This is a genomic window from Micromonospora radicis, from assembly GCF_003583405.1.
Classification (GTDB): Bacteria; Actinomycetota; Actinomycetes; order Mycobacteriales; family Micromonosporaceae; genus Micromonospora; species Micromonospora radicis.
In genome coordinates this window covers 115,343-173,013 of sequence record NZ_QXEC01000006.1, presented here as the reverse complement: position 1 = coordinate 173,013, position 57,671 = coordinate 115,343, and the positions used below count along the sequence as shown (strand labels likewise).

Annotated in this window: 51 protein-coding genes (2 of these 51 running past the window's edge); 29 read left to right on the top strand and 22 right to left on the bottom strand. The window is 72.5% G+C overall.

Translation table 11 applies throughout. The annotated features are described in order from the left end of the window. From D2L64_RS09070 to D2L64_RS09055, 4 genes are all read left to right on the top strand, one after another. Positions 1-215: the 3' portion of a hypothetical protein gene (locus D2L64_RS09070; RefSeq protein ID WP_233558867.1), read on the top strand. It extends 1,147 nt beyond the left edge of the window; the window shows 215 of its 1,362 coding nt (coding positions 1,148-1,362); the start codon falls outside the window, past its left edge; its stop codon occupies positions 213-215. A 29-nt stretch (positions 216-244) separates the two neighbouring features. Then, on the top strand, positions 245-1,387 hold the full coding sequence (gene mycP / locus D2L64_RS09065) for a type VII secretion-associated serine protease mycosin (RefSeq protein ID WP_233558866.1): 1,143 nt from the start codon (positions 245-247) through the stop codon (positions 1,385-1,387). A 136-nt stretch (positions 1,388-1,523) separates the two neighbouring features. After that, positions 1,524-2,168 (top strand): Maf family protein, encoded by a 645-nt coding sequence (locus D2L64_RS09060; protein WP_407663066.1) that lies wholly within the window; start codon positions 1,524-1,526, stop codon positions 2,166-2,168. A gap of 9 nt (positions 2,169-2,177) precedes the next feature. Next, positions 2,178-2,831, top strand: a complete 654-nt coding sequence (locus D2L64_RS09055) for an O-methyltransferase (protein WP_119574302.1) — start codon at positions 2,178-2,180, stop codon at positions 2,829-2,831. 42 nt (positions 2,832-2,873) lie between these two features. Here D2L64_RS09055 and D2L64_RS09050 read toward each other — a convergent pair whose 3' ends face one another. Both D2L64_RS09050 and D2L64_RS09045 read right to left on the bottom strand, forming a co-directional pair. Then, complete coding sequence (locus D2L64_RS09050; protein ID WP_119574300.1) at positions 2,874-3,629, bottom strand: ABC transporter permease; 756 nt, start codon at positions 3,627-3,629, stop codon at positions 2,874-2,876. A gap of 17 nt (positions 3,630-3,646) precedes the next feature. Beyond that, complete coding sequence (locus D2L64_RS09045) at positions 3,647-4,606, bottom strand: ATP-binding cassette domain-containing protein (protein WP_119574441.1); 960 nt, start codon at positions 4,604-4,606, stop codon at positions 3,647-3,649. A 183-nt stretch (positions 4,607-4,789) separates the two neighbouring features. Between D2L64_RS09045 and D2L64_RS09040 the strand changes: the two genes are divergently transcribed. Next, positions 4,790-6,538, top strand: a complete 1,749-nt coding sequence (locus D2L64_RS09040) for an acetyl/propionyl/methylcrotonyl-CoA carboxylase subunit alpha (protein WP_119574298.1) — start codon at positions 4,790-4,792, stop codon at positions 6,536-6,538. Between the two features lie 30 nt (positions 6,539-6,568). Here the strand turns inward: D2L64_RS09040 and D2L64_RS09035 are convergent, their stop codons facing one another. Beyond that, positions 6,569-7,465, bottom strand: a complete 897-nt coding sequence (locus D2L64_RS09035) for a LysR family transcriptional regulator ArgP (protein ID WP_119574296.1) — start codon at positions 7,463-7,465, stop codon at positions 6,569-6,571. 69 nt (positions 7,466-7,534) lie between these two features. Between D2L64_RS09035 and D2L64_RS09030 the strand changes: the two genes are divergently transcribed. From D2L64_RS09030 to D2L64_RS09000, 7 genes are all read left to right on the top strand, one after another. Then, positions 7,535-8,131, top strand: coding sequence for a LysE/ArgO family amino acid transporter (locus D2L64_RS09030; RefSeq protein WP_119574294.1), 597 nt, complete (start codon positions 7,535-7,537; stop codon positions 8,129-8,131). A gap of 59 nt (positions 8,132-8,190) precedes the next feature. Continuing rightward, positions 8,191-9,630, top strand: a complete 1,440-nt coding sequence (locus tag D2L64_RS09025) for a GuaB1 family IMP dehydrogenase-related protein (protein ID WP_119574292.1) — start codon at positions 8,191-8,193, stop codon at positions 9,628-9,630. Between the two features lie 63 nt (positions 9,631-9,693). Next, positions 9,694-10,155 carry a MarR family winged helix-turn-helix transcriptional regulator gene (locus D2L64_RS09020; RefSeq protein ID WP_119574290.1) on the top strand — a complete coding sequence of 154 codons (462 nt, stop codon included), beginning with the start codon at positions 9,694-9,696 and terminating at the stop codon, positions 10,153-10,155. Next, the gene (locus D2L64_RS09015; RefSeq protein WP_119574288.1) at positions 10,149-11,882 is read left to right on the top strand and encodes an ABC transporter ATP-binding protein; all 1,734 of its coding nucleotides are present in this window, start codon (positions 10,149-10,151) and stop codon (positions 11,880-11,882) included. Before D2L64_RS09020 ends, D2L64_RS09015 begins: the two co-directional genes overlap by 7 nt. Positions 11,883-12,078: 196 nt before the next feature. Then, a complete protein-coding gene (locus tag D2L64_RS09010) occupies positions 12,079-13,998 on the top strand; it encodes an ABC transporter ATP-binding protein (protein WP_233558873.1) in 1,920 nt (639 codons plus the stop codon). 347 nt (positions 13,999-14,345) lie between these two features. After that, a complete protein-coding gene (locus D2L64_RS09005; RefSeq protein ID WP_119574284.1) occupies positions 14,346-14,960 on the top strand; it encodes a DedA family protein in 615 nt (204 codons plus the stop codon). 232 nt (positions 14,961-15,192) lie between these two features. Beyond that, complete coding sequence (locus D2L64_RS09000; protein ID WP_119574282.1) at positions 15,193-15,930, top strand: DUF998 domain-containing protein; 738 nt, start codon at positions 15,193-15,195, stop codon at positions 15,928-15,930. Here the strand turns inward: D2L64_RS09000 and D2L64_RS08995 are convergent. After that, positions 15,887-17,290 (bottom strand): NAD(P)H-quinone dehydrogenase, encoded by a 1,404-nt coding sequence (locus D2L64_RS08995; RefSeq protein WP_119574439.1) that lies wholly within the window; start codon positions 17,288-17,290, stop codon positions 15,887-15,889. The genes D2L64_RS09000 and D2L64_RS08995 overlap by 44 nt on opposite strands. Positions 17,291-17,396: 106 nt before the next feature. Between D2L64_RS08995 and D2L64_RS08990 the strand changes: the two genes are divergently transcribed. Continuing rightward, positions 17,397-17,852 carry a gamma-glutamylcyclotransferase gene (locus tag D2L64_RS08990; RefSeq protein WP_119574280.1) on the top strand — a complete coding sequence of 152 codons (456 nt, stop codon included), beginning with the start codon at positions 17,397-17,399 and terminating at the stop codon, positions 17,850-17,852. A gap of 116 nt (positions 17,853-17,968) precedes the next feature. Here the strand turns inward: D2L64_RS08990 and D2L64_RS08985 are convergent, their stop codons facing one another. From D2L64_RS08985 to D2L64_RS08975, 3 genes are read right to left on the bottom strand one after another with little or no spacing between them, the layout of a single operon-like run. Further along, positions 17,969-18,706, bottom strand: coding sequence for an SCO6745 family protein (locus tag D2L64_RS08985; protein WP_119574277.1), 738 nt, complete (start codon positions 18,704-18,706; stop codon positions 17,969-17,971). 59 nt (positions 18,707-18,765) lie between these two features. Beyond that, positions 18,766-19,701, bottom strand: coding sequence for a hypothetical protein (locus D2L64_RS08980; RefSeq protein ID WP_119574275.1), 936 nt, complete (start codon positions 19,699-19,701; stop codon positions 18,766-18,768). Between the two features lie 4 nt (positions 19,702-19,705). Then, positions 19,706-20,335 carry an MBL fold metallo-hydrolase gene (locus tag D2L64_RS08975; RefSeq protein WP_119574437.1) on the bottom strand — a complete coding sequence of 210 codons (630 nt, stop codon included), beginning with the start codon at positions 20,333-20,335 and terminating at the stop codon, positions 19,706-19,708. 117 nt (positions 20,336-20,452) lie between these two features. Here D2L64_RS08975 and D2L64_RS08970 point away from each other — a divergent pair, with 117 nt between their 5' ends. Beyond that, positions 20,453-21,451, top strand: a complete 999-nt coding sequence (locus tag D2L64_RS08970) for a DUF4349 domain-containing protein (RefSeq protein ID WP_119574273.1) — start codon at positions 20,453-20,455, stop codon at positions 21,449-21,451. Positions 21,452-21,609: 158 nt separating this feature from the next. Next, positions 21,610-22,398 carry a hypothetical protein gene (locus D2L64_RS08965; RefSeq protein ID WP_147376221.1) on the top strand — a complete coding sequence of 263 codons (789 nt, stop codon included), beginning with the start codon at positions 21,610-21,612 and terminating at the stop codon, positions 22,396-22,398. Here D2L64_RS08965 and D2L64_RS08960 read toward each other — a convergent pair. From D2L64_RS08960 to D2L64_RS08935, 6 genes are all read right to left on the bottom strand, one after another. Next, a complete protein-coding gene (locus D2L64_RS08960; RefSeq protein ID WP_119574269.1) occupies positions 22,354-22,950 on the bottom strand; it encodes a maleylpyruvate isomerase N-terminal domain-containing protein in 597 nt (198 codons plus the stop codon). The genes D2L64_RS08965 and D2L64_RS08960 overlap by 45 nt on opposite strands. A gap of 51 nt (positions 22,951-23,001) precedes the next feature. Beyond that, positions 23,002-24,381, bottom strand: coding sequence for a glutamate-cysteine ligase family protein (locus D2L64_RS08955; RefSeq protein WP_119574268.1), 1,380 nt, complete (start codon positions 24,379-24,381; stop codon positions 23,002-23,004). 36 nt (positions 24,382-24,417) lie between these two features. Beyond that, a complete protein-coding gene (locus D2L64_RS08950) occupies positions 24,418-25,455 on the bottom strand; it encodes an N-formylglutamate amidohydrolase (RefSeq protein ID WP_147376220.1) in 1,038 nt (345 codons plus the stop codon). Next, positions 25,440-26,198, bottom strand: coding sequence for a histone deacetylase (locus D2L64_RS08945; RefSeq protein WP_233558865.1), 759 nt, complete (start codon positions 26,196-26,198; stop codon positions 25,440-25,442). Before D2L64_RS08945 ends, D2L64_RS08950 begins: the two co-directional genes overlap by 16 nt. After that, on the bottom strand, positions 26,195-27,484 hold the full coding sequence (locus tag D2L64_RS08940; protein WP_119574264.1) for an amidohydrolase: 1,290 nt from the start codon (positions 27,482-27,484) through the stop codon (positions 26,195-26,197). The genes D2L64_RS08945 and D2L64_RS08940 overlap by 4 nt, the downstream gene beginning before the upstream one ends. Before the next feature lie 536 nt (positions 27,485-28,020). Then, the gene (locus D2L64_RS08935) at positions 28,021-29,604 is read right to left on the bottom strand and encodes an acyl-CoA mutase large subunit family protein (protein WP_119574262.1); all 1,584 of its coding nucleotides are present in this window, start codon (positions 29,602-29,604) and stop codon (positions 28,021-28,023) included. Positions 29,605-29,809: 205 nt separating this feature from the next. On the opposite strand from D2L64_RS08935, the gene D2L64_RS08930 reads away from it, so the two are divergent. Further along, positions 29,810-31,912: a serine/threonine-protein kinase gene (locus D2L64_RS08930; protein WP_119574260.1), complete on the top strand. Its 2,103-nt coding sequence runs from the start codon at positions 29,810-29,812 to the stop codon at positions 31,910-31,912. Between the two features lie 48 nt (positions 31,913-31,960). Then, a complete protein-coding gene (locus D2L64_RS08925; protein ID WP_119574258.1) occupies positions 31,961-33,625 on the top strand; it encodes a phospho-sugar mutase in 1,665 nt (554 codons plus the stop codon). A gap of 140 nt (positions 33,626-33,765) precedes the next feature. On the opposite strand, the gene D2L64_RS08920 is transcribed toward D2L64_RS08925, so the two are convergent. Both D2L64_RS08920 and upp read right to left on the bottom strand, forming a co-directional pair. Then, complete coding sequence (locus tag D2L64_RS08920; protein ID WP_119574256.1) at positions 33,766-34,440, bottom strand: GOLPH3/VPS74 family protein; 675 nt, start codon at positions 34,438-34,440, stop codon at positions 33,766-33,768. A 58-nt stretch (positions 34,441-34,498) separates the two neighbouring features. Continuing rightward, entirely contained in the window at positions 34,499-35,131 is a 633-nt protein-coding gene (gene upp, locus D2L64_RS08915) for a uracil phosphoribosyltransferase (protein WP_119574254.1), read from the bottom strand. A gap of 132 nt (positions 35,132-35,263) precedes the next feature. Between upp and deoC the strand changes: the two genes are divergently transcribed. The 10 genes from deoC to D2L64_RS08860 all read left to right on the top strand — a co-directional run bounded on the left by deoC (position 35,264) and on the right by D2L64_RS08860 (position 48,744). Further along, positions 35,264-36,223, top strand: a complete 960-nt coding sequence (deoC, locus tag D2L64_RS08910; protein ID WP_119574252.1) for a deoxyribose-phosphate aldolase — start codon at positions 35,264-35,266, stop codon at positions 36,221-36,223. A gap of 5 nt (positions 36,224-36,228) precedes the next feature. Continuing rightward, positions 36,229-37,659, top strand: coding sequence for an aldehyde dehydrogenase family protein (locus tag D2L64_RS08905; protein ID WP_119574251.1), 1,431 nt, complete (start codon positions 36,229-36,231; stop codon positions 37,657-37,659). Further along, positions 37,652-38,476, top strand: a complete 825-nt coding sequence (locus D2L64_RS08900) for an aldehyde dehydrogenase family protein (protein WP_119574249.1) — start codon at positions 37,652-37,654, stop codon at positions 38,474-38,476. Before D2L64_RS08905 ends, D2L64_RS08900 begins: the two co-directional genes overlap by 8 nt. 193 nt (positions 38,477-38,669) lie before the next feature. Next, a complete protein-coding gene (locus tag D2L64_RS08895; protein WP_119574247.1) occupies positions 38,670-39,173 on the top strand; it encodes a BlaI/MecI/CopY family transcriptional regulator in 504 nt (167 codons plus the stop codon). A 10-nt stretch (positions 39,174-39,183) separates the two neighbouring features. Continuing rightward, positions 39,184-40,089 (top strand): M56 family metallopeptidase, encoded by a 906-nt coding sequence (locus tag D2L64_RS08890; RefSeq protein WP_119574245.1) that lies wholly within the window; start codon positions 39,184-39,186, stop codon positions 40,087-40,089. Between the two features lie 143 nt (positions 40,090-40,232). After that, positions 40,233-41,903 carry a thiol reductant ABC exporter subunit CydD gene (gene cydD, locus D2L64_RS08880; RefSeq protein ID WP_119574243.1) on the top strand — a complete coding sequence of 557 codons (1,671 nt, stop codon included), beginning with the start codon at positions 40,233-40,235 and terminating at the stop codon, positions 41,901-41,903. After that, positions 41,900-43,723 carry a thiol reductant ABC exporter subunit CydC gene (cydC, locus tag D2L64_RS08875; RefSeq protein WP_119574241.1) on the top strand — a complete coding sequence of 608 codons (1,824 nt, stop codon included), beginning with the start codon at positions 41,900-41,902 and terminating at the stop codon, positions 43,721-43,723. Before cydD ends, cydC begins: the two co-directional genes overlap by 4 nt. 310 nt (positions 43,724-44,033) lie before the next feature. Next, positions 44,034-45,017 carry a DNA primase gene (locus D2L64_RS08870; protein ID WP_119574239.1) on the top strand — a complete coding sequence of 328 codons (984 nt, stop codon included), beginning with the start codon at positions 44,034-44,036 and terminating at the stop codon, positions 45,015-45,017. A gap of 40 nt (positions 45,018-45,057) precedes the next feature. Continuing rightward, on the top strand, positions 45,058-47,403 hold the full coding sequence (locus tag D2L64_RS08865; RefSeq protein WP_119574237.1) for a transposase: 2,346 nt from the start codon (positions 45,058-45,060) through the stop codon (positions 47,401-47,403). Positions 47,404-47,526: 123 nt separating this feature from the next. Next, complete coding sequence (locus D2L64_RS08860; RefSeq protein WP_119574235.1) at positions 47,527-48,744, top strand: ABC transporter substrate-binding protein; 1,218 nt, start codon at positions 47,527-47,529, stop codon at positions 48,742-48,744. Positions 48,745-48,969: 225 nt separating this feature from the next. Here the strand turns inward: D2L64_RS08860 and D2L64_RS08855 are convergent, their stop codons facing one another. The 4 genes from D2L64_RS08855 to D2L64_RS08840 form a co-directional block, all read right to left on the bottom strand. Further along, positions 48,970-49,563: a GTP-binding protein gene (locus D2L64_RS08855; protein WP_088969745.1), complete on the bottom strand. Its 594-nt coding sequence runs from the start codon at positions 49,561-49,563 to the stop codon at positions 48,970-48,972. A gap of 1 nt (position 49,564) precedes the next feature. Continuing rightward, positions 49,565-49,942, bottom strand: coding sequence for a DUF742 domain-containing protein (locus D2L64_RS08850; RefSeq protein ID WP_091416218.1), 378 nt, complete (start codon positions 49,940-49,942; stop codon positions 49,565-49,567). 100 nt (positions 49,943-50,042) lie between these two features. After that, positions 50,043-50,447 (bottom strand): roadblock/LC7 domain-containing protein, encoded by a 405-nt coding sequence (locus tag D2L64_RS08845; RefSeq protein WP_013283992.1) that lies wholly within the window; start codon positions 50,445-50,447, stop codon positions 50,043-50,045. Next, positions 50,444-53,866: a sensor histidine kinase gene (locus tag D2L64_RS08840; RefSeq protein WP_119574233.1), complete on the bottom strand. Its 3,423-nt coding sequence runs from the start codon at positions 53,864-53,866 to the stop codon at positions 50,444-50,446. Before D2L64_RS08840 ends, D2L64_RS08845 begins: the two co-directional genes overlap by 4 nt. Positions 53,867-54,325: 459 nt before the next feature. Here D2L64_RS08840 and D2L64_RS27850 point away from each other — a divergent pair, with 459 nt between their 5' ends. Beyond that, positions 54,326-54,667, top strand: a complete 342-nt coding sequence (locus tag D2L64_RS27850) for a hypothetical protein (protein WP_233558864.1) — start codon at positions 54,326-54,328, stop codon at positions 54,665-54,667. Positions 54,668-54,686: 19 nt separating this feature from the next. Here the strand turns inward: D2L64_RS27850 and D2L64_RS08830 are convergent, their stop codons facing one another. Beyond that, the gene (locus D2L64_RS08830) at positions 54,687-55,766 is read right to left on the bottom strand and encodes an adenosine deaminase (RefSeq protein ID WP_119574229.1); all 1,080 of its coding nucleotides are present in this window, start codon (positions 55,764-55,766) and stop codon (positions 54,687-54,689) included. Between the two features lie 58 nt (positions 55,767-55,824). On the opposite strand from D2L64_RS08830, the gene D2L64_RS08825 reads away from it, so the two are divergent. After that, positions 55,825-56,688, top strand: coding sequence for a putative RNA methyltransferase (locus D2L64_RS08825; RefSeq protein WP_119574227.1), 864 nt, complete (start codon positions 55,825-55,827; stop codon positions 56,686-56,688). Here D2L64_RS08825 and D2L64_RS08820 read toward each other — a convergent pair. Both D2L64_RS08820 and D2L64_RS08815 read right to left on the bottom strand, forming a co-directional pair. Next, positions 56,685-57,365, bottom strand: a complete 681-nt coding sequence (locus D2L64_RS08820; RefSeq protein ID WP_119574225.1) for a DUF4272 domain-containing protein — start codon at positions 57,363-57,365, stop codon at positions 56,685-56,687. The two genes, D2L64_RS08825 and D2L64_RS08820, sit on opposite strands and share 4 nt — an antisense overlap. 107 nt (positions 57,366-57,472) lie before the next feature. Further along, positions 57,473-57,671, bottom strand: partial view of a thymidine phosphorylase gene (locus D2L64_RS08815; protein ID WP_119574433.1) — the 3' end only. It continues 1,082 nt past the right edge of the window; the window shows 199 of its 1,281 coding nt (coding positions 1,083-1,281); its start codon lies beyond the right edge, outside the window; the stop codon is at positions 57,473-57,475.

Sequence of the window (57,671 nt, the reverse complement as noted above, 5' to 3'; positions counted from 1 at the left end):
CGCCCAGCGGCGGCTCACCAATCATGAACACGTCGAGCCCAAGCGGAATCACGATGCCGAGCCGAACCAATCATCATCGCCAGAATGAAGAGAAGGCGCAGCATTGGGATCCCGAACACCCTTGGGAGACAGACCAGGGGATCAGCCCGGTGATACGACCACCGAACAACGAAGGGCCAATCGACCCCGGACCAGCAATCGGCCTCAAGCTCTAATGACGCCCACGCGGCACATTCCGGTTTCGATGCTGCTAGCGTCGCTGCTCATACTACTCGCGCCCCCTACACCTCACATCACGGCGGCGACAACCTCGCCGGCAGTCGACATCGATCAAATCCGGAGCAAGCAATGGCACGCGGCGCATCTAGGGCTTAGAGAAGCGCATAGGATCACCAAGGGCGAGGGGATAACCGTCGCAGTTCTAGACACCGGAGTTCAACCACATCCAGATCTCAAGCAAAATCTCCTGCCAGGCGCGGACCTGTCCGATGAAGGCGGCGACGGGCGACAGGACCGGGACGGACATGGGACAGGAATGGCAGGACTCATCGCCGCCCATGGCCAGTCGCAGGCCCGAGGCGCATTGGGCATTGCACCGAAAGCAAGGATACTTCCCGTCCGCTTCAAGAAAGACAGCCGAGGTGGCACCGCAGATGGACTTCGAGAGGCAATCGATTTTGCCATTCGGAACGGCGCTCAAGTTGTGAACATTTCGTCTGCTGGCGCTCCCGACGTTCAGATGCAGCAAGCAACTCAAAGAGCTGCCCAGGCGAACGTGGTAATCGTGGCAGCAGTTGGCAACATGCCTTCCGATCGGCACGTGGGATTCCCTGCCGCCTATCAATATGTGGTTGCAGTTGGAGGAATCGACCGGAGCGGAACGCATGCCGAGGTCTCAGTCATCGGCCCGGAGGTCGATGTCGTCGCGCCAGCGGTCGAGATCTACAGCACCAGCATCGGGGGTAGGTATCGGGTAGGCACCGGCACGTCCGGGGCTACTGCGATTGTTGCGGGGGCGGCGGCGTTGGTTCGGGCCAAGTATCCGTATCTGCCGGCGGATGAGGTGGTCCATCGGTTGACCGCGACTGCGATCGACAAGGGGCCGCCGGGACGTGACGACCAGTACGGCTATGGGGTGGTCGATCTGGTGGCGGCGTTGACGGCAGACGTACCGCCTCGGGGTTTCGGTTCGGCGCCCGCGAGCACGCCGGACGGGGCTGGCTCGACCACGGCGGCGGCGGACAGGCCGCGGGCTGACGGGGAGCGAACGGCGACGGTACGCGGGCTGGTCACGCTGGGGGTGTTGCTGGCGGCGGGCGGCGCCTGGGCGTTGTTCGCTCGCCACCGGCGCCGGTCTGATGATCCGCCGCCGCGGATCAGTCGCTGACGAGTCGATCGAGATGGCGGCCGTCGGTGGGACATCACGAGCTGACGCGAGTACGGCAAGGCCCCGGTGGTGGGCGGGGGCGTGGCGCGTGGTGGCGGTGAGGGCAACCGGTAACGTCGGCGGGGTGCCTGATGTCATGCCGCTTCGTCTGGTGCTCGCCTCGGCCAGTCCTGCCCGCCGCAAGTCCTTGCAGGCCGCCGGCATCGAGCCGGATGTGCTGGTCAGTGGGGTCGACGAGTCGTTGGTGGTGACCGAGCGGGCCGAGGATCTCTGTCTTGAGTTGGCCCGGTTGAAGGCACAGGCGGTACTCACCCGACTGCGGCCCGCCGACGACCAGCGCACGCTCGTGCTGGGCTGCGACTCGGTGCTCGCGTTCGACGGGGAGATCCTCGGCAAGCCGGCTGACGCGGCCGACGCCACCCGGCGGTGGGAGCGGATGCGTGGGCGCAGCGGGGTGCTGCACAGCGGCCACTGTCTCATCGACGTGGAGGGCGGGAGTCGGGCCGAGGCGGTCGCCTCAACGGTGGTTCACTTCGCCGACATCAGCGACCACGAGGTCGCCACGTATGTCGGTACCGGCGAGCCGCTGGCGGTGGCCGGGGCGTTCACGATCGACGGGCTGGGCGGGCCGTTCGTGGAACGGATCGAGGGTGATCCGGGGACGGTGGTCGGGCTTTCCCTACCACTGCTACGCCGCCTGCTCGCCGAACTGGACCTGCGGATCACCGATCTGTGGACGAAGGTCGCGCCCGGCAACCAGACGGTGGAGCCGCTCGGCTAACGTCCGGACATGACGCTGAAGTCGATCCCGCTCACCGACGAACTGCACGGTTACCTCGTCGCGCACGGCTCCCCGCCGGACGAGGTGGTCCGCGACCTGGCCGCGGAGACGCTGACGCTGCTGCCCGCACAGGCGTCGATGCAGGTCGCGCCGGAACAGGCCGCGTTCCTGACCTTCCTGACCCGGCTGCTCGGCGCGCGGCAGGCGGTGGAGGTGGGCACCTTCACCGGCCTCTCCGCGCTGGCGATCGCCCGAGGGCTCGCCGACGGCGGGCGGCTGACCTGCTTCGACATCTCCGAGGAGTACACCGGTGTCGCCCGCCGCTACTGGGCTCGCGCCGGTGTCGACGACCGGATCGACCTGCGCATCGGCCCGGCCGCCGATCGGCTGCGGGAGTTGCCCAACGAGCGGCACCTCGACTTCGCCTTCATCGACGCCGACAAGACCGGTTATCCGGTGTACTGGGCGGAGTTGGTGCCCCGGATGCGGCCGGGCGGGGTGATCGCCGTCGACAACGTACTGCGGCACGGCCGGGTGATCGCGCCGCAGAGCGCCGACGACCGGGCCATCGCCGCCTTCAACGACGACGTCCTGGCCGACGTACGGGTCGACGCCGTGATGCTGCCGATCGCGGACGGTCTGACTCTCGCCCGGGTGCACTGACCGGGATCAGCGCCGACCGCCGGAACAGGCAACCGAATCGGGTCAGCGGACGCTGCGGGCAAACTGACGGGCCGCCCAGTAGACGCCGGCGGCGGCGAGTACCGCGATGATGGTCAGCCCCTGCCAGACCCGGTCGTTGCTGATGTCGCCCGCGAACAGGGCGCGGGTGCCGTCGACCGCCCAGGAGAAGGGGTTCCACCTTGCGATGCCCTGCAACCAGCCGGGCGCGAAGGCCAGTGGCAGCAGGATGCCGGAGAGCAGCAGCACCGGCTGGGCCACCGTGTTCATCAGCGGGGCCAGCGCGTCCTCGCTCTTCACCTTCAGCGCGACGCCGTAGGAGACCGCCGAGGTCATCAACGCGATCAGGGCGAGCATCAGGTACGCCAGCAGCAGGTCGCCGATGAACACCCGCAGGTCGAACAGGAGCGCGAGCAGGGTGATGATGACCGCCTGGACCAGCAGCGACACCACGTCGCGCAGGGAGCGGCCGAGCAGCAGGGCGAGCCGGCTCACCGGGGTGACCCGGGACCGCTCGATCACTCCGGCGCGCAGCTCGGCGATCAGGCCGAAGCCCTGGAACAGGCCACCGAAGATGGCCAGCAGCACCAGCAGGCCGGGCACGAAGATCTTGTACGCCTCGGCCTGGGTGGGCGCGTTCAGCGCCGGCTTGAGCAGCGGGGCGAACAGCAGCAGGTACATCACCGGCTGGAACACGCCGACGAAGACCCACACCGGGTTGCGCAGCAGCAGGTGCAGTTGACGCTGGAAGATCAGCCAGGTGTCGCGGGCGAGTTTCATCAGGTCTCCTGATCGGTTCAGGACTCGCGCAGCGAGCGGCCGGTCTTGGTGAGGAAGACGTCGTCGAGGCTCGGGCGGTGCAGCTCGATCGACCTCAGTTCGAGGCCCGCGCCGTCCACCCGGCGCAGGATGCGCGGGATGGCCGTGGCGCCCTCGTCGACGAAGAGTCGCAACCCGCCCTCCTCGAGGGTTTCCAGCCGGCTCACGTACTCCTCGGCGGCGAGCAGCTTCTCCGCCTCGCCGGTGGTGGCCACGTCCAGGCCGACCTGCACCACGTCGCCGGAGATCTCCCGCTTGAGGTCGGTCGGGGTGCCCTCGGCGACCACCTCGCCGTGATCCATGATCGCGATCCGGTCGCAGAGCGCGTCGGCCTCGTCAAGGTAGTGGGTGGTGATGAAGACGGTCATGCCGTCGGCACGCAGCCGCCGGATCTCGTCCCACATGTGCGCGCGGCTCTGCGGGTCGAGGCCGGTGGTGGGCTCGTCCAGGAAGACGATCTTCGGTTCGTGGATGATGCCGAGGGCGATCTCGACCCGCCGCCGCTGGCCGCCGGAGTAGGTCTTGCACTTGCGGTCGGCGAACTCGGTGAGCTGGAACGCCGCCAGCGCGCGGGTGGCCCGGCGCTGCGCCTCGGTCTTCGAGATGCCGTACAGCCGGGCCTGGAGCACCAGTTCCTCCCGGGCGGTGGACTCGTCCCAGGTGCTGCCGCCCTGGGCCACGTAGCCGATCCGGCGCCGCACCTCCCCCGGGTCCTTGCGCAGATCCGCACCGGCGATGGTGGCCTGGCCGCCGTCCGGCTCGATCAGCGTGGCCAGCATCCGCAGCGTGGTGGTCTTGCCGGCGCCGTTGGGGCCGAGGAAACCGAAGATCTCACCCGCCGCCACGTCCAGGTCGACACCGCGTACCGCGTCGACGGTCTTCGTCTCCCGACCGGCCCGGCTGCGGAACGACTTGCGCAACCCCCTGGTCTCGATCATCACTTCTCCCCGCTCGTGGCCGCCGTCGGCCATCATCGTCACCGCCACCCGATCACATCGGTACGACACCACGCCGACCGCGAGCCGGGCCGCAGCGTGCCGCATCCCACACTGAGCGATCGTTAGGGCCGCCCGGCTGGCCGATAAACTCCCGGTCAGTAACCTCCGGGAGGAGCCAGCAAGGTGCGCAAGGTACTCATCGCCAACCGGGGCGAGATCGCTGTCCGGGTGATCCGCGCCTGCCGGGACGCCGGCCTGGACAGCGTCGCGGTGTACGCGGACTCCGACCGGGACGCCCTGCACGCCACGCTCGCGGACGAAGCGTACGCCCTGGGTGGCGACACGGCGGCGGACAGTTACCTGCGTGTCGACAAACTCGTCGAGGTGGCCCGGCGCTCCGGCGCCGACGCGGTGCACCCGGGTTACGGCTTCCTCTCCGAGAACGCCGACTTCGCCCAGGCGGTCATCGACGCCGGGCTGACCTGGATCGGTCCGACCCCGCAGGCGATCCGCGACCTCGGTGACAAGGTGACCGCCCGGCACATCGCCCAGCGGGCCGGCGCTCCCCTGGTGCCGGGCACCCCGGACCCGGTCGGCAGCCCGGACGAGGTGATGGCCTTCGCCGTCGACCACGGCCTGCCGGTGGCGATCAAGGCCGCCTTCGGGGGCGGCGGACGGGGCCTGAAGGTGGCCCGGACGATGGAGGAGATCCCGCAGCTGTTCGAGTCGGCCACCCGGGAGGCGGTGGCGGCGTTCGGCCGGGGGGAGTGTTTCGTCGAGCGCTACCTCGACCAGCCGCGCCACGTCGAGGCGCAGATCCTGGCCGACCAGCACGGCAACGTGATCGTGGTCGGCACCCGGGACTGCTCGTTGCAGCGCCGGCACCAGAAGCTGGTCGAGGAGGCGCCCGCGCCGTTCCTCACCGACGAGCAGCGGGCCCAGATCCACGACAGCGCCAAGGCGATCTGCCGGGAGGCGGGTTACCACGGCGCCGGCACCGTCGAGTACCTGGTCGGCAACGACGGCACCATCTCCTTCCTGGAGGTCAACACCCGGTTGCAGGTGGAGCACCCGGTCACCGAGGAGACCGCCGGCATCGACCTGGTACGCGAGCAGTTCCGCATCGCCGACGGCGAGAAGCTGCGGTTCACCGCGGATCCGACGCCGCGCGGGCACTCCATCGAGTTCCGGATCAACGGCGAGGATCCGGGGCGCAACTTCCTGCCCGCCCCGGGGACGGTCACCGCGCTGCGGCTGCCCAGCGGGCCGGGCGTCCGGGTGGACACCGGCATCTCGGCGGGCGACGTGATCGGCGGGAACTTCGACTCGCTGCTGGCCAAGCTGATCGTCACCGGCGAGACCCGTACCGAGGCGTTGCAGCGGGCCCGCCGGGCGCTGGATGAGATGGTGGTCGAGGGGATGGCCACCGCGTTGCCGTTCCACCGCCTGGTGGTCCGGGATCCGGCCTTCACCGCCGAGCCGTTCACCGTGCACACCCGCTGGATCGAGACCGAGTTCGACAACCCGGTGCCGCCGTTCGCCGCCGCCGGACCGATCGCGGTTGCGCCCGAACGCGAGACCGTGGTGGTCGAGGTGGGCGGCAAGCGGCTGGAGGTGACGCTGCCGGCCGGTCTCGGCGGCGGCCCGGCCGGCGCTTCGCCGGCCGCGCGCAAGCCCGCCCGTCGTGGTGCCGGCGCCGCGGTCGGCCCGGTGGCCGGCGGGGACGCGCTCACCTCGCCGATGCAGGGCACCATCGTGAAGATCGCGGTGGCCGACGGGGACACCGTCGCCGAGGGCGACCTGGTGGTGGTGCTGGAGGCGATGAAGATGGAGCAGCCGCTGTACGCCCACAAGGCGGGCACGGTGAGTGGGCTGTCGGCCGAGGTGGGTGCGGTGATCACCGCGGGCGCCGCCATCTGCACCATCGGCTGAGGGCGGGCGTCTGCGCGGTGACTCGCTGTTTCAGCGGAGCGAGTCGGCGGCGACGGCGCAGACGGCGGCGGTGAGCGCGTTCAGCACCTGCGAGTCGAGCCGCCAGTGCTGCCAGTAGAGCGGGACGTCCAGCACCCGGCCGGGGGCGATGTCCACGCAGTTGCCGGCGGCCAGGTCGGCGTCGGCGATCCGTTCGGCCACCAGTCCCCAGCCGAGGCCGAGCTGGATCGACTCGTTGAACGCCGGTACCGACGGCACGTAGTGCACGGGCGGGTCGAGGGTGCGTCCGGTCAGCGTACGCAGGAAGCGGTGTTGGATCTGGTCCTTGCGGTCGAAGACCACCACCGGCGCGGCGCCGGCCGCCGCCGGGGTGAGGCCGTCGGCGAACCACCGGTCGGCCAGCGACGGCGCGGCCAGCGCCCGGTAGCGCATCGCTCCGAGCGGCCGCACCCGGCAGCCCTGCACCGCCTCGCGTTGCGCGGTCACGGCGGCCGTCACCACACCGTCGCGCAGCAGCTCGGCGGTGTGGTCCTGGTCGTCCTGGCGGATGTCGAAGGAGAGTTCCGGCCGGGCGGGTAGCCGGGCCAGGGCCGCCGGGAACCAGGTGGCGAGCGAGTCGGCGTTGACCACGACGGCGACCCGGGTACGACCGGGGTCGCCGCCGAGTGGCCCCCGCGCGTCGGCGAGCGCCTCCCGTTCCAGCAGTGCGAGCTGGCCGGCGAGGCGCAGCAGCGGCCGACCGGCCTCGGTGGCGTCACAGGGCCGCTGGCGGCGTACGAGCACCTGCCCGACGGTCTCCTCCAGGGCTTTGATCCGCTGGCTGACCGCCGACGGGGTGACGTGCAGCAGCCGGCCCGCCGCCTCGAAGCTGCCCTCGCTGACCACCGCCGCGAGGGTACGCAGCTGGGTGGAGTCCAGACCGTCCATGAAGCCGAGCTTAACCTCCTGAAGAATCTTTAGCTGGACTGGTCGAAGGCGCCCTCCTACCGTCGACCCGTGCTCACCTCGGCCGTTGCCGGCTTCTCCCTCTCCATCGCCCTGATCGTCGCGATCGGGGCGCAGAACGCCTTCGTGCTCCGCCAGGGCCTGCGCCGGGAACACCTGGCGCCGGTCGTACTGACCTGCGCTCTCTCGGACGCCCTGCTGATCGGCGTCGGCATCGCCGGGGTGGGTTCGGTGGTGACCGCCCGGCCCGACGTGCTCACCGCGATCCGCTGGGGCGGCGCGGCGTTCCTGCTCGGGTACGCGGTCCTCGCCGCCCGCCGGGCGCTGCGCCCCGGTGCCCTCACCCCCGCCGACCGGCCGCCGGCCCGGCTCGGCGCGACCCTCGCCGCCTGCCTCGCCTTCACCTACCTCAACCCGCACGTCTACCTGGACACCGTGCTGCTGCTCGGCGGCATCGCCCAGCAGCACCAGCACCGGTGGTGGTTCGGCCTCGGCGCGGCGGCGGCCAGCGTGTGCTGGTTCACCGCGCTCGGTGCCGGCGCCTACCGACTCGCCCCGCTGCTCGCGCGGACCCGGGTCTGGCAGGTGGTCGACGGTGTGATCGCGGTGGTGATGGTCGTGGTGGCGGCGGTGCTGGTGCTGGGCTGAGCGGGTGTTTTCGCTTACCACCGGGAGCGGGGACGGCCTCCGGCAGGAATGATGGCCGGGTGCGGTTCCTCAATGGCGCCACCCCGGCGTACGACCTGACCTACAACGACGTCTTCATGGCACCGGCCCGCTCGGAGGTGGGCTCACGGCTCGACGTCGACCTGGCCACCGGCGACGGTACGGGCACCACGATCCCCCTGGTGGTGGCGAACATGACGGCGGTCGCCGGCCGGCGGATGGCCGAGACGGTAGCCCGGCGCGGCGGCATCGTGGTGATTCCGCAGGACATCCCGATCGACGTGGTGGCCGACGTCGTCGGCTGGGTCAAGCAGCGCCATCTGGTGCACGAGACGGCGATCGCGCTCGGCCCGACGGACACCGTCGGAGACGCGATCCACCTGCTGCCGAAGCGGGCGTACGGCGCGGTGGTCGTGGTCGACGAGGCCGGCCGGCCGATGGGAGTGGTGACCGAGGCCGACACGGTGGGCGTCGACCGGTTCGCCCAGCTGCGGCACGTGATGTCGAGCGAACTGCACACGGTGCCGGCGGATGCGGATCCGCGTACCGGCTTCGACCGGCTCTCCGCCGGGCGGCGACGGCTGGCGCCGGTGGTCGACGACGAGGGACGGCTGGTCGGGGTGCTGACCCGGCAGGGCGCTCTGCGGGCGACGCTCTACAAGCCGGCCGTGGACGACCGGGGTCGGCTGCGGATCGCCGCGGCGGTGGGGATCAACGGCGACGTGGCGGGTAAGGCGGCGGCGTTGCTGGCGGCCGGGGTGGACACCCTGGTCGTGGACACCGCGCACGGCCACCAGGAACGGATGATCTCCGCGCTGCGGACCGTCCGACGCCTCGACCCGGCCGTCCCGGTGGCGGCCGGCAACGTGGTCACCGCCGACGGCGTACGGGACCTGGTCGAGGCGGGCGCCGACATCGTCAAGGTCGGGGTCGGCCCGGGCGCGATGTGCACCACCCGGATGATGACCGGGGTGGGACGGCCGCAGTTCTCGGCGGTACTGGACTGTGCGACCGCCGCCCGCGAGCTGGGCCGGCACGTCTGGGCCGACGGTGGGGTGCGGCACCCCCGGGACGTGGCGCTGGCGCTGGCCGCCGGGGCGTCGAACGTGATGATCGGCTCCTGGTTCGCCGGCACCTACGAGTCCCCCGGCGACCTCTACACCGACGAGGACGACCGGCGGTACAAGGAGAGCTTCGGGATGGCCTCGGCGCGCGCGGTCAGTGCGCGTACCGGCGAGGACAGCCCGTACGACCGGGCCCGCAAGGCCATCTTCGAGGAGGGCATCTCGTCGGCGCGGATGTACCTGGACCCGGTCCGGCCCGGCGTCGAGGACCTGATCGACGAGATCATCTCCGGGGTGCGCAGCGCCTTCACCTACGCGGGGGCGCGTACCCTGCCGGAGTTCCACGAGCGGGCCCTGGTCGGGGTACAGAGCACCGCCGGCTACACCGAGGGGATGCCCCTGCCGACCAGCTGGTGACGGTGGCGACGCCACTCCGATAATCGTTTGGCCCCTGACTATCAGGTGGCTAAGGTACGGACCATGAGTCTGTACCAGCTCGGGGACCTGCCGCTGGGTCGGCTGCTGGTGGTCGCCGGGCACCTCACCGGTCAGCGGTGGAACCGCTACCTCGCCGACGAGCACGGCCTGACCCAGGCCGGGATGGTCACCCTGATGGCCCTTGCCGAGCACGGCGAGCTGCCGCACCGGGCGGTGGCCGAGTTGTGCTTCGTCCGCCCGGCGACCCTCACCGGCATCGCCGACACCCTGGAACGCGACGGCCTGGTGGAGCGGCGCCGAGACGAGGACGACCGGCGCAGCGTCAAGCTCGCCCTGACGGCGGCTGGCCACGACCGGGTGGCGGCGCTCACCGCCTTGATCCGGTCGAAGCGGCCACTGACCTCGGTCGACACCGACCCGGCGAAGGCGGCGGTGATCCGGCAGTTCCTCCTCGAGGTCATCGGCAACGAGGAGCCACCAGGAACGGGGAGTCCGACATGTTGATCCGGTTGCTGCGCGGCGGACTGCGCCCGTACCACCGGCCGTTGGCGGCGGTGGTGCTGCTCCAGTTCGTCGGCACGATGGCCGCGCTGTACCTGCCGAGCCTCAACGCCGACATCATCGACCTCGGCGTCGCCCGTGGCGACACCGACTACATCCTGCGTACCGGCGGGTGGATGCTCGCGGTCAGCGTGGTGCAGATCGTCTGCGCCACCGCCGCGGTCTACCTCGGCGCCGGGATCGCCATGGGCTACGGGCGGGACCTGCGGGCGGAACTCTTCGGGCACGTCAACACGTTCTCCGCCCGGGAGGTGGCCCGCTTCGGCGCCCCGTCGCTGATCACCCGCAACACCAACGACGTGCAACAGGTGCAGATGCTCGTGATGATGAGCTGCACCATGCTGGTGGCCGCTCCGATCATGAGCATCGGCGGTGTGGTGATGGCGCTGCGGGAGGACGTCGGCCTCTCCTGGCTCATGCTGGTCTGCGTACCGGTGCTGGCGGTCGCGCTGGGCCTGATCATCCGACGGATGGTGCCCGGCTTCCGGCTCATGCAGACCCGGATCGACACGGTCAACCGGGTGCTGCGAGAGCAGATCACCGGGATCCGGGTGGTCCGGGCGTTCGTCCGGGAGCCGTACGAGACGCGGCGCTTCGCCGCCGCGAACACCGACCTGACCGCGACCGCCCTGCGTACCGGCCGACTGATGGCGTTGATCTTCCCCGTGGTCATGCTGGTGCTCAACGTCTCCAGCGTGGCGGTGCTCTGGTTCGGTGCCCAACGGGTCGACGACGGGGCGATCCAGGTCGGCGCGTTGACCGCCTTCCTGCAGTACCTGATGCAGATCCTGATGGCCGTCATGATGGCCACCTTCATGCTGATGATGGTGCCGCGGGCCGCGGTCTGCGCCGAGCGGATCGGCGAGGTGCTGGACACCGACACGTCGGTGTCGCCCGACCCGGAACCGGTCACCGAGGTGACCGCCCGCGCCGAGTTGGAGCTACGCGGCGTACGGTTCCAGTACCCGGGCGCCGCCGAGCCGGTGCTCCGGGACATCTCGTTCCGGGTGACCCCGGGCACCACCACCGCGATCATCGGCAGTACGGGTGCGGGCAAGACCACCCTGCTCTCCCTGATCCCCCGGCTGGTCGACGTGACCGCCGGAGCGGTGCTGGTCGACGGGGTCGACGTCCGGCGGCTGGCCCCCGACGAGTTGTGGCAACGGATCGGGCTGGTGCCGCAGAAGCCGTACCTGTTCACCGGGACGGTGGCGAGCAACCTGCGCTACGGCAACCCGGACGCCACCGACGAACAACTGTGGGCGGCGCTGGAGATCGCCCAGGCCCGGGACTTCGTCGCGGCCATGCCCGAGGGGCTGGCGGCGCCGATCGCCCAGGGCGGCACGAACGTCTCCGGCGGTCAGCGGCAGCGGCTGGCGATCGCCCGGGCGCTGGTCCGCCGGCCGGAGATCTACCTCTTCGACGACTCGTTCTCCGCGCTCGACCTCGGCACCGACGCGCGACTGCGGGCGGCCCTGCGGCCGGTCACCGCCGACGCCGCCGTGGTGATCGTGGCGCAGCGGGTGTCCACGATCGTCGGCGCCGACCAGATCATCGTGCTGGAGGACGGGAGCGTGGTCGGGATGGGCCGACACGAGGAACTGCTCACCAGCTGCCCGACGTACGCCGAGATCGTGGCGTCCCAACGAACGGCCGAGGTGCCGGCATGAGCGAGCCCCAGCGAGCGAATCATCGGGTCAGCGCCGAGGTGCCTCAGGACGGCACGGAGCGAAGCGGAGAGCCGGCATGAGCGAGCCCCAGCGAGCGAATCAGCAGGAAGCCGCCATCCCCGCGCAGCCGGGGGGTGCCGACGCGCGGACGCCGAAGCGGTTGCCCGCCGGCGGGCAGCGCGGGGGTCCGCCGTGGATGGGCGCGGGGATGCCCGCGGAACGCTCGATGAACTTCGGCCCGAGCGCCCGCCGCCTGCTGGCCCGACTGCGCCCGCACCGGCTGCACCTGGCCGCGGTCATCACGTTGGCGGTGGCCAGCGTCGGGTTGAGTGTGATCGGGCCGAAGGTGCTCGGGCACGCCACCGATCTGATCTTCACCGGGGTCATCGGCCGGCAGCTGCCGGCGGGCACCAGCGCCGAGCAGGCCGTCGACGCGGCCCGGGCGGCGGGTAACGACAACTTCGCCGACATGCTCGCCCGGATGGACGTGGTACCCGGTGTGGGGGTCGACTTCACCGCGCTGGGCCGGGTGCTGCTGCTGGCGCTGGGGCTCTACCTGGCGGCCAGCCTGCTGATGTGGTGGCAGGGCTGGCTGCTCACCGGCGTGGTGCAGCGGGCCGTGTTCGGCCTGCGCGCCGACGTCGAGGAGAAGCTCAACCGGTTGCCGCTGCCGTACTTCGACCGGCAGCCCCGCGGTGAGCTGCTCAGCCGGGTCACCAACGACATCGACAACATCGCGCAGAGCCTCCAGCAGACGCTGAGTCAGCTGCTCACGTCGCTGCTCACCGTGGTCGGCGTACTCGGCATGATGTTCTGGATCTCGCCGCTGCTGGCCCTGGTGGCGCTGGTCGCGGTGCCGCTGTCGGTGCTGGTCACCGCCCAGATCGCCAAGCGGTCGCAGCGCAGGTTCATCGCCCAGTGGACGCACACCGGCGAGCTGAACGGGCAGATCGAGGAGGCGTTCACCGGCCACGAGCTGGTCAAGGTCTTCGGTCGGCAGCGCGAGGTGGAGGCGGCCTTCCACGCCAAGAACGAGGAACTGTTCCGGGCCAGCTTCGGCGCCCAGTTCATCTCCGGGATCATCATGCCGGCGATGTTCTTCATCGGGAACCTCAGCTACGTGGCGATCGCCGTGGTCGGCGGGCTGCGGGTCGCCTCCGGCACGATGAGCCTCGGCGACGTGCAGGCGTTCATCCAGTACTCCCGCCAGTTCACCCAGCCGCTCACCCAGGTCGCCTCGATGGCCAACCTGCTGCAGTCGGGAGTGGCCTCGGCCGAGCGGGTCTTCGCCGTACTCGACGCCGAGGAGCAGGAGCCGGACCCCGTCGCGCCGGCCCGGGTGACCGACCCGCACGGCCGGGTCGAGTTCGAGCACGTCTCGTTCCGGTACGCCCCGGACAAGCCGCTGATCGAGGATCTCTCCCTGGTCGCCGAGCCGGGCCACACCGTGGCCATCGTCGGGCCGACCGGCGCCGGCAAGACCACCCTGGTCAATCTGATCATGCGCTTCTACGAGCTGGACGCCGGCCGGATCACGCTCGACGGGGTGGACGTCACCACCCTGAACCGCGACGACCTGCGCGGCCGGATCGGCATGGTGTTGCAGGACACCTGGCTGTTCGGCGGCACGATCCGGGACAACATCGCCTACGGGCGGCCCGACGCGACCGAGGAGGAGATCCTCGCCGCCGCCCGGGCCACCTTCGTGGACCGGTTCGTCCGTAGCCTGCCCGACGGCTACGACACGGTGATCGACGAGGAGGGCAGCAACGTCAGCGCCGGGGAGAAGCAGCTCATCACGATCGCCCGGGCCTTCCTGGCCGACCCCGCACTGCTGATCCTCGACGAGGCGACCAGCTCGGTGGACACCCGTACCGAGGTGCTTCTCCAGCAGGCGATGGCGGCCCTGCGGTCTGAGCGGACCAGCTTCGTCATCGCGCACCGGCTCTCCACCATCCGCGACGCCGATCTGATCCTGATGATGGAGGACGGCCGCATCGTCGAGCAGGGCACCCACGAGCAGTTGCTCGCCGCGCAGGGCGCGTACCACCGGCTCTACCAGGCGCAGTTCCAACAGGCGGTCAGCGGTGACGACCCGGTGGCCGTACCGGCGTGAGCCCACCTGCGGAGCGGGCGGAGGCCCGCCGGGGCGCGCGAGGTGGCCGGGCCGCTGACACGGGACCTGTCAGCGGCCCGGCGGCGGCCCGGGCGTCGGGAACGGGGGACCCGACGCTCGCCGGACCGCGCGTGACAACGGTACGCCGCCGAGCGACCATCCGGCGACCACGACGACCTACTGACCCATCTCGATATTTCCGGTTCAGATCGCACTCCACCGGGCGGTGTCCACGCGCCGGGTCAAGGTGTCGCTGGTCACGACCGGCGAGGGCCGCACCCAGTGATGCCGGACACATCGTCAGGCTCAGTACGTATCCGGTCGGCCCGCCGCGCGAGGTGACATAGGTGTCCGAACTGCTCACCCAGCTGGCATCGCCCGACTGGGCGTACCTGGTCCTGTTCGGTCTGCTGATGGTGGACGCCTTCGTGCCGGTGGTGCCCACCCAACTGTTGATGATCACGGGCGGCGCGGTCACCGTGTACGGCGGGACGAGCCTGCCGGTGACCATCGCGGTCGGCGCACTGGGCGTGTTCACCGGGGATCTGGCCTGCTACCTGCTCGGCCGGAGCACCCCGGGGCGGCGGCCACCGCGCCCGGCGGGGACGGGCCGCGCCCGGCGGGTGGCGGGCCGGTTCACCCAGGGACTGCGCCGTCCCGGACCGACCGGGCTGCTGCTCTGCCGCTTCGTGCCCGGCGGTCGGATGACCGTCTGCTTCGCGTCCGGTCGCAGCCGGTACCCGCTGCGGCTCTTCCTCCCCTACGCCGGCACCGCGGCGGTGGCCTGGGCGTCGTACGGCGCACTGGTCGGGCACCTCGGCGGGGCGGCACTGACCGGCTCGGCGTGGCGGATGACGGTGATCGCGGTGCTGGCCGCCGCCGGCTTCGCCCTGACCGGGTGGGCCCTGGCGCTGGTCGCCGCCCGACTGGCCCCGGCGCCGGCTGAGATCCCGGCCGACTGAGGTTCCGGCCGACTGAGGTTCCGGCCGACTGAGGTTCCGGCCGACTGAGGTTCCGGCCGACTGAGGTTCCGGCCGACTGAGGCCACCCGCTGATCGCCGCCCCGCTCCGGACCACGACCCCGTCCAACGGCCACTCGGGGAGATACCGGAGGACCGGTCGGGGTCGACCCGGGGGCGGATCTCGGTGCTCGTCCCGGATCCGCCCGAGGCCCTCCCGGCGACAGGCTGAGACATGCCTGGAACCCGGAACATCGGCGTACTGGCCCTCGGCGGCATCGCCCTCGCCGCGCTGCTCGCCGTCGTCGGCCACCTCGGTGTGGACGACCTCGACCCGGTGAGCCTGACCGTCAGCGACTACGCCGTCTCCGACTCCGGTGGCGCCATCCACGTCGCCATGGTGACGCTGGCCGTGGCCTCCGCCCTGCTCGTCCCGGCCCTGCCCCGCCTCGGCCCGCCCGGCGGCCGCCGGGGTGGAACCCACCACCACACCGGCGTCGATCCGGCGGGCGGCCGCGACCTGCGCCGACCGCGCGCGGCCGAGTTGCTGCTCGCGGCGTGGGCCGGTGGCCTGCTGCTGGCCGGGCTGGTGCCGACCAACCCGCCGGGCACCGAGATGGGCACCGCCGCCTACCTGCACCGGTACGCCTCGGTGGTGGCCTTCCTGGCGCTGCCGGTCGCCGGCTGGCTCCTCGCCGCCCGGCTACCGGCCGAGAGCGGCGCGCGGCGCTGGCTCCGCGTGCTGACCGTGGCCAGCCTGGTCCTGGCCGCCGCCCAGGTGTGGTCCGCCTACCCCGGCGACCGGGCCTTCTACGGCCTGATCGAACGCGCCCTCATCCTCACCGAGGTCGCCCTGCTCGTCCTGGTGGCCAGCACGCTCCTCCGTCGGCCCGACCCGTCGATGGCGGCGTGGTGGCGCCCGCCGGGGACTACTCCAGTTCGTGCAGCATCAGCTGACGGGCGGCCTCGGTGACCGAGCCGGAGAGACTGGGGTAGATGGTGATGGTCTGGGCCAGTTCGTTGACCGTGAGGTTGTTCTCCACCGCCATCGTGATCGGCAGGATCAACTCGCTGGCCTTCGGTGCGACCACCACACCGCCGATCACCTGGCCGCTGGCCGGCCGGCAGAACAGCTTGACGAAGCCGTCCGCCACCTCGTCCATCTTCGCCCGGGCGTTGCCGGCCAGCGGCAGCATCACCTGCCGGGCCGGCACCTTGCCCGCGTCCACCTCGTCCTGAGAGACACCCACGGTGGCCAGCTCCGGGTCGGTGAAGACGTTCGCCGCGACGGTCCGTAGCCGCAGCGGCCGGACCGCCTCGCCGAGCGCGTGCCACATGGCGATCCGGCCCTGCATGGCGGCGACGCTGGCCAACGGCAGCACGCCGGTGCAGTCGCCGGCCGCGTAGATGCCGGGCACGTTGGTACGCGAGACCCGGTCCACCGTCACGTAACCGCCCCGGGCCAGTGCGACGCCGTACTCGGCCAGGCCCAGCTCGGCGGTGTTCGGAATCGAGCCGACCGCGATCAGGGCGTGCGAGCCGGACACCTTGCGCCCGTCGGAGAGTTCGACCTCGACGCCGTCGGCGGTCCGGCGCACGCCCTCGGCGCGGGAGTTGTTCAGGATGCTCATGCCCCGGGACCGGAAGACCCGCTCGATCGCCTGCGCGGCGTCCGGATCCTCGTGCGGCATCACCCGGTCGCGGCTGGAGACCAGGGTGACCTCGATCCCCATGGCCAGGTACGCGCTGGCGAACTCGGCGCCGGTGACGCCGGAGCCGACCACGATCAGGTGCTCGGGCAGGGCGGGCAGGTCGTACACCTGCCGCCAGGTCAGGATGCGCTCACCGTCGGGGAGGGCGGTGGGCAGCTGGCGCGGCGTCGCACCGGTGGCGATCAGCACCGTCGAGGCGTCGATCCCGTACGCCGCCTCCTCGCCGTCCGGCGTGACGATCACCCGGTGGGTGTGACCGAGGGCGTCCTCACCGAGCCGGGCCCGGCCGGCGACGAAGGTGACCCCGGCCTTGACCAGCTTGGCGTGGATGTCGGCGGACTGGGCCACGGCGAGCCGCTTGACCCGCTCGTGCACCGCCTGGGCGTCCACGGTGACCGCCTCCAGGCCGTCGGAGTGCACCCCGAACACCTCGGTGTCGCGGTACCCGGTCACCACCTCGGAGCTGGCGATGAACGTCTTCGACGGCACGCAGTCGGAGAGTACGCAGGCACCACCGGCGCCATCGGCCTCCACGACGGTGACGTCGGCGTCCAACTGTGCGGCGACCAGCGCCGCCTCGTAGCCGGCCGGCCCCCCGCCGATGATCACGATCCGGCTCACCACGACCGCCCTTCGTCAATGCTCACAGTGACTTTCTTCTCCCCGACACGTCCGACACGCACCGTCGTATTCTCCCCCACCCGTCCGCCGGGCTATCGTCATCGCCGTGCGTCATTACGCCGCCTACGGCTCGAACCTGGACCCCGCCCGAATGCGCGCCTACTGCCCGCATTCGCCGATGGTGGGCATCGGCTGGCTGGAGGGCTGGCGGCTCACCTTCGCCGGTGAAGACGTCATCGGCTGGGAGGGCGCGGTCAGCACCGTGGTCGAGTCGCCCGGCGACCGGGTCTTCGTGGCGCTCTACGACATCCACCCGTACGACGCGGCCCAGTTGGACGAGCTCGAGGGTGTCACCGCCGGCACGTACCGGAAGCTGACCGTCCGCGTGTCGACGCTGGACGGCGACGTGACGGCCTGGGTGTACGTCTTCGACGGCTACGAGGGCGGGTTGCCCACCTCGTGGTACGTGTCCGAGATCGCGAACGCCGCCGAGAAGGCGGGCGCGCCGGACGACTACGTCGCCGAGCTGCGGTCCCGGCCCACCGGCACCGCGTCGGCGTAGCGCGTCTCCCACACCCTCAGTCTGCTACCGGGCGCCGGTGCCGCGGGCGCCGACCCCGCAGCGCCGGGTGATCCGTCACAATCGCCCCTCTTCAGGGCGCCGGCCGGGGCGGACCGTCAGCCCTCGGTGTGGGCTCGCGCCACACCCAGCAACTCCACCAGCTCCCCGCCACCGGCGGGGCCGAGCGCCGCGAACGCCGGTGCGACCAGCCGGTCGGTCACCGCCTCGGCCCACAGCCGCCGCCGCACCAACGGCCCGACCGGCGGGTACGGCGGCGGCCACCCGCAGGCCATCGCGCCGCTCTCCCCCTCCGGCCCGGCGAGCACCGCCTGGAGCGGCGTCATCCCGCTGGCCCGCACGGCCACCAGGTGCGCGCCGGTGAAGTGCTCCCGCAGCAGGCGCAGTCCGACGGCGAGTCGGGCGCCCGGCTCCTCGGCCCGCGACGGCATCGCCCGCCACGCCGCGAACAGCGGCATCGCGCTGGCGTCGGCCGCACCGACGGCCCGTTCCACCAGCCCGACGAGCCGGTCGAGGCGGGGCAGGGTCGACAGCTGCTCCACCCCCCAACGACCGCACTCGGCCAGGCTGGCGGCGGCCACCTCCGAGGGTCGTACGGTGCGGGCCGCAGCGTCCCAGCCGTCGGCCACCGCGTCGGGCGCGATGAAGCCGAGCGCGGCGGCCACCGTCTCGGCCCGTACGTCGCCCAGGGCGCCGGCCCGGCCGGTGACGTAGAAGGCCCAACCCGAGATGCCGAGCAGCCGGGCCCGGCGCAGCGTGGTCGGGCACCGGTTGTACGCCTCGCCGAGCGCGAGCACCGCCGGCTTGCTGGCCGCGGCCAGCTGTTCCGGGGTCATCCCCGACCGCCCGAAGGTCGGTGCCCGAGGAATCCGGCCGAAGGTCCGTCCATGGAGGATCAGTCTGCCGCGCCGTCGCCCACGCCGGCATCCTCCTCCTCGGCGGCCAACGCCTCGACCGCGGCTTCGACCTCCCCGGCGCGGCGTCGGGCGGTACCGGCGGCCCGCTCGGCCGCGCGCCGGGCCAGCCGGGCGCGGCTGAGTTCCTGCTCGGCCACGGCCCGGCGGCGTTCCAGTTCGGCCAGTTCCGTCTCGATCGCGTCCAGGGCGGCAACGCCGTCCCGTTCGGCCTGCGCCGCGCCGGCCAGGTCGGCCTCGGCCCGTTCCTGGTCGGTACGCGCCCGGGACAGTTCCCGGTCCAGTGCCCGGCGTCGGCGGTCCCGCTCGGCGCGGGCCGCCCGCTGGGCCTGTTCGGCCCGGAGCGCACCGCGCTCGGCCTGGCGGGGTCGGGCCGGTTCCGCGGGCGGCGGTTCTTCCCCGCCGGTGACCAGGCGCAACTGCGGCCGGGGCACCTCGCCGAACCCGGCGTAGTGGGCGGGGCGCAGCAGGCGGCCGGAGCGCACCTGCTCGGCCACCGCCACGTCCGACAGGGCGGCGTTCAGGGTCGCCTCGACCTCGGCCAGCGGCAGCTTCCCGGCCGACGGGGCACCCTCGACCCCGGCGGCCAGTCGGCGTACCTCGGCGACGAGCGCGCCGACGACGGCCCGGCGCTGCGCGGACAGCTCCCGCAGGCGCGGGCCGCGCAGCTCGCGTTGGGCGGCCCGCAGCGAATCGGCCAGCTGCACCAGTTCGGCGACCAGTTCGGGCCGGTCGAGGGCGAGCAGGTTGACCAGCCAGGCGGCGACGGTGGGCCGGCGCAGTCGGGCGATCTCCCGGGCGGTACGCGGGTCACCGGCCTGCCGTGCTTGCGCCGCGGCGGCGTCCCGGGCGGCGACGAACCGGTCCGGTGGCGTGCGGTAGAGCTGCTCGACGAGGTCGGGCGGCGCGTCGGGCATCGGTTCAGCCGTCGATCCGGCTGCCCGGCTCCAGCCGCTGGTAGTCGCTGCCGGACAGGGCCGTGTACTGCCGGTCGAGCACGGCGTGACCACGCTCGTTGAGCAGCGCGTCGTGCAGCGCGAAGACCCGGCGCGGGGCCACCGCCCGGATGAAGTCGACCACCTCGGAGAACTTCGACCAGGGCGCGTGGATCGGCGCGAACAGGGTGTCGACCGGTACGTCCGGGACGACGAGGGAGTCTCCCGGGTGGTAGGCGACGTCGGCGAGCAGGTAGCCGAGGTTGTCCACCACCGGGATGTCGGGGTGGATCACCGCGTGCCGCCCGCCGTAGGCGCGGACGGGCACACCGGCGGCGGTGAAGGACTCACCGGGGCTCACCGGGTGCAGCACCTCGGCCGCGTCGCCCAGCGTGCCGGCCAGCGCGGCCGGCCCGTGGATGGCGAACGGCCGGCGCGCCAGCTGCCGGTCGACCGCCTCGACGTCGACGTGGTCGGGGTGCTCGTGGGTGATCAGCACCGCGTCGACCCCGTCCAAGGCCACGGCCGGGTCGCTGAACACCCCGGGATCGACGACCAGCACCCCACCGTCGTGCTCGACGCGCAGGCACGAGTGGGCGTACTTGGTGAGCCGCATCGTGATGCCTCCCATATCGAATCGTGACGTCCTCAGCGCAGTCTGCCGGAACCTGCGGGGTGACGCGGGGCGTCTCAGCTATCGCCCCGAGACGGGGCCGAGGAGAGGGGAACGGGGATGGAGCTGCAACAAGCCCGCCGACGCCCGACGACAACGGTGGCGGCGTTGCTCGCGCTGCTGGTGCTCGCCGGCTGTGGCGGCGGAGGCGACTCGGCGGGCTCCGAGGCGGGCGCGGCCGACGCGCCGGCCCACGCCGGGCGCGACGACGCCGGGGCACCGGCCCGGGCCGAGGGGAGCGACGCCGGGGCACCGGCCGGCGGCGGCGCGGCGGACACCCGGGTCGACCAGCGGGCGATCGTCTACACCGGATCGATCCGGGTCCAGGTGGACGATGTGGATTCGGCGGCCCGGTCCGCCGCCGGTGCGGCCACCCGGGCCGGTGGGTTCGTCGGTGGCGACCAGCGCCGCAGCACCGCCGCGGACGCGGTCGCGGAACTGCAACTGCGGGTACCGGCGGAACGGTTCTACCCGGTGGTGGAGGAACTCGCGGCACTGGGCCGCCAGCAGCGCCGACAGATCGACACCCAGGACGTCACCGAGGAGACCATCGACCTCGACGCGCGGATCGCCAGCCAGCGGGCCCGGGTGGAGAGCGCCCGGCGCCTCCTCGCCCAGGCCAGCTCGATCGGTGACCTGATCAGCCTGGAGAACGAGTTGGCCCGCCGGGAGGCCGACCTCGCCTCGCTGGAGGCGAAGAAGCGGCGGTTGGGCGACCTGACGGCGCTGTCCACGATCACCGTCACCCTGGTCGGGCCGGAAGCCGGCCCGATCGAGGAGGAGCGGCAGATCGGTTTCCTGGCCGGGCTCAGCGGCGGCTGGAAGGTCTTCCTGGTCTCGATGACCGTCCTGCTCACGGTGCTCGGCGCGATCCTGCCGTGGCTGCTGGTGTTCGGCGTACCGCTGGCGGCACTGTGGTGGCTGGCCCGGCGGCGCCGGGTCCGCCGGCTGGCACCCGCCGCCGTCGCCCCGGTCGCCGCCGTGCCACCGCCCGGCGGTGGGACGCCGCCCGACGGTACGGCGGCGCCCCCGGTACCGCAGGCCCGGTCCTCCTCCTGACGGCCCGCCCGGGACGCGGTGGTGGCCGTACGCGTCAGCCGAACAGCCACCACCGCGGCAGGTCCACTGCGGACGGCAACACGTACGGCCGCGCTCTGCCATACTCAACGTGACGGCCCACGCGACGGGTGGCGTCGGTCCCCGGGGAGGTGGCGCCCTTGCCGAACGACCGCATCGAGCAGCCCCGGATGGAGGAGCTGGAATCCCGGCTCATCACTCTCGCCCTCGTCGTGGCCCTGGCGGTCAGCATCGCCGACAACATCTTCAACTTCATCGAGAGCCAGAACTGGGCCACGCCGCTGATCTTCCTGACCATGCTGATCTTCCTGCGCTGGCTGGACGTCACCCGTCGACGGGTCATGTCGATCGCCACCGGCGCACCACTGCGGGTCTACGACTCGTCGTCGGCCTTCTACGGCGAGGCCCTGCACGCGATCCAGCGCAGCTCCAAGTCGGTCTACGCGGTGTTCTCACACGCCAAGGCACCCCCGCAGCAGACCGAGGAGTCCCGCCGCTACTACACGGCCACCATCCGCTGGGCCCGGAAGAATCCGGGCAAGCGGCACCTGCACCGGGTCATCCGGCTGCCCCACCACAGCCCGGACATCCAGGCCTGGGTCGACGAGCAGGTCGAACTCGGTGAGAAGGTGGAGAACTACCACGTCCGGGTGTTGCGCTATCCGCCCGGGATGGAGCTGGAGGGCGAGAACTTCGCGGTGATCGACTCGTCCGTGGTGTTCCTCGGCTACGCCGTCGACGACCGGGGTGAGCTACACGGCTTCAGCATCCGGGACGCAGGGGTCGCGGCCACCTTCGAGCACCACTTCCGCGAGCTGTGGCGGTTGGCCAACTCCAGTCCGTCCGGGCACCCGCCACAGCAGCGACAGCCCCTGGCCGACCCGTCAGACGGGATGGGTGACGCGCAGCGTCCGTCCCGCGGCGCGTAGCAGCCCCGGCCAGTCGTCGGCCGCCGGCGGGTCGAGGTACGCCATCCCGCCGCGAAAGGCGTCCGCCAACAACGCCGGCTCCCGAGGGTGGTACGCCCGGCCGACGGTGGTGGCCAGATCCCAGGCGTGCAGATGCCACTCGACGGCGAGCACCCCGATGCTGCACCGGGCGTCCCAGGTCCGGCCACGGAAGGTGTAGCTGGGCAGGTCCGGGATGGCGGAGGCGACCCGCAGGTAGCGCGTCGCGGCAGCCTTGAAGCTCCGCAGCGCGACGGGTGGCGCCACCACCGGCAGCAGCACCAGGGAGCGGGCGTTGAAGGCGGCGAGTTCCGCCGAGGTCATCAGCTCCTTCGGGCCGGATCGGAGGATCTCCCGGTGACCGGTCACGCTCTCCTGCGCGGTGGCGTGCAGGTGGCGCAGGACGTCCAGCGAGGACCATGGCGCGCACGGGCCGGTGCGGGCCCAGTCCGCCGGCTGGTAGCCGGCGCAGACCTCGGCGACCGCTGCCACACCGTCCAGATATGACCGCCGGTAGCAGGCCACGCATGCCATGGCCAGATCGTAACGATCCGTCGCCCGTCCTTGACCGTCCAGAGCGGACGGTCAGTCCACCGGCACCGCCAGTGCGGCGACGTACCGGTCCGGCCGCCTGCGCCACGGCCCCACCCAGGCGGCCTGGACGGCCTCGGCGGGTGGTCGGCCGGTCGCCGCCCAGTGCCGGGCCGGGTCGAGCAGCGCAAGCACCTCGGGTGCCTCCGTACCCCGGGCCACCCGGGCGGACAGTCCACGCTGCGCGAGCGCGACCAGTTGACCGGCCACCTCGCGTACCGGGGCGGCGATCCCGTCCGGGCCGCTCTCCGCGGCCTTCAGGGTGATCAGGTCGAGCGCCTCGGTACGGAAGTCGGCGAGCAGAGTGGCCGCCTCCCGGCGTACCGACGGCTCCTCCGCCAGCCCCACGAAGAGCGCGGGCACCACCCCGAGGTGCTCCCATGCCGGCCCGTCGGGCAGGCGGGTCTCCAACGTCCGGCGCGGGCGCACTGCCGGCCAGACCTGGGCCAGGTGGGTCTGCCAGTCGTCGAGGGTCGGCATCGTGCCGTCATCGAAGCCCTTCCGGACGGCCTGCCGGAAGGAACCGGCGGAGCCGGGAACGTACCCGGCTCCGGAGCGGCGGTAGATCATCGGTAGGTCGGTGAGCGCCGCCGTCAACTCCGCCAGCGACGTCGCCTCGTACAACCGGGCGGTGAGGTGCTGGCAGCGGGCCGGGTCGATCCGCCGCCAGTACGCCATGCGGTGCGACACCAGGCCGGTGGTGGCCGGGTCGCCGGAGTTCAGCGCCGGGGTGTTGGCGAGGATCGCGGCGAGGAACGGCGAGGCGCCCAACAGCACCCTGAGCTTGTCGAGGTACTCCCGTTCGTCCAGCGCGTCCAGGCTGACCTGAGTGGACAGGGTCAACGCCATCACCTGGTCGCCGAGCCGGCCACCGTCACCGAGCCCGGCGAAGTACCGCCGCATGATCTCGGTACGCGACTTCGGCGTCCACCGGATGTCCGCCGGCCGGTCGAACGGCAACTGCCCGCCGGTGAGCAGCCGCAGGCCGAGCGGGGCGGCGACCCGGGCCACCTCGACCAGGCACTCGCGGGCCCGGCGGAGCGACTCGGTGAGGCTGGCCGCCGGGGCGGAGGAGTACTCGATCGCCCCGGCCATCTCCAGGGTGAGCGTGGCACCGTCGGAGAGCCGGAGCCCGACCAGGGCGTCACCCTCGCGTACCGGTTCCGCCACCAGCTCCGCGAGCAAAGCCTCCAGCAGCGCCGCGGTCCCCGCGGGCTCGTCGTAACCGGCCGACCGGCCCGAGTCCGGCCGCACCAGGCCACACTCGACCTCCAGGCCGATCAGCCGTTCGTACCGGTCGGCGGGAAGGAAGGAACGCACCAGGTCGGCGAACTCCAGGCACGGTCGATCGTGGGGAACCAGGCCCTGGCTCATCGTCGAACCACCACTTCGACCCCTCCCCGTACGAGGTCAGCTCAGGTTGGCAGAGGGGGTGGCCGCCGGCTCCGAGCGTACCTCCGAGTGGCTCGTCTCCCGGAACCGCCACGGCGCCGTGGTCACCCAGGAACGGATCTGCGGTTCCGTGGCGAGCAGATCCTTGCGCAGGTCGTAGACGAGGTGACGCGGCGAGTCCGGATCGCCCTGCCGGGTGCCCCGGAACGGCAGCACCGGCAGCAGCAGCGGGTAGTCGACCTGCCCGGTGCCGTTGCCGACCCCGATCTCCTGCTCCAGGAAGTCGCGGATGCCGTCGCGGACCGCCTCGATGTCGGCCAGCCGGGCCAGCCCCGGGTCGCCCGAGGTCAGGTAGTCCCCGGCCCGGTCCACCGGCGGCCGCCGCCAGATCAGCTGGAAGGCCGGACGCTTGGTGGTGAAGCCCCGGTCCCAGGGACGCGGACTGATCGAGTACACGTCGTAGGTGTGGTGGTGGTAGACGGAGCCCTGCCCGCCCATCTCCCGCAGCACGTCGTCGACGGCCGTCAGCCAGGGCAGCAACTCCTCCTCCCGCAGTCGCAGTCCCTCGCTGAGGTGGTAGTCCCGGTACAGCTCGGCGCTGCCGGCGTACGGGTCCTCCGGTACCTGCTCGTGGACCGCGTCCCGGTTGGCGTCCAGCAGGATGCGGGACAGGTGGAAACCGGCCACCGCCACCCCGGGTGCCCGCCCGGCGACGATGTCGTCCACCAGGTGCCGGTAGATGGCGGCGGTGCCGAGATCCAGGTTGTCGTGCACCAGCTGAACCAGCTTCCCGTAGTCCGCCGGGTCGACGGCGGCCAGCAGGTCCGCCGGCAGTTCGGTGCCGCAGTGCGGAAGGACGTGCAGCTCACGTACGGGTGCGGTGGCGTCGGACACGATGGTGCCGCCACCGACGCGCAGCCGGTGTACGTGCCCACCGGCGGACGAGAGGTCCGCGTCGAGGTACGGGTGACCGCAGTCGAAGCAGTCGTGTTCCCGCTGGTGCTTCAGGAACAGGCTGGCCGTACCCGGGTCGGCCGTTGTCACGCTGGGATGCACGACCGGTCCTCCTCTGCTGCTGGGGATGCCGGGGCGGCATCGGCGTCGACCAGCAGGAGCCGAACCTCGTCCGGCGTCCAGTTGCCCATCGACCCGGGCCGGCTGCTGAGGTAGGCGGCGATCCGGTACGGCGACCAGCGGTGCGCCTCGGCGAGCCCGGTCGCCAGGTGACGCAGGTAGACCGCGGCCGGCTTGCGGTGTTCGACCTCGTGGCTGCGCCAGGGCGAGGTGAAGGTGAAGGCGGGCAGCCCGGCGAGCGCACCGAGATGGAGCAGGGTCTGGTAGCAGCCGGGGCCGAGGGCGAGCCGTCCGTGGCTCATCACGCCGCCGAGGTCGATGTCCTCCCCGGGCTCCAGGCACATCTCCTGGGCGATGATGTCGGAGAACTGCGAGACGGTGAGCCGGTAGGCCCGGGCCGGCGTCCCGCCGGGGTGCTCGTGGTCGTAGAAGGCCATCCCGCCGGTCCAGGCCCGCGCCTCCAGGGCGAAGTAGATCGTGCCGGGCAGCCGCACCGCCCGGCTGTCGGTCGGCAGGCTCTTGTCCCGGCAGCCCGGATAGGTCAACGCGCCCGCCGGAGGACGCCCGCCGACCAGGTAGTACGACAGCCGGTCCAGGCTCATGTTCGAGCCGTAGCAGACGTACCAGAGGTGCGTGGGCGGCTCCGCGGAGGTGCCGGGGGTCAGTGCCTCGACCAGCTCCTCCACCTGACCGAAGAGGTCGTCCGGGTGCGTCGACGTGTTCATCGGCCACCTCCGGTGGCCCCGCTACCCGGCGGCGGGGCGTCGAGAGCGGCGAGGGCGGTGTGCGCGAGGACCCGTACGCCGTACTCGATGGACCGCTCGTCGATGTCGAAGCCGGGTTGGTGGGTGTCGCACTGGGCGGTCGCGCCGGGCGGCGCCACCCCGAGGCGGATCATCGAGCCGGGCACCTGCTCCAGGTAGTAGGAGAAGTCCTCGCCGCCCATGCTGATCTCGGCCTCGAAGACGTTCTCGTGGCCCAGCGCGCGGGCCGCCGCGGCGCTGATCACGTCGGTGGCGTACTTGTCGTTCACCACCGGCGGGAATCCTCGGAGGTACGCCACCTCGACTTCCGCCCCGGTACCGCTGACCAGGTCCGGCACCAGCTTCGCGATGATCTCACCGGCGTCCTGCCAGGCCTCGCGGTGCAGCGAACGGACGGTGCCGCGCAGGTAGCCCTCGGAGGGGATGGCGTTGGACGCCACCCCGGCGTGGATCGCACCCCAGACGACCGAAACCGGCCAGCGCGGGTCCATCCGCCGGGCGAGTTGGGCGGGCAGGTCGACGGCCACCCGGCCGAGCAGGTCGACCAGGTCGGTGGTCAGGTGTGGACGGGCCGTGTGCCCACCCGGGCCGCCGAGGCGGACCTCCAGGGTGGCCGAGGCCGCCGTCAACGGGCCGGTACGCACCCCGACCGAACCCACCGGCAGCTGCGGCGCGCAGTGCACGGCGAAGATCGACGAGACGCCGTCCAGACCGCCGGCCTCGATCACCTCGGGGGCGCCCGAGGGCACCACCTCCTCGGCCGGCTGGAAGATCAACCGCACTCGCCCGGGCAACCCGCCCTGCTCGGCGAGGCGGGCGAGCAGCGGGGCGAGTCCGAGCAGGATGGTGGTGTGCGCGTCGTGGCCGCAGGCGTGGCAGACGCCCGGCACGGTCGACCGGTAGTCGACGTCCTTGTCGTCGGCCAGCGGCAGCGCGTCCAGGTCGGCGCGGAAGGCGACCAGCGGGCCGTCGCCGGCACCGATGTCACAGATCACGCCGTTGCGCTTGGGCAGCAGCCGCGGCCGGAGGCCGAGTTCGGTCAGCCGCCGGTGTACCAGGGCGGTGGTCTCGAACTCCGCACCGGAAAGCTCGGGATGGGCATGGATGTGCCGGCGGGTCGCGACGAGGGCCGGCACCTGCCGGGTCAGCAGCTCGTCCAGGCCGCCGGGCAGTGGCTGCACGGCGGGGGTGGCCGCCGGCAAGGATCCCGCCCAGGCACCGCCGGGCGCCGTCAACGCACTCGTCACGTCGGATTCTCGATCACTAGAAATGAATGGATCTCCGGGCACAACAGCAGACAGGGTAGACCGACCATGGTAACTCTGCGCAACATCGTTCTGGTGATGGTCGGACCGCGCAGCGTCACGTATGCCCTGCTGAGAGCCCCCGTCGTCGTGCAGGACAGCAGGTAGATCACGGTCAAGGGCCGCCATCCGCTGCTCACCTCCTACAACGCGTAACCGGGTCCACGGGTTGGGAATCTCCTCGAAACCCAGCGACCTTGTTCCGAATTGTCGCATTGGTCGGACCAGCTGATCGACCGCACGACAACTACCCGACCGCACCCAGCGATCGGCGCCCGTGGACCCTCACACGTCCCGCCGAACCGCAACCGCACACCCTGTGCGTTAACGGTCACTCAACGTGCGGCGGCTGCGCCGTCTCGGCCCAATACCCGTAACCGCCGTCCCGACACGCTCCGCCACCACGGGACGCGCCAGGGCAGCCGGGGACAACCCGGGCAGACGAGGGCAACCGGCCGGGCCGGAGAGGGGTGGGCGGGTCAGAACCGGTCAGTCGGGCGGTAGAGCCCCCACACCTCGCGCAGCGCCCCGCACACCTCGCCGACGGTGGCCCGCTGCCGCAGCGCATCCCGCATCGGGTACAGCACGTTGGCGGTCCCCGTGGCGGCCTCCCGCAACTCGGTCAGCGCCCGCCCGACGGCGGCGTCGTCCCGCTCGGCCCGCAACCTGGCCAGCCGCTCGCCCTGCGCCGCCTCGATCGACGGATCCACCCGCAGCGGCTCGTACGGCTCCTCGGCGTCGATGGCGAAGCGGTTGAGCCCGACCACCACCCGCTCACCCGAGTCGATCTCCTGGGCGATCCGGTACGCCGACTGCTCGATCTCCCGCTTCTGGAAGCCCGCCTCGATGGCCTCCACCGCCGAGCCGTGCTCGAAGACCCGGGCCATCAGCGCGTCCGCGGCCGACTCGATCTCGGCCGTCATCGCCTCCACCACGTACGAGCCGGCGAACGGGTCGACGGTGGCCGTGAGATCCGTCTCGTACGCCAGCACCTGCTGGGTGCGCAGCGCCAGCCGGGCCGCCTTCTCGGTGGGCAGCGCGATCGCCTCGTCGAAGCTGTTGGTGTGCAGCGACTGGGTGCCGCCGAGCACCGCACCGAGCCCCTGCACCGCCACCCGGACCAGGTTCACCTCGGGCTGCTGGGCGGTCAGCTGCACGCCCGCGGTCTGGGTGTGGAAGCGCAGCATCATCGACTTCGGGTTCTTCGCCCCGAACTCGTCGCGCATCAGCCGGGCCCAGATCCGTCGGGCCGCGCGGAACTTCGCCACCTCCTCCAGCAGGGTGGTCCGGGCGACGAAGAAGAACGACAGCCGGGGGGCGAAGTCGTCCACGGCCAGCCCGGCGGCGATCGCCGCGCGGACGTACTCGACACCGTTGGCCAGCGTGAAGGCGATCTCCTGCACGGGCGACGCGCCGGCCTCGGCCATGTGGTAGCCGGAGATGGAGATGGTGTTCCACTTCGGCACCTCGGCCCGGCAGTAGCCGAAGGTGTCGGCGACCAGCCGCAGCGAGGGCTTCGGCGGGAAGATGTACGTCCCGCGGGCGATGTACTCCTTGAGGATGTCGTTCTGGATGGTGCCGTTGAGCGCCGAGCCCGGCACCCCGTTCTCCTCGGCGACCAGCTGGTAGAGCAGCAGCAGCACCGAACCGGGTGCGTTGATCGTCATCGAGGTGGAGACCTTGTCCAGCGGGATGCCGTCGAAGAGCAGCCGCATGTCCTCGATCGAGTCGATGGCCACGCCCACCTTGCCCACCTCGCCGTGGGCGATCGGGTCGTCGGAGTCGTACCCCATCTGGGTGGGCAGGTCGAAGGCGACCGACAGGCCCATCGTGCCGGCCCGCAACAGCTGGTGGTAGCGCGCGTTGGACTCGGTGGCGGTGCCGAAGCCGGCGTACTGGCGCATGGTCCACGGGCGGGAGGTGTACATCGTGGGATAGACCCCACGGGTGTACGGGTACTCGCCCGGCACGCCGAGTCGGGAATCCAGGTCGCCGGGGAGGTCGTCCGCCGCGTAGACGCCCTTGATCGGGAAACCGGATTCACTTAACCGCCGTTCACTCATCACCGGATGGTAGGACGAGTCGGCGGCTCGCCGGGTGAGAGGTGCCGCACAGCCGGCACAACCGCCGCGACGTGCGGTGATTGGGTGCGCACGTACGGTTCGGTCCGGTAAACGTACGTCGCGGCGGCTTTCGCATCGGGCGTCTGAACCAGCAAGATAGGGAGGTTGTGTCCCAGCCCCCTCGACTTCCCCCGGTGGCTTTTCTGTGACTCAGATCCCGACGTGGAGCGGCGGACCAGTCAGCACTCCCACCAACGGACGCGCGACACCCGGCACCGTCATCGGTGCCCGCTACTCGTTGCGCTCGGCGGTGGGCAACGGTGGCATGGGCACGGTCTGGCGATCCACAGACACGTTGCTGCGCCGTGACGTGGCGGTCAAGGAGGTCATCCTCCCCCCGGGGCTGGCCCCGAGCGACCGCGACGCGATGTACGAACGCACCCTGCGCGAGGCCCGCGCCGCCGCCGCCATCGCCCACCCGGCCGTGGTCCAGGTGTACGACGTGGTCACCGAGGCCGGTCGGCCGTGGATCGTGATGGAACTGCTCGACGCCCGCAGCCTCGCCGACATGGTGATCGAGGACGGACCGATCGCCCAGCGGGTGGTGGCGAAGATCGGGATCGCGCTGCTCGGCGCGCTGGAGGTGGCCCACGCGATCGGCGTGCTGCACCGCGACGTCAAGCCGGCCAACGTGCTGATCTGCTCCGACGGGCGCTGCGTGCTGACCGACTTCGGGGTCGCCCGGATGCCCACCGACGTGCAGCTCACCACGCCGGGGATGGTGCTCGGCTCACCGCACTTCATCTCGCCCGAACGTGCCATGGGGCAGGAGTTCGGCCCGCCCAGCGACCTGTTCTCCCTCGGCGTGACGCTCTACACCGCGGTGGAGGGGCGGCCCCCCTTCGACCGGGGGGACCCGATCGAGACCATGCACGCGGTGGTCGAGGACCCGCCCGCCCCGCCGCAGCGCAGCGGCCCGCTGACCCGGGTGCTGATGGGCCTGCTGGAGAAGGATCCGGCCCGTCGGCTCGACGTGCACACCGCCCGCGCGATGCTGCGCGAACTGCTCGCCGGCCCGTTGAGCAGCAACGCCGCCGCGGTCAACTCGATGACCGACCCGTACTCGGTGATGCAGATGCCGCAGCCCGCGCCGATCACCGCACCACCCACGCCGACCAAGCCCACGCCGTCCGGCCAGATCGGCGGCCGGGCGATGCTCGGCCCCGGCGAGTCGCTGACCGACCGGCTGGCCGCCCTGCGCCGGGGTGAGCGCCCCGGTCAGGCCGCCCCGGCCAGTGCCGCCGCGATGGAGGACACCAGCGCGGACGCCCTGGCCCGGCCGGCACACCACGGCGCCTCGTCCGCACCACCGCCCGGCCGCACCTACGGCGGCGGCGCGGACGCCACGCAACGCATCGGCGGGTCGGACACGACCCAGCGCATCGGCGGGTCGGAAGCCACGCAGCGGATCGGCAGGTCGGACACGACCCAGCGGATCGGCGGCGCGGACGCCACCCAGCGGGTCGGGCCGGAGGCGTTCGGCTACGGCGGCGGACATCCGGAGGCGACCCAGCGCATCGGCGGCGGCTACGGCGGCCAGTGGCCGGCGGCGCCCAGTCAGCCGTACGGCGCCCGACCGACGCCCACCGGCGGCAGCCCGCTGGACAGGGCGAAGGCCACCGGCACCCAGCTTGTCGATACCGTCAAGGGCTGGCCGCGCAAGATGCAGCTGGCCGCGGCCGGCGGCCTGGTGCTGATCCTGCTGATCGGCATCGTCGCGATCTCCGGTGGCGGCGACGACTCGGCGCCGCCCGTCCCGGTGGCCGACCCGTCCACCTCGGCCGACGCGGGCCCCGGCATCGAGATGCAGGAACACTCCGGGCGGGGGGTGCAGCTGCTGGTGCCCAAGGGGTGGAAGAAGAACGCTCCCTCGGGCGCGGTCTACGTCGACTACACCGACCCGGAGGACAGCGGCCGTCGGGTGCGCATCCTGAACGAGGAGTGGCGTGGCGACTCGGCCCGCTGGGCCGTGGTCGCCGAGAACGGGTTGAAGAGCAGGACGAACTCCTGCGCCAAGCCGTACCGGCAGATCTCGATGGAGCAGAAGGAACTGGCCGGCAAGGCGTCGGCCGAGTTCGAGTACACCTGTGGCGAGGGCGACAAGATGCGGCACGGGGTCTGGCAGGGGGTGGCCCACGAGGGCCGGATGCACTCGTTCTACCTGACCGCCAACGACTCACGGTTCGAGGAGAGCCGGGCGATCTACCAGGAGATGGTGAAGTCGTTCCAGCTCACCAACGCCGGCTGAACGAGGCCGCCCGCCCGTGGTGATCCGCCGCCGTGCTATCAAGAGCCAATGGCGGCGGACACCACTGACCTCGACACCATCCGCGAGCGGGCCGAGCGCTGGCTCGCCGACGACCCCGACCCGGCCGACCGGGCGGAACTGCGGGCCGTGCTCGACCAGCTCCCGGGCAGCGCCGCGGAGCTGGCCGGCCGGTTCGCCGGGCCGCTGACCTTCGGCACCGCCGGGCTACGCGGTCCGCTGCGCGCCGGCCCGAACGGGATGAACCTCGCGGTGGTCACCCAGGCCGCCGCCGGGCTGGTCGCCTGGCTCGCGGCCCAGGGCGGCACCGGCCCGCTGGTGATCGGGTACGACGCCCGACGCGGCTCCCGCGCCTTCGCCGAGCAGACCGCCCGGGTGGCCACCGGCGCCGGACGGCCCGCGTTTCTGCTCCCCCGCCCGCTACCCACCCCGGTCCTCGCCTACGCGGTGCGGCAACTCGGTGCGGTGGCCGGGGTGATGGTGACGGCGAGCCACAACCCGCCGCAGGACAACGGCTACAAGGTCTACCTCGGCGCCGAGCTGGGCGGCGAGCTGGGTGCCGGCGCGCAGATCGTGCCGCCGGCCGACGCCGGCATCGAGGCCGCCATCCGGGCGGTCGGGCGCCTCACCGAGGTACCGCTCGGCCCGGCCGGGCAGATCCTCGGTGACGACGTGGTGAGCGCCTACGTGGCCCGCGCGGTCGGCGTACTGCCGGCGGCCGGTCCCCGGGGGTTGAACGTGGCGTACACCCCGCTGCACGGCGTCGGTGCGACCGTGCTCACCGCGGCCTTCGCCGCCGCCGGCTTCCCGGTGCCCGGCGTGGTGCCCGACCAGGCGGAACCGGACCCGGACTTCCCCACCGTCAGCTTCCCCAACCCGGAGGAGCCGGGGGCGGTGGATCGGCTGGTCGCGCTCGCCGACTCGACCGGCGCCGACCTGGCCATCGCCAACGACCCCGACGCCGACCGCTGTGCCGTCGCCGTCCGAGGCGAGCAGGGTTGGCGGATGTTGCGTGGCGACGAGGTTGGGGTGCTGCTCGCCGACCATCTGATGCGGCGCGGCGTGACCGGCCTGTACGCCACCACCATCGTCTCGTCGTCGCTGCTGCGCGCCATGTGCACCGCCCGGGGCCTGCCGTACGACGAGACGCTGACCGGGTTCAAGTGGATCGTACGGGCCGGTGGCGGAGCCGAGCCGCTGGTCTTCGGCTACGAGGAGGCGCTCGGCTACTGCGTCGCACCGGAACACGTCCGGGACAAGGACGGCATCACCGCCGCGCTGACCGTCGCCGAGCTGGCCGCCGGCCTCAAGGCCGAGGGTCGTACCCTCACCGACCGGCTGGACGAGTTGGCCGCCGAGTTCGGCGTGTACCACACCGACCAGCTCTCGGTACGCGTGGACGACCTGCGGCTGATCGCCGACGCGATGGCCCGGATCCGCGCCGCCACCCCGACCAGCCTGCTCGGCCAGCCGGTCACCGAGGCGCAGGACCTGCTGCCCGAGGCGGACGTGGTGATCCTGCGCACCGACACCGCCCGGGTGGTGATCCGGCCCTCCGGCACCGAGCCGAAGCTCAAGGCGTACCTCGAAGTGGTGGAGCCGGTGGTGGACGGCGACGTCGCGGCGGCGCGCTCCCGCGCGGCGCTCGCCGTGGCAACCCTCCGCACCGAGGTGGCGCACGCCCTGGGCAGGTGAGAACCGGACGTTCCCGGCACCCGGGCGCGAGCGCACCAGACGTTTCCTCCTGCGGTTGATTGCACCCGGCAATAAAGATTTCTGGGTGCAATCAACCGTCCGGGGAAGTGTGGCGCGCCCGGCGGCGGCCGCCGAGGTCGTCAGCGGCGGGGGCCGAGGGCGGTCTGGACGGCGCGGCCCAGCGCGGCCACCACCAGGCCGACCGAGGGGCGCACCACCGAGTCGTCCAGGCTGGCCTCGCCGGAGAAACCGGCGCCGGTGGCGATCTCCTCCAGCCGGTGCCGGGCGTCCTCGGCGGCGGCACCGGTCACGCCGAGGGCGGACTCCATCCGGAGTACGGCGACCAGGGTCGCCAGCGCCGCCGTCCGCTCGTCCGGCGCCGTTCCGGTCAGCGCGGCGGCGAGCCGTTGCCGGGTCTCCGCCTCCACCGAGGGATCCACCACCGGATAGCGGTGTACGTGGATGAAACCCAACTCCGTCTCGTCGACGTCGCGGACGACACCGTGGGCGCACAGGTCGCCGAGGATCTTGTCGCGTAGACCGTGGCGCAGCCGCTGCACCCAGGACGCGGGGCTGTGCGGCGTGTCGGCGGCGATCCGGGCCAGCACGTCGTCGGTGACCGGCTCACCGGTCGGCGTCGGGTCGACCACCGTCAGGGCGCCGTCGGCGTACGCGATCCGGCCGGCCAGGGCCAACTCGATCAGGACCGCCGCGGCCATCCCGAGGTCGAGGCTGATCCGCGGCATGGTCGCCTTGCCGCTCTCGTCGTCGTACGCGAGCAGGAGCAGTTCCTCGGCGAGCGGAACACCAGTCATGGCCCGACACGCTAGTCCCTACCACCCACCCCGCGCGGCCCAAACCGACCGCCCCAGGTCAGAAGCGGGGCATGCCGCCGAACTGGCGGTCGCCCGCGTCGCCGAGGCCGGGCACGATGAACATGCTGTCGTTGAGGCCCTCGTCGATGGCGGCGGTGACCAGGCGCAGCGGCAGGCCGGAGCGGCGCAGCCGGTCGATGCCCGCGGGCGCGGCGAGCACGCAGAGCACGGTGATGTCGGTGCAGCCCCGCTCGGCGAGCAGCCGGCAGCAGTGCTCCAACGAACCCCCGGTGGCCAGCATCGGGTCCAGCACCAGCACCGGCAGGCCGTGGAGGTCGCGGGGCAGCGACTCCATGTAGGCGCGCGGCTCGTACGTCTCCTCGTCGCGGGCCAGCCCGACGAAGCCCATGGACGACTCCGGCAGCAGCCCCAGCGCGGCGTCGGCCATGCCGAGACCGGCGCGCAGCACCGGTACCAGCAGCGGCGGGTTGGCCAGCCGGGTGCCCTCGGTGGCGGTCACCGGGGTCTGCACCGGGTACGTCTCGACCGGGAAGGAGCGCGCGGCCTCGTACACCAGCATGGTGGTGAGTTCGTGCAGTGCCGCCCGGAACGAGGCGGAGTCGGTCCGTTCGTCCCGCATGGCGGTCAGCCGGGACTGGGCGAGCGGGTGGTCAATGACGAGTACGTCCACGATCGCTCAACCTACCCGGCCCGGACGCGGACGCGCGGGCCCGGCCCGGAGCAGCGATGTCGCTCACCCGGGACGCTCCACCCGCGACCATGATCAGGATCAGGCGACGCCGGCCTGCGTAGACTTCGGGGCATGACGGCGACAACGACGTCGGCCCGGTCGGACCTCTCCGAGCTGGGACGATCCGAGACCGCTCTGCGGACCTTCCTGCACGGCCTACCGGGCGTGGATCAGGTGGGCGCGGAGCAGCGGGCAGCCCAACTCGGCACCCGATCCATCAAGACCACCGCCAAGGCCCAGGCGATCGACCTCGCGATCCGGATGGTCGACCTGACCACGCTCGAAGGCGCAGACACCCCCGGCAAGGTACGCGCGCTCGCCGCCAAGGCGCTGCGCCCCGACCCGGCGGACCCGTCCTGCCCGCACGTCGGGGCCGTCTGCGTCTATCCCGCGATGGTCCCGTACGTGGCCGAGGTGCTGCGCGGTAGCGCAGTCCATCTGGCCAGTGTGGCGACGGCGTTCCCGTCCGGTCAGGCGCCGATGGAGATCAAACTCGCCGACACCCGGGCCGCCGTCGAGGCGGGCGCCGACGAGATCGACATGGTGATCAACCGGGGTGCCTTCCTGGCCGGTCGCTACGCCGAGGTGTACGACGAGATCGCCGCCACCAAGCAAGCCTGCGGGGACGCGCACCTCAAGGTGATCCTGGAGACCGGTGAGCTGGCCACGTACGACAACGTCCGCCGTGCCTCCTGGCTGGCCATGCTGGCCGGCGGCGACTTCATCAAGACCTCCACCGGCAAGGTCCCGGTCGCGGCGACGCTGCCGGTGACCCTGGTGATGCTGGAGGCGGTCCGTGACTTCCGGGCCGCTACCGGGCGGCAGGTCGGCGTGAAGCCGGCCGGCGGCATCAAGACCACCAAGGACGCCATCAAGTACCTGGTCATGGTCAACGAGACCGTCGGGCCGGACTGGCTGGACCCGGACTGGTTCCGGTTCGGCGCCTCCAGCCTCCTCAACGACCTGCTGATGCAGCGCACCAAGCTGACGACCGGTGTCTACGCCGGCCCCGACTACTTCACCCTGGACTGACCGCGATGTTCGAATACGCCCCCGCCCCCGAGTCACGCTCGGTGGTGGACATCAAACCGTCCTACGGCCTGTTCATCGACGGTAGGTTCGTCGACCCGGCCGACGGCGGCAGCCTCAAGTCGGTCAACCCGGCCTCCGAGGAGGTCCTCGCCGAGATCGCCGAAGGCGGCGCGCAGGACGTCGACCGCGCCGTCCGGGCGGCCCGCAAGGCGTACGAGAAGGTCTGGGGTCCGATGCCGGGCCGGGACCGGGCCAAGTACCTGTACCGGATCGCCCGGATCATCCAGGAGCGGTCCCGCGAGCTGGCCGTGCTGGAGTCGCTGGACAACGGCAAGCCGATCAAGGAGTCGCGGGACGTCGACCTGCCGCTGGTCGCCGCGCACTTCTTCTACTACGCCGGCTGGGCCGACAAGCTGCCACATGCCGGCTTCGGGGTGAACCCTCAGCCGCTCGGCGTGGCCGCCCAGGTCATCCCGTGGAACTTCCCGCTGCTGATGCTGGCCTGGAAGATCGCCCCGGCGCTGGCTGCCGGCAACACGGTGGTGCTGAAGCCGGCCGAGACCACCCCGCTGACCGCGCTGCTGTTCGCCGAGATCTGCCAGCAGGCCGAGCTGCCGGCGGGCGTGGTCAACATCGTCACCGGCGCTGGTGAGACCGGCCGGGCGCTGGTCGAGCACGACGGTGTCGACAAGGTCGCCTTCACCGGCTCCACCGACGTCGGCCGGGCCATCGCCCGCGCGGTCGCCGGCAGCCGCAAGAAGCTCACCCTGGAGTTGGGCGGCAAGGCCGCCAACATCGTCTTCGACGACGCCCCGGTCGACCAGGCCGTCGAGGGCATCGTCAACGGCATCTTCTTCAACCAGGGGCACGTCTGCTGCGCCGGCTCCCGACTGCTGGTCCAGGAGTCGGTCGCCGAGCAGGTGCTCGACTCGCTCAAGCGCCGGATGGCCCAGCTGCGGGTCGGCGACCCGCTGGACAAGAACACCGACATCGGCGCCATCAACTCCGCCGCCCAGCTGGCCCGGATCCAGGAGCTGACCGAGGCCGGCGCCGCCGAGGGCGCGCAACGCTGGTCGCCGCCGTGCGAGCTGCCCGAGCGCGGCTTCTGGTTCGCGCCGACCCTCTTCACCGGCGTCACCCAGGCGCACCGGATCGCCCGCGAGGAGATCTTCGGCCCGGTGCTGTCCGTGCTGACCTTCCGCACCCCGGCCGAGGCCGTGGAGAAGGCCAACAACACGCCGTACGGGCTGTCCGCCGGGATCTGGACCGAGAAGGGTTCCCGGATCCTGTGGATGGCCGACCGGCTGCGCGCCGGAGTGGTCTGGGCCAACACGTTCAACAAGTTCGACCCGACCTCGCCGTTCGGCGGCTACAAGGAGTCGGGCTACGGCCGCGAGGGTGGCCGGCACGGGCTGGAGGCGTACCTCAATGTCTGAGCGGGTCGCGGTACGCAAGACGTACAAGCTCTTCATCGGCGGGAAGTTCCCGCGCAGCGAGTCGGGACGGTCGTATCTCGTGCAGGACTCCAACGTGTCGCTGGCCTCCCGCAAGGACGCGCGGGACGCCGTGGTGGCCGCCCGCGCCGCCGTCAAGGGGTGGGCCGGGGCGACCGCGTACAACCGGGGTCAGATCCTCTACCGGGTCGCCGAGATGCTGGAGGGTCGCCGCGAGCAGTTCGTCGCCCTGGGCGTACCCGGCGACGAGGTGGACGCCGCGACCGACCGCTGGGTCTGGTACGCCGGTTGGTCCGACAAGCTGGCGCAGGTGTACGGCGGCGCGAACCCCGTCGCCGGGCCGTACTTCAACCTCTCCGCGCCGGAACCCACCGGCGTGGTGGCCGTGGTGGCTCCCGAGGCACCGGCGCTGCTCGGTCTGGTCAGCGTGATCGCCCCGGCGATCGTCACCGGCAACACCGTCGTGGTGGCCGCCTCGCCGTCGGCGCCGCTGGCCGCGGTGACCCTGGCCGAGGTGCTGGCCACCTCCGACCTGCCGGGCGGGGTGGTCAACATCCTGACCGGCCGCCTGTCGGAGACCGTGCCGACGCTGGCCGCCCACATGGACGTCAACGCGATCGACCTGACCGGGGTGACCGACGGGGAACTGGCCGCCGACCTGGAGGTCAGGGCGGCGGAGAACCTGAAGCGGGTGCTCCGGCCGGTGCCTGGCGACCACGACTGGACGGCAGATCCCGGGCTTGGCCGGATGACGGCCCTGCTGGAGACGAAGACGGTCTGGCATCCCAAGGGGGTGTGAGTTCGGGCTCGCTGTGGGGGTTTCCGGGGGAGCCCACCTGGTCCGGGCGGTCAGGCTTGATCCCTGCGCGGGCGGGCTCCCCCGGGAACCCTGATGCGGGCGGGGTCCGTCCGGGAGGGACGGCCTACCGGCCCTGCCCGGCGTCGACTGGCGGGGTGGTGGGCTGGTCTACTACGGGGGGTAGGATTCAGGGGTGACTCGGCTGGGGGATCTTGAGCGTGCGGTGATGGACGTGCTGTGGGACACGGTGCCCGCCACGTCGGACGGCGTCACGGTGCGCGAGGTGGCCGACGCGCTGGCCGGCCGCGAACTGGCGTACACGACGGTCATGACGGTCCTCGACCGGCTCGCCGGCAAGGGCATGGTGCAGCGGGAGCGCGAGGGCCGGGCCTGGCGTTACCGGGCCATGGCCACCCGCGAGGCGCACATCGCCCAGATCATGCTCGACGCGCTCGATCTCGGCGGCAGCCGGGACGCGGCGTTGGTCCGGTTCGCCCGCTCGGTCACCGGCACCGAAGCGGACGTGTTGCGCGCCGCCCTGTCCGCCGAGGCCGGGATGGCGCCGGGCGTCGGCGGTCAGCCCGCCGAGCCGGGCGCCGGGGAGCCGGGCGCCGAGCAGCTGACCGACCGGGTCGCGGCACCGCCTCCGGACCGGGCGGGACGCCCGGATCTGGCCGGCGGGGCGACGGAGCGGTAGGGGCGACGCCGTGGCCCACACCCTGCACTTCGTCGGCTCGATGCTGGCGTGTTGGTTGATCGCGCAGGTGCTGGCCCGCTCCACCTGGACGTGGCGCAGCCCGCGGGTGGCGATCCTCTGCTGGCAGGCGGTCGGCCTGGGCGCCGGGCTGTCCGCGATGGGCGTGCCCATCGCGCTCGGACTCACCCCGTACCAGCGGGGCACCGGCAGTGCGCTCCTCGCGCTCGCCGTCGACCTGTGGCACGGCACGCTGCCCGTCGGGCTCGGCGCCGTGCACCTGGGGCTGGTCGGTGTCGGTCTCGGCATCGGGGCGGTGCTGCTGACCACGACGGTACGCAGCATCCACGGCACGGTACGCGCCCAGCGCCGGCACCGGGACCTGCTCGCCCTGGTGGCCCGGCGGGACCCCACCGTGCCGGGGGCGTTGGTGCTCGACCACCCGAGCGCGGCGGCGTACTGCCTGCCGGGGGTCCGGCCCCGGGTGGTGGTCAGCGCCGGCACGCTGGACCTGCTCGACCGGGCCGAACTGGCGGCGGTGCTCACCCACGAGCGGGCGCACGCGCAGGAGCGGCACGACCTGGTGCTGCTGCCGTTCACCGCGCTCTGCCGGGCGTTGCCGTGGCTGCGTTGGGTCCGTGAGGCGCACGAGCGGGTCGGCCTGCTGGTCGAGATGCGGGCCGACGACAAGGCCCGGGAACTGCACGCCGAGGCACCGCTGGCGGGTGCGCTGCGCCGGTTCGCCGCCGCCGGGGACCGGATCACCCCGGCCGGCACGCTCGGTCTCGGCGACCGGGATCTGGACGTACGGGTGCAGCGGCTGCTGGTCACCGCGCGCCCGCCGCGCCTGCTCGGTGCCGTCGCCCTGCTGGCGACCGGAACCGCCGCCGCGCTACCGATCTCGCTCTTCCTCAGCTGAGCACCGAGGCGTCACTGACGGTGGCCGACGCTGCGCCTGCTGGGCTGGCTGGCGGTACCGCTGCTGCCGGCCCTACTAGGCTGCCAGGCGATGTGCTGGTGGATATTCCGGGAACGGACCGACGGCAGGGCACCGGTGTACTGGTGAACCGCCGTCCCTTCGACCCGCGCCTGCTGCGCCGGGTACCCGCGGCGCGACGCGACCTCGCCCTGCTCACGCTGCTCGGCGTACTCGCCGCCGGGCTGATCGTGGCGCAGGCCACCGCCCTGGCCGCGCTGCTGGCCGCGGCGTTCACCGGCCGGCTGGACCGGGCCGCCCTGGCCGGCTTCCTCGTCGCCGTCACGGCCCGCTCGGCGCTGGTCTGGGCACAGGGTGTGGTGTCCGCGCGGGTCGCCGCCACGGTCAAGGCCACGCTGCGGGCCGACCTGCTCGGCGCGGTCGCCCGACACGGACCGGGTTGGGTCGCCGGGCAGCGGGCCGGGCAGTTGGCCACCCTCGCCGGTCGCGGGCTGGACGCCCTGGACGCCTACTTCACCGGGTACCTCCCACAGCTGGTGCTGAGCGTCACCGTGCCGGTCGCCGTACTGGGTCGGATCCTCTTCGCTGACTGGGGCTCGGCGGTGATCATCGCGCTGACGCTGCCGCTCATCCCGGTCTTCGGTGCGCTGCTCGGCTGGCAGGCCCAGGCCGCCACCGAACGCCAGTGGCGCCGGCTGTCGCGGCTCGGCGGGCACTTCCTGGACATGGTGGCCGGGCTGCCGACGCTGCGCGCGTTCGGCCGCGCCCGGGCCCAGACCGAGGCGGTCCGCCGGATGGCCGACGGCCACCGGGTGGCCACCATGAAGACGCTGCGGATCGCCTTCCTCTCCGCCCTGGTGCTGGAACTCGTCGCCACCCTGTCGGTGGCCCTGGTCGCGGTGCCGGTGGGCATCCGGCTGCTCGGCGGCGGGCTGGCCCTGCAGACCGCCCTGCTGGTGCTGCTGCTCACCCCGGAGGCGTACCTGCCGCTGCGGGCGGCCGGCAGCAGGTTCCATGCCAGCATCGAGGGGCTCACCGCGCTGGACGAGGCGTTCAACCTCACCGGCTCGGCGCCGGCACCGGCCGGACGCACCGGCGCGGTGCCGGACGGCACCGGCGAGATCCGGTTCGAGTCGGTCACCGTCGCCTACCAGCGCACCGTGGCACTGCGGGACGTGTCGCTGACCATCCGGCCCGGCGAACGGATCGCGATCATCGGGCCGAGCGGGGCCGGCAAGAGCACGCTGCTCGGCCTGCTGCTCGGCTTCGTCACACCGACCGCCGGCCGGGTCACCGTCGGCGGTATCGACCTCGCCGAGGCCGACCTCGACGGGTGGCGCCGGCAGCTGGCCTGGGTGCCGCAGCGGGCCCACCTGTTCGCCGTCTCGCTGGCCGACAACATCCGGCTCGGCAGCCCGGACGCGGCACCGGAGGCGCTCGCCGCCGCGGTCCGCGACGCCGCGCTCGACGACGTGGTCACCGCCCTGCCGGACGGGCTGGACACCCTGCTCGGCGAGCGTGGCCACGGCCTGTCCAGCGGGCAGCGGCAACGGGTCGCGTTGGCTCGGGCGTTCCTGCGCGACGCGCCGGTGGTCCTGCTCGACGAGCCGACCGCCCGGCTCGACGCCGCCGCCGAGTCCGCGGTGCTGTCGGCCACCGACCGGCTGGTCGCCGGCCGTACCGCGCTCCTGGTCGCACACCGGCCGGCGCTGCTCGGCAACGCCGACCGCATCCTGCGGGTCGACGACGGCCGGGTGACCGAACTGACCGCACAACCGGCCGGGGAGGGCCGATGAGTCGCCCGCCCCGCCCCGCCGCCACGCCGGGCGTCGCCGATGCCGACGGCCCGGCCGGCGCCCGGCGGCCCGACCGTGGCCCGGAGCTGACCGTGCTACGCCTGGCCCGGCCCTACCTGCGTCGACTGGTCGGCGCGGGGCTGCTCGCCACCGCCACCGAGTTCGCCGGGCTGGCCCTGATGGCGACCGCGACCTGGCTGCTGATGACCGCGGCCGGTCAGCCGCCGCTGGACCGGCTCACCGTGGCGATCGTCGCGGTTCGGGCACTGGCCGTCAGCCGGGGCGTGCTGCGCTACACCGAACGGCTCGCCGGCCACGACGCGGTGCTCCGGCTGGTCACCGACGTACGCACCCGGGTCTTCGCCACCCTGGCCGCCCGGCGGGGCGCACCGCCGCGCAGCGGCGACGCGCTGAGCCGGTTGGTCTCCGACGTGGAGGCGGTACAGGACCTGCTGCTGCGGGTTCTCGTCCCGGGCGCGGCGGCCGGGCTGGTGAGCGTACTCGCGGTGGGGCTGGCCGCACTCGTCGCACCGGCGGCCGCGCTCGCGCTCGCGGCGGGGCTGCTGCTGGCCGGGGTGGCCCTGCCCGCGTTGGCCACCACCCTGACCCGGCGGGCCGCCGCAGAACTGGCGCCGCTGCGCGGCGCGCTCGCCGCCGACGCCGTCGACCTGACCCACGGCGCCGCCGACCTGGCCGCCTTCGGCGCGACCGGTGCCGCGCTCGACACGGCCGGGCGGCGCGCCCGGCGGCTGGCCCGGCTGGAACGCCGCCTCGCCGTGCGTGGTTTCGCGGTGGACGCGGCCGGGGTGCTGGTCGCCGGCCTGACCGCCGGTGCGGTGGTGCTGGTCGCGCTGCGCGCCGGGGTGGACGGCGTACTCGTCGGCGTGCTGGCGGTCGGCACGCTGGCCGCGGTGGAGATCGCCCTCGGGCTGGTCGGTGCCGCCCGGCAGTGGACCGGGCTGCGGACCGGCCTGGCCCGGGTCGCCCAACTCCTGACGGACGCCCCGGACACCGCGCAGCCCGAGACCTCGGCCGACGCCCGCCCGGTGCCCACCGTTGCCCCGGACGTCCGGTTCGACGGGGTGGGCGTCCGCTACCGGGCCGGCGCCCCGGCCGCGCTGGCGGCGTTCGACCTCGACCTGCCGGCGGGTCGCCGGGTGGCCGTGGTCGGTCCGAGCGGCGCCGGCAAGAGCACCCTGGCGGCGCTGCTCACCGGCGCGGTCCGCGCCGACGACGGCCGGGTCACCCTGGGCGGGCGTGAGGTGAGCGCGTACCCGCCCGACGAGTTGCCGCGGCTGGTCGGTGGGCTGCTCGCCGAGGCGTACGTCTTCCACGCCACGGTCCGGGAGAACCTGCTGCTCGGCCGACCCGACGCCGACGAGCCGGCGCTCTACGCCGCCACCGACGCGGCCGGGCTGACGGAGTGGGTACGGGCCCAGCCGGACGGTTGGGACACCGTGGTCGGCGAGGAGGGTGGGCAGCTCTCCGGTGGGCAGCGGCAGCGGCTGGCGCTGGCCCGGGCGTTGCTCGCCGCCCCCGGCGTACTGGTGCTGGACGAGCCGACCGAGGGCCTCGACCCGGCCGCCGCCGACGAGGTGCTCGCCACCACCCTCGCCGCCGTACCCGCCGGGCACTCGGTACTGCTGATCTCCCACCGGCTCAGCGGGCTCGCCGCCCTGGACGAGATCGTGGTGCTGGCCGCCGGCCGGATCGTTCAACGGGGCCGGCACGCGGAACTGGTCACGACCGCCGGTTGGTACCGGGAGCAGTGGACGCTGCAACAGGCCGCCGAGCACGGCTACCTCGCGGTGTCCGGCTGATCTCAGGAACGTCCCGGACGCCGCCCCGGTGCCCGGCGTGGCAGGCTGGCCGATGGTTGCTCAGCACCCGTTGAGCGGTCAGCCGGTGGTGGCCGCCGGATCGCCGGTGTCGAGGAAGCGCCCGACGGTGGCCCTGAACTCGCGCCACCCCGATCGCTGCTGGTCGAGATGTCCGTGCAGCGCCTGGGCGTGCATGCGTAGGAACGCTACTTGTCGACACGCGACACCGCCCCCGGGGCGGGCACCGGTCACCCAGCGCAGCCAACTAGGGTATGTGCCCAGAGTCACTCACCGGCAGCTACGCCGTTGAGTGGGCAGCCCGACGCACCCGGAGGTCACCGTGGCCCGCCAGTCGCCTCAACGGCCGGACGCCGACGAGCCCGAGCTCGATGACACGACCGGCCCCACCGAGCCGGACGCCACAACCGAGCCGGCGGCCGCCGCCGAGGCGGACGCCAGCGGGGACGCCGACGCCGGAGCGTCGCGCGCGCTCTGGGACGAGCTGCGGATCGACCCGGTGGAGATCGCCCTGCCGGCCGGCACCGGCTACACCCTGCGGGCGTACCGACCGGCCGGTGAGCTGACCCCGACCGACGTGGCCGAACGCGACGCGGACGACCCGTTCCTGGCCCGTCGCCAGGTCGTCGAGGCCGAGGACGACGAGAACGAGGACGTCGTCATCCTCGACGAGGAGGTCGCCCGGGAGTTCGCCGAGAGCGACGACGAGGAGAAGCGGGCCAAGGGTGCCACCGCCGACGCCGAGGCGAAGGAGGAGGCCACCGAGGAGTCGGCCGAGAAGGCCGACGACGAGGAGGTACCGGTCTTCCTGACCCACCGGGGCCGGCTGCTGCTGTTCAAGACCCCCGAGTCGTTGGTGAGTTTCGTCCGGTCCGGCGCGCCCAACGATCTGTCTCAGCTGGACAGTTGGAATGATTTGTCCGAACGGGTCGAGCCGGCCGACATCGCGCCACTCGACGAGGACGTCTACGAGCTCGACCTCGTGGTGGAGAACCTCCGCGGCGGGCACGACACCTGGGATCCGACGCTGCTCATCGAGGCCGGCGAGGTCGCCCGGGATCTGGCGTACGCGCTGCGCCTACCCGCCGTACTCGACATGCTCTCCGCCGGTTCCAGCCTCGACGACCTGGACGAGGCCCTGCGCGCCTCGGTCAACGGGGGAATCGGCGGTTTCCTCGGTCGCCGCCGGTTGAAGAAGATCGGGGCACAAACCGCGAGTCTCGGTTGGCGCACAATTGTCGGAAAGATCTCTGCGGTCGTGGACTGGCGCGACTGACGCACACCAGGGAGCATCAGTCTCTGGCAGAGAAAGCCTCGTGTCCCGGGAGGAGGACGACGCCGTGGCGCTCGTGCGCGTGTACTGCGGTCTGGCCTCGGCGGATCCGGCCGACCGACCGGCCTCGGCCGGTTCGGCGCTGACGTCCGCTGTGGTCGACGACGCAGGCCGGCTGCTGCATGTCAGCGAGATCGGCGACGACCCGGCGGGCTACGCCCGGCTGGTGACCCTGCTCGTGGAACGCTCCGGCGGGCCGAGCGGCGTCGCGATCGCCGCCGACAGCGACGACCACACCGTCACCTCACTGCTCAGCGCCGCCGGTCGCCCACTGGCGATCGCCGACGACGACTCCGCCGACGACTTCGCCGAACGGTTCGCCGACGACGACTCACTCGAAGAGATGCAGGCACCGCCGGCTGTCCGGCGGGCCGTCGGCCTGGCCCGCGCCCTGCAGGCGGGTGCGCTCTCGGCGGTCACCCTGCCCGCGCCCCGGGAACTGGCCGGCTACAAGCAGGTACTCGCCGCGCACGCCGCACTGACCAGCGGCCGGCACTCCGCCGCGGTCGCCCTGCGCGAGGTGCTGCGCGAGCTCTACCCGGCGGCGCTGCGGGCCTACCCCGACCCCGCCGACTCGATCCCGCTGGCGGTGTTGGACGCCCTGCCGGAGCCGAGCATGCTCACCGACCCGGGTCGGGGCCGCGACGCGGCGGTCACCGCCGACGCCGTGGTCGCCGCCCTCGCGGCCGACGGCATGGGCGACGCGGACGCGATCGACGAAGCGGTCACCGCCCTGCGGGTGGCGATCTCCGAGACGCCACGCCGGGCCACGGTGAACCGGGCCCTCACCTCCGCCGCCGCCGAGACGATCCGGCAGGCGGTCGCCTCCGTACGGGCCTGCGACGCCGGCTGTGAGGCACTGGTCGGGGCGCTGCACGCCCGTACCGCCGGCCCGGCACAGGCGGTCGTCGGCCGCCGCGCCGCCGCCCGCCGCGGCGAGCCGGTCGCCGACCTCTCCTCCGCCAACAGCGGAGCCGGTCTGCGGGCGGTACGCCCCACCGGGCCCGAGCCGGCCGGCGGACGCCGCAGCCGGCCGGAACCGGTGCCGGGCAACGCCGCACCACCGATGCCTCGACCGCTGACGCCACCGCCGGTGGCGCCAGCCCCGATCACCCCGCCGCCGGTCGCGCCGGCACCGATGACCCCGGCCGCGGTCGCCGGCCCGCCCGTCTCGGCGCCGCCGGCACGCCCCGAGCCCGGCCACTCACGGATCGACGGGCCGACCAACCGGCCGATCTCCACGCCGCCACCGCCGCCCGGGATCACCCCGATCGCACCGGCGCAGCGCGGCTCGATCCCGCCGGCCGAGGCCGGCGAGCCGTTCCGGCCGACCCTGACCACCGCGGCGATCAACAGCGCCCGGGCCGAACGCCAGCGCACCGTCATCCCACCGCGGCCGAAGACCAACGGTGAACCGCCGGCACCGGCGGGTGGTTTCAGCGCCACGGACCACAGCGTTCCGCTGTCGGCCTCCCGCACCGAGCCGGCGGCCCCGCCGCCCGGATCCCGGGCGAACTGGCCGCTGGTGAACAACCCGGAGAACCCGGCCGACAGCCCCGCCCGCAACCCGGTCGTCGGCGGGTACGACGAGCCCGGTCGACGGGCTGCCGCCGAGCACACCGGCGACCTGGCCGCCGAGCGCCGGGTGACCCCGCCGTGGCTCGCTGACGACCTACCGCCGGAGCCGCCGGTGCTGCGGCTGGTCGAGCCGCCACCGCTGGCCGACCGGGCGCTGCGCAACGGGGCGGAGTCGCAGCTGGAGAACCCGCCGCTGCGACTGGTCGACCGGGCCCCCGCCGCGGAGCGCGGTCACCGGACCGTCGAGCGGCTGGAGCTCGACCCGCCGGCCCGCCGGCCGATGCCGCCGGTCGAGCACCGACCGCCACCGGTCTCCGACGAGGGTGACGGCGATCTGCTGATCTTCGCGCAGGCCAAGTCCGCCTGGTTCGTCGGGCACGGCGAGGATTCCGACCTGGACTGGTCGAGCCTGGCCGACACCGGGTGGCAGGCGGCCGAGCAGGCGGCCCGTCCGGCGGTCGGTGACGAGACGAACGCCGGGCTGCCCAAGCGCGTACCGCAGGCGAACCTGGTACCCGGCTCGCCACTGCGCGAGGAGCGTCCACTGCGGATCGTGCGGGACGCGGCCAGCCTGGCCGAGAACACCACCGGCTACTTCCGCGGCTGGCGCCGGGGACAGGAGATCGGCGGGTTCGCGGTGGGCGGACGCCCGGGACGGGAGTCGGCCGGTGGCTGGGACTTCACCCGGGACACCGGCGACCGCGACGACGAACGGGAGTACGAGTACCGCTCCGCCGGTTACCGTTCCTGAGCCGAGCACCCCGCTCACCTGCGTGTTCATCCCCACACCGGGATAATTTGACGCCGGGTCGGCGGGGCCGGGAGCATTCGGCCGGAACAGCCGGCGGCAGGTCGCCGGGCGGGAAGGCGACTCATGGCGACACCGGCAAGCGGCCCATCCGTGCTCACCCGACGGGGCGTACTGACCGCGGCGGCGGGCACGCTGCTGCTGAGCGCCTGCGGACGCGAGTCCGAGCGGACCACGGCGGTCGCCCGGCCCACCCCGGGGCACGAGCTGGTCGTCGGGGCGACGCTGGAGCTGACCGGGCGGGGCGCCGCCCTGGGCGTGGCCCAGCGGCGGGCGCTGGCGATCAGCGCGGAGGCCGTCAACGTCAAGGGCGTGGCGGTCGGCAACCTGCGCCGGACGGTACGGCTGGAGGTGCTGGACAACCGCAGCGACCCTCGGCTCGCCGCCCGACAGGCCACCGAACTGGGCCAGCGCGAGGACGTGCACGCCCTGCTCGGTGGGGCGCTGGCCGAGACCTCGATGTCGATCATCGGGGCGGCGCAGAAGCTCCGGTTGCCGTTCGTGTCGCTGGCCTTCGGTGACTCGATCACAGTGCCGCTGGCCCAGCGGACCTTCGTCTACAAGGTCACCCCGGAGGCCGGGGACGTGGCCCGTCGGCTCGCCCAGCTGATCGACACGCAGGGCCTGCGCCGGGTCGTCCTGCTGGTGGAGCAGGGACTGCACGGCGACTCCGGTGTACGGGCGATGACCGGCGCGCTGCGCACCACCGGGGTGGAGGTGGTCCGCACGGTGCGGCTGCCCCGCTCCACCGATGGGGCCACCCGCGCCGCTGAGCAGGCCGTGGCGGCCCGAACAGGCGGCGTGGTGGTGTGGGCGACCGCACCGAACTCCGGCGCCGCCGCACGGGCGCTACGCACCGCCGGATTCACCGGCAACTTGTTCTTCGACGCCGGAGCGGTCGCCGAGGAGACCCTGGAGGGCGGCAACGCGCTCGCGGTGGAGGGGGCGTACGCCGTCCACCCGTCCTCACTGGGCGGCTCCACGATGGCCAACGGCAGCGCGACCGGGCGCGCCTACCGGGATCTGGTGTCCCAGTACATCCGCCGGCACGGCGCGTACAACGGCTTCGCCCCGTACGCCTCGGACGCCCTGCTGCTCATCACCACGGCGGCCCAGTTGGCCGCCAGTGTGGACCGTGGCCGGTTGCGGGCGTACCTGCAGAACCAGGTGACCGACGGAATGGCGGGGATGTACTCGTTCACGCCGATCCGGCACAGTGGCATGGAGCGGCACTCCCTCGGCGTGTACCGGGTGGACGCCGGCGCCTGGAACCGGCTCAGCTAGGCCGGGGCCGCGCCGCCCGCACACCAGCCTCACGCCGGCCCTGCGCCGCACACCGGCCTCAGGCCCGCGCACCGGTCCTGCGCCGAGTGCACGCCAGTCCTGCGCCGCCACCAGGCCTGCGCCGAGCGCACGCCGGTGCCGTCGCCCAGCCGGTTCGGAGCCGGATCCGGACGGCAGCCAGCGCCCGACATCGACCGGGTCGACATCGGGCGCCAGGCCGAGGCCTCAGGCGGGTGCGACCGCCCGCGACCGACGCATCGTGAGCACGTACTCGACCAGCGAGATCAACACGTGCTTCGTCGACTCCCGGTTCCGGGCGTCACAGGCCACCACCGGCACGTCGCTGGAGATCGCGAGCGCTTCCCGGACGTCCTGCGGGTCGTGGTACTGCATCCCGTCGAAGCAGTTGATGGCCACCAGGTACGGCAGCCGCCGATGCTCGAAGAAGTCGATCGCCGCGAAGCAGTCGGCCAGCCGGCGGGTGTCCACCAGCACGACCGCGCCGATCGCGCCCCGGACCAGTTCATCCCACATGAACCAGAATCGGGTCTGACCCGGCGTACCGAACAGGTACAGGATCAGGTCGCGATCGATCGAGATCCGGCCGAAGTCCATGGCCACCGTGGTGGTCGTCTTCCCCGGCACCTGCCGGGTGTCGTCGACGCCCACCCCGGCGGAGGTCATGATGGCCTCGGTCGTCAGCGGCGTGATCTCCGAGACCGAACCGACCAGCGTCGTCTTGCCGACGCCGAATCCACCGGCGATAACGATCTTCGCCGACGTCACGCGCCCGCTCGGGGTAGGCGGGCGGTGCGACATGTCAGAGCCTGCGAAGTCCACTCAGCACCCTCTCCAGCAATTCAGTGCCCACCGCGTCGTCCGAGTCGTCCAGGATGGTCGGCTCGTGGACCGCGACCAGGCCGTCCGTCGCCATGTCGGCGATGAGCACCCGGGCCACGCCGAGCGGAAGCTGCATTCGCGCCGCGATCTCGGCGAGTGACTGCACGCGTCCGTCACACAGCGCGGCGATGTACTGGTGTTCACGGCCTTGACCACCGTTGCCAGTGGCAACGGCCCGACCGCGCACCGTCGTCTCGACGAGCGCCTCGAGGGCGATGTCGAGGCGGGGTCGGGTACGACCGCGGGTCACGGCGTAGGGCCGGACCAATGCGCCGGTTGGCTCGTCACGATCGGCCATGTCGCCGTTCACCTCCTTCGTACCCGGCACCGGCTCGCGCCGGCGCTACCCGTCGTATGCAGTGTTGTCGCCTCGCCTGCCCCACCGGCCGGCGCGACGATCAGCCCATCATCCCCACAGCCGTACGCGGCTGCGGGGTCAGAGCGTCGCCCACCCGGTCAACGAGCAGGGCCATTTCGTAACCGACCTGTCCCACGTCGCAACTACGCGCGGCGAGCACCGCGAACGACGAGCCGTCGGAAATCGACATCAGGAACAGGAAGCCATTGTCCATCTCGACCACGGTCTGCAGCACGGCGCCTCCCTCGAAGCAGCGAGCCGCCCCCTGGGTCAGGCTGACCAGGCCGGAGGCGATCGCCGCCAACTGGTCGGCACGGTCCCGCGGAAGGTCTCGTGACGACGCCAGGAGCAGGCCGTCGGCCGAGACGGCGACGGCGTGTGCGACACCGGGCACCCGATCGGCGAAGTTGGCCAGCAGCCAACCGAGATCCTGCGTAGTAGTCATCCTTCTTGCTCCTTCTGCCCGCTCCCGGCCACCGGGCCTGAGCCAGACTGCGAGGACTGCTGCCCGCCCGGAGTCTCCTCCGGGCCGGTCGGGTTGCTGTCCGCGGGGTGGTTACGACCCCGCTGGACACCCCGGTGGTAGGCGGAGAGAAGACCGCGCACCGACTCGGGGTTGCGTCGCTGCACGGCGGCGGCCGGCTTCTCCACCGCGCCCGGGACGAGCTGTGCCATCGGCGTACGCTTCGGCAGCCCGGTCTGGGTGGTGCCGCCAGTCTCCACCTGGGTGGCGGCGGAGGCCGCCCGCCAGCCGTCGTCGGCCGCCGTCTGCCACGCGTTCTCCTGCGGCGTCCGGTACGCGGGCTTGCTCTCGGCAGCGCCGGAGCGCGACCCGCCGTTCGCGGCGCCGTTGCCCCCGAACGCGGCCGCGGCCGTCGGAGTCTCTGCCATCGGTGCGTTACCTGTCGTCCCGGTTGCGGTCTGCTGGGCGGGTCGACCGGCGGCGTCGACCGCAGAGAACTGCTGGGTCGGTGCACCGTTGGCCGCCGGCTGCCGGGCACCCGCCGACTCCTCGGGACCGGGACGGCGGGTCCGGAACCACGCCGACTCGAGCTCCCGGAAGATCGGCAGCTCCATCGTCTCATCCGCGTACCGCTGGCGGTTCTGCGCCTGCGGCGGCGTGGGCATGGTCGGCTGGGCGGGCCGGACCGCCGGGGCCGGACGCGCGACCCGGGGCAGCTCGGTGGTCATGTCCAGCGCCGCGGCCACCCGCTCGGGTACGGCCGGCGCGGCCGGATCCGCGGTGACCGGCGGCCAGGCCGGCGGCGCCGGGGTGGCCGGACCGGCGGTCGGCGCCGACACCGGACGCTGCGGCAACGAGTAGCCGGGCGAGGTCGGTGCGGCGGAGATCGGTGCGGCCGAGACCGGCGGGGCGGAGTAGGGCGTGCCGGAGACCGGCGGCGACGACACCGGCGGAACGGGCGGCGCCGACACCGCGGGCAGCGGGTACGGCCCAGCCTCGGGGCTGCTCGGCAGCTGGCGCGGGATGTTCGGCTGGTGGTTGGGCTCGTCGGTGGCCCGGCGCTGCGGCAGCGGGTCGGTCGACTGACCGTTGGAGGAACGCTGCGCGAAGTTGCTCCCGCCGGCGCTGACCCCACTGGCGCCGGTCAGGTCCGACCAGGCCGGCAGGTTCCCGGCGCCCGCCACGGTGGCCGGCGTACCGGAGCCGTTGCGGCTGGCCGGGTCGAACGAGCGACCGCCCAGCGTGACCTGGTTGCCGGAGCCACCGGAACGCGGGGCCGGCGCGGGCGGAGCGGCGGGTGCGGCCGGCCCGGCACCGAACGCGGCGAACGCCGGGCTCGGCCCCGCCGAGGGGGCGGCCGGGGCGGGCAGCGCGGCGGGTAGGGCACCCCGACCGGTGAGCGCCCGGGGCACCAGCACCGTGGGCGGCAGCGTGACGTCGGCGACCGTACCCCGGTCGCTGCCGGGACGCAGCTCGACCTTGACCCCGTGCCGGGAGGCCAGGCGGGCGACCACGACCAGGCCCATCATCCGGGAGACGGCCACATCCACCTGCGGCGGTGTGGCCAGCCGCTCGTTGAGGTCGGCCAGCTGCTCGCCGCTGATGCCGATACCGCGGTCCTCGACGTACAGCGAGGCACGGTCGCCGACCCGCCGCGCCTCGACCAGCACCTGCGAGTCCGGCGGCGAGAACGCGGTGGCGTTGTCGAACAGCTCGGCGACGAGGTGGACCAGGTCGTTCACCGCGTGCGCGGCGACCTCGATGTCCCGGTCGATCACCCCGAACTCGATCCGGGTGTAGTGCTCGACCTCGGACTGGGCGGCGCGGAGCACGTCGATCAGCGCCGCCGGCTCCCGCTGCACCCGGGTGGAGTCGGCACCGGCGAGGACCAGCAGGTTCTCGTCGTTGCGGCGCATCCGGGTGGCGAGGTGGTCGAGCTGGAACAGCTCGGCCAGCCGATCCGGGTCCTCCTCGCCACGTTCCAGCCGGTCGAGGTGGCCGATCAGTCGGTCGACCAGGATCTGCGACCGGCGGGCCAGGTTGACGAACATGGTCGCCACGGAGGCCCGCAGGGCGGCCTGCTCGGCGGCGGTGCGGACGGCCTCCAGGTGGACCGCGTTGAACGCCTCGGTCACCTGGCCGAACTCGTCGCGGCTGCGGACCGGCAGCGGTTCGGCGATCTGGTTGGCCAGCTGCACCGGGGAGAGCTGGCCGGTGACCTGCGGGTCACGCAGCCGGGCCACTGCCTGGGGCAGCCCGTACTGGGCGATGGAGAGCGCGCCCTGACGAAGCTCACGCAGCGACCGGGCCATCGAGCGGGCCACCAGGAAGGCGAGGAAGATCGCCAGCAGCAGCATCGTCAGCAGCAGGCCGGTCTCCAGGAACACCTGACGCTGCACGTCGGAACGGAGTTCGCCGGCCTCCGTCACCACGTCGGAGTCGAACTTCGACTCCACCGTACGGATCAGCTTGCCGTTGGCGACCAGCGCCGCGTCCCACTGGTCGGCGGTGAAGGAGATGCCGGAGAGGTCCTGGGAGGTATCGGCGTTGACCTGGCTGATGTAGATCGTCGCCTGCCGGCGGTCACCACCGCCGATGGTCTGGGCGTGGAACTCCGCCTCTTCCTCGGTGGCGACCGCGTTGAAGCTCTGCTGTGCCTGCTGCTGGCCGGTCTCGCTGGAGATGTAGTCCGTCCGCAGGGCCGAACTCATGCCCCGCTGGAGCGCCCGGTGCACCACCACCCGGCGTACGGAGAGCCACTCCTTCTCCCGGGCCACGGCGGCCGCGGCGCGCATCCGGTCGCTGAGGTCGTTGTCACCGGCGAGCTGGCTGGCGCTGTCCCGGATGGTGAGCATCTGGTTGATCAGCTCGTCGTAGGACTGCAGCGCGTCAGTGATCTTGAACTTGCCGTTGAGCACCTGACTCCGGGTGCCCGGCAGGTCGCTGAGCCGCTCGTTGATCTGGTTGAGCAGCCCGTCCAGGCTGACCGGCAGGTCGGTCAGGTCGCTGCGCTTGCGGGCGTACGGACCGCTGACCTCGTCCACCCGCGACGCGGTCTCGTTGTAGAGAGCGGTGTACTTCTTCTTGTCCTCGGGCTCGGCCTGATTCGACTGTTGGGGCGGCACACCCAACAGCAGCACCGCGGCGGTCCGCTCGTCCTGCAGGCCGTCCACCAGTTCGCCGGAGTAGCCGATCAGCTCCGCGAGGTCACCGGCCCGGTTGGCGTCGCTCAGCGAATCCAGGTGGTCGACCAGGCCGCTGGTGCCCACGACGACCGTGGCGATGGTCGGCACGATCATGATGAGACCGAGCTTGGACCAGATCGGCATGTCGCGGAGCCGACCAGCCGGTCGGCCCAGACGCGACAGGAAAGAGCCTGCCGTCTTCGGCCGTTTGCTCACGTCACCGCCCTCGGGATTGCAGCGTCCGCGTTGCCCCGGGCAACGCCCAGCAGCCGACCCGGCGGGTCGGACCATCCGAGATTCCATCACGCCGCTCCGGAAAGAGAAAGCCCAGGTTGGCCCCAGCCGGCGGTGTGATGAGATGTTGATGCAATTTGATCGCGGTCCGTCTGTCCGGAGTTACTGGAAGTAATGAAAACCCCGCACCGAGTCGTCCTACTCGCTGGCCCTTCAGGCTCCGGAAAGTCGTATATAGCGCGACAAACCGGCCTGCCGGTGCTCTGTTTGGACGACTTTTACAAAGAGGGTGATGACCCTACGTTACCGCGACGGAACGGGCAGATCGACTGGGAGTCGCCCGATTCCTGGGACGCCCAAACAGCGGTGGAGGTCATTGCTCAACTGGCTCGACATGGTCGGGCAGACGTGCCGGTCTATGCGATCAACGAGGACCGCCGGGTGTCCACTCGGCGGTTCGAGCTGGCCGATTCGCCACTTTTTGTGGCCGAAGGGATCTTCGCTGCCGAGATCGTCGAGGAATGCCGACGACGGGGCCTGCTCGCCGGGGCGTACGCGCTGCGCCGGCCACGTGGCGCCACCTTCCTCCGGAGGCTCGCCCGCGACCTCGCCGAGCAGCGCAAGGGCCCGCAGGTGTTGCTGCGCCGCGGGGTGGCGCTGCTGCGCACCGAGCCCGCGGTGCTGCGCCGGCAGACCGGCCTGGGAGCGGAGGCGGCCCGGGGTCGGGAGGTGCTCCGCCGGGTCGCGCACCTGCTCGCCGCCGGTCACCCAGCCCGGCGGTGACCCCGACGGCCGGATGGCGTCACCCCAGCAGCTTCGCGTACGCGGGTTTGATCACCTCGTCGATGATCTGAAGCCGCTCGTCGAACGGGATGAACGCGCTCTTCATCGCGTTGATGGTGAACCACTGCACCTCGCGCCAGCCGTAGCCGAACGCCTCGCAGAGCAGGGCCATCTCCCGGGAGACCGAGGTGCCGCTCATCAGCCGGTTGTCGGTGTTCACGGTGACCCGGAACCGCAGGTCTCGCAGCAGGCCGATGGGGTGCTCGGCGATCGACGCGGCGGCACCGGTCTGCACGTTGGACGACGGGCACAGCTCCAACGGGATCCGCTTGTCCCGCACGTACGCGGCCAGCCGACCCAGCACCGGCTCCGGGCCGGGGGCGATGTCGTCGACGATGCGTACCCCGTGACCGAGCCGATCCGCCCCGCACCACTGGATCGCCTGCCAGATCGACGGCAGCCCGAACGCCTCACCGGCGTGGATGGTGAAGTGGAAGTTCTCCCGCTGGAGGTACTCGAACGCGTCCAGGTGCCGGGTGGGCGGGAAGCCCGCCTCCGCACCGGCGATGTCGAAGCCCACCACCCCGTGGTCGCGGTGCCGCACGGCCAGCTCGGCGATCTCCTGCGAACGGGCCGCGTGCCGCATCGCGGTCAGCAGCGTGCCGACCCGGATCGGCGTACCGGCCTCGGCGGCGAGCGCGGCTCCCTCCACGAAGCCGGCCAGCACCGCCTCGACCACCTCGTCCAGCGTCAGGTTCCGTTCCAGGTGCTGCTCGGGGGCGTACCGCACCTCGGCGTAGACCACCCCGTCGGCGGCGAGGTCCAGCGCGCACTCACGAGCCACCCGGCGCAGCGCGGGGGCGGTCTGCATCACGGCGACCGTGTGCGCGAACGTCTCCAGGTAACGCTCCAGCGAGCCGGAGTCGGCCGCCGCCACGAACCAACGGCCCAGCGCCACCGGGTCGGTGGTGGGCAGCTCGTGGCCGACCTCGGCGGCCAGTTCGACGACGGTCGCCGGTCGCAGACCGCCGTCCAGGTGGTCGTGCAGCAACGCCTTCGGTGCCTTGACAAGGTCCTCGTACCGCAGACTCGTGGTCATGGGTCGACCCTAGTCCCCGCCGCCGCGCGGGCACCGGACCGGTAGGGACAATGGCCAGGTGAACGCAGCAGGACCGGACCCGCGAGTGGTCGACCGACTGCGCTGCCCGGTCTGCCGTGCGGGGCTCGCCGCAGCCTCGGTGGGCACCGGCCACGCGCTGCGCTGCCCGCGCCGGCACAGCTTCGACGTGGCCCGGCAGGGCTATGTCAACCTGCTCGCCGGCCGCGCCCCACACAGCGGGGACACCGCGGAGATGGTCGCCGCCCGCACTGACTTCCTGGCCGCCGGTCACTACGACGTCATCTCCGCTGCCCTCGCCGACGCCGGCATCGACGACGCGGGCGGCGGGCACCCGCTGGTGGTGGATGCGGGCGCGGGCACCGGTCAGCACCTCGCGGCGGTGCTGGCGGCGGTGCCGGCGGCCGTCGGCCTCGCCCTGGACATCAGCAAACCCGCGCTGCGGCGGGCCGCCCGGGCCCACCCGCGCGTCACCGCGGCGCTGGCCGACACGTGGCAGCGGCTACCGGTGGCGGACGCCTCGGCGGCGCTACTGCTGAACGTCTTCGCGCCCCGCAACGGTGCCGAGTTCCGCCGGGTTCTCACCCCGACCGGGCGGCTGCTGGTGGTGACACCGGCCACCGACCACCTCAACGAGCTGGTCGCCGCACTCGGCCTGCTCCGGGTCGACCCGGCCAAGGCGGACCGGGTGGCGGCCAGCCTCGCCGGACACTTCGCCGAGGAGTCGAGCACCCTGCACCGACGGGTGTTGACGCTCTCCGGCGCGGAGGTGGCCACGCTGGTCGGTATGGGTCCCAGCGCCTGGCACACCGACCCGGCGGGGTTGGCCGCCCGGATCGACGCGCTGGGCGAACCGGTCCGGGTGACCGTTGCGGTCCGGCTCGGGGTGTACCGTCCGGCCTAGGTGGAGAGATCGACTTCTTCCCAACCGGGCGGTTCGTCGTGGTACGGGCCGCGCAGGACCACCGCCCACTCCAGCGCCCACCGGCGCTGGCCGATCGCGTTGGCGTCCACCAGGCCGGGCAGGCTGCTCCCGGCCCGGCCCACCTCCAGGTACGCCCAGTCCAGGCAGTAGTGCAGGTCGAGCAGGGCCGCCGCGTCCGCCGGGTGCTGCGGCGCGGCCAGGATCCGCGACCGCCACCGCCCGAAGGTCTCCCCCTCGACGATGTTGGGCAACCGCTCCACCAGCCGCTCGTCCGCCGGCATGGTGGGGTCGAGCTGCTTGGTCAGACCGAGTACCCAGGCCAGCGAGAAGAGCGCGTCGTGATGCAGGACGAAGGAGCGGTGGTCGCCCTTGGCCCCGGTGACGAACTGGAATTCCGGCGGGGTGACCATCTCCACCAGATGTGAGGCGAGCAGCCAGCTCATCGCCGCCTGGGGTGGCATGCCGAAGCAGCGGGCCAGGATCAGGTGCAGCACCGCGATGCGGGCCTCGATCTCCCCCGTCGGACGCAGTTCGATCTCGTCACCCGGCTCCCAGACCAGCGGAAACTGTGGTGGCGGCAGCGGCAGCCGAAGCCGGGACAACTCCTCCAGGCTGGCCTCACGCACTTCCCGGGGGTCCGGGGCAGGAACGGTCACGGCAACATCCCTGTCTGCTCACCACGTCCGAGCGCCGACGGTCCCTCCTGGCCTGCGAGGATAGCGGTCCGATCGGCCCGGCACCATGGGGTCGGCAAACCGGCAGGTCACTCGACGCGATCGAGCACCAACGGCCTCGGGTCCGGCGGCCGTACGTCGACGGTCACCGCCCGAGCCGCCTCCGCCAGCGCCGCCGGAAGCAACTCCGCCCGGTCGGCCCGCAGTTCGTAGAGGGATTCCCCGGCCCGCACCGGGTCGCCCGGACGCTTGTGCAGCAGCACTCCGGCCGGCACGCTCACCGGGTCC

What these genes read in the sequence shown, in the direction of transcription:
- D2L64_RS09055 (WP_119574302.1), top strand. Translation starts at nt 2,178, where the DNA reads ATGACGCTGAAGTCGATCCCGCTCACCGACGAACTGCACGGTTACCTC.
- D2L64_RS08855 (WP_088969745.1), bottom strand. Translation starts at nt 49,563, where the DNA reads ATGTCGCACCGCCCGCCTACCCCGAGCGGGCGCGTGACGTCGGCGAAG.
- D2L64_RS08845 (WP_013283992.1), bottom strand. Translation starts at nt 50,447, where the DNA reads ATGACTACTACGCAGGATCTCGGTTGGCTGCTGGCCAACTTCGCCGAT.
- D2L64_RS09060 (WP_407663066.1), top strand. Translation starts at nt 1,524, where the DNA reads ATGCCGCTTCGTCTGGTGCTCGCCTCGGCCAGTCCTGCCCGCCGCAAG.
- D2L64_RS09010 (WP_233558873.1), top strand. Translation starts at nt 12,079, where the DNA reads ATGGGCGCGGGGATGCCCGCGGAACGCTCGATGAACTTCGGCCCGAGC.
- D2L64_RS09020 (WP_119574290.1), top strand. Translation starts at nt 9,694, where the DNA reads ATGAGTCTGTACCAGCTCGGGGACCTGCCGCTGGGTCGGCTGCTGGTG.
- D2L64_RS08945 (WP_233558865.1), bottom strand. Translation starts at nt 26,198, where the DNA reads ATGAACACGTCGACGCACCCGGACGACCTCTTCGGTCAGGTGGAGGAG.
- D2L64_RS08955 (WP_119574268.1), bottom strand. Translation starts at nt 24,381, where the DNA reads ATGAGCCAGGGCCTGGTTCCCCACGATCGACCGTGCCTGGAGTTCGCC.
- cydC (WP_119574241.1), top strand. Translation starts at nt 41,900, where the DNA reads ATGAGTCGCCCGCCCCGCCCCGCCGCCACGCCGGGCGTCGCCGATGCC.
- D2L64_RS08980 (WP_119574275.1), bottom strand. Translation starts at nt 19,701, where the DNA reads ATGCCCGACGCGCCGCCCGACCTCGTCGAGCAGCTCTACCGCACGCCA.
- D2L64_RS09045 (WP_119574441.1), bottom strand. Translation starts at nt 4,606, where the DNA reads ATGATCGAGACCAGGGGGTTGCGCAAGTCGTTCCGCAGCCGGGCCGGT.
- D2L64_RS09035 (WP_119574296.1), bottom strand. Translation starts at nt 7,465, where the DNA reads ATGGACGGTCTGGACTCCACCCAGCTGCGTACCCTCGCGGCGGTGGTC.
- D2L64_RS09050 (WP_119574300.1), bottom strand. Translation starts at nt 3,629, where the DNA reads ATGAAACTCGCCCGCGACACCTGGCTGATCTTCCAGCGTCAACTGCAC.
- D2L64_RS08830 (WP_119574229.1), bottom strand. Translation starts at nt 55,766, where the DNA reads ATGACCACGAGTCTGCGGTACGAGGACCTTGTCAAGGCACCGAAGGCG.
- D2L64_RS08935 (WP_119574262.1), bottom strand. Translation starts at nt 29,604, where the DNA reads ATGAGTGAACGGCGGTTAAGTGAATCCGGTTTCCCGATCAAGGGCGTC.
- D2L64_RS08975 (WP_119574437.1), bottom strand. Translation starts at nt 20,335, where the DNA reads ATGCGGCTCACCAAGTACGCCCACTCGTGCCTGCGCGTCGAGCACGAC.
- D2L64_RS08925 (WP_119574258.1), top strand. Translation starts at nt 31,961, where the DNA reads ATGGCGGCGGACACCACTGACCTCGACACCATCCGCGAGCGGGCCGAG.
- D2L64_RS08970 (WP_119574273.1), top strand. Translation starts at nt 20,453, where the DNA reads ATGGAGCTGCAACAAGCCCGCCGACGCCCGACGACAACGGTGGCGGCG.
- D2L64_RS09015 (WP_119574288.1), top strand. Translation starts at nt 10,149, where the DNA reads ATGTTGATCCGGTTGCTGCGCGGCGGACTGCGCCCGTACCACCGGCCG.
- deoC (WP_119574252.1), top strand. Translation starts at nt 35,264, where the DNA reads ATGACGGCGACAACGACGTCGGCCCGGTCGGACCTCTCCGAGCTGGGA.
- D2L64_RS08905 (WP_119574251.1), top strand. Translation starts at nt 36,229, where the DNA reads ATGTTCGAATACGCCCCCGCCCCCGAGTCACGCTCGGTGGTGGACATC.
- D2L64_RS08985 (WP_119574277.1), bottom strand. Translation starts at nt 18,706, where the DNA reads ATGACCCCGGAACAGCTGGCCGCGGCCAGCAAGCCGGCGGTGCTCGCG.
- D2L64_RS08900 (WP_119574249.1), top strand. Translation starts at nt 37,652, where the DNA reads ATGTCTGAGCGGGTCGCGGTACGCAAGACGTACAAGCTCTTCATCGGC.
- D2L64_RS09000 (WP_119574282.1), top strand. Translation starts at nt 15,193, where the DNA reads ATGCCTGGAACCCGGAACATCGGCGTACTGGCCCTCGGCGGCATCGCC.
- D2L64_RS08860 (WP_119574235.1), top strand. Translation starts at nt 47,527, where the DNA reads ATGGCGACACCGGCAAGCGGCCCATCCGTGCTCACCCGACGGGGCGTA.
- mycP (WP_233558866.1), top strand. Translation starts at nt 245, where the DNA reads ATGCTGCTAGCGTCGCTGCTCATACTACTCGCGCCCCCTACACCTCAC.
- D2L64_RS08920 (WP_119574256.1), bottom strand. Translation starts at nt 34,440, where the DNA reads ATGACTGGTGTTCCGCTCGCCGAGGAACTGCTCCTGCTCGCGTACGAC.
- D2L64_RS08960 (WP_119574269.1), bottom strand. Translation starts at nt 22,950, where the DNA reads ATGGCATGCGTGGCCTGCTACCGGCGGTCATATCTGGACGGTGTGGCA.
- D2L64_RS08850 (WP_091416218.1), bottom strand. Translation starts at nt 49,942, where the DNA reads ATGGCCGATCGTGACGAGCCAACCGGCGCATTGGTCCGGCCCTACGCC.